This window comes from Arcticibacterium sp. GJ41-1, from assembly GCF_055808875.1.
Genome location: NZ_CM147888.1, coordinates 2543971 through 2601641, shown reverse-complemented (window position 1 = coordinate 2601641; position 57671 = coordinate 2543971). Strand labels below are relative to the sequence as shown.

The window sequence follows — 57671 nt, the reverse complement described above, 5'->3', positions numbered from 1 at the left end:
GTTATTTCAACTCACGGAATAGTTAAAAAAGTGGATAAGGTCCCTCAAAAAGAAATTGAAAAAGCATTAAAAATAAGAACTGAATATTTTGACCTTTAATACAGAAATCATGGAAACAAAAAGAAAAAATATGAAAATGATGACTCTGGATGAACTTAAAGACAGAGACATTGGAAAAATGGGTACACCTGAACGTGATAAGTACGAGTTTGACTTAAAAATGGAAGTACTTGGAGATATGATAAAATCTGTAAGAAAAGAAAGACACTTAACTCAAGAGCAATTAGGTGAACTTATAGGTGTTCAAAAATCCCAAATATCTAAACTTGAAAGAAACACAAAGAACGTAACAATCGAAACAATTTTAAAAGTATTTAATGCTCTAAAAGCGAATGTTAAGTTTACAATTCAAGTTGACCGCTCTGACCTGAATATTGCATAGAAAATAGAAACACTACAGGCAGTCGAGTAGATAAGGGGATTTTCACCCCTTACCTCTCACAGAACCGTACGTGAACCTCTCGATTCATACGGCTCTTGTTGTACGGTCTTGGATTTAAGTTCTTACAAACTTGTATCCCAGATGCCAATGGTAGAACAAATATGGGAAGGAGACAATTATTCTTCTCAGCCAGTTTACGGCCTTGATTTTACTGCCTTTGAATCCCTTATATTTGTTCAATATCCATTTGATGATTCGGTGGTGAAGATGGTAGAATACTGGAGTTAAACTCTTTTTGCTCACTTTTCCATAGTAATTAATCCAACCTCTGATTTTCGGATTTAGCATTAATGCCAAATCTTGAATCGTACTTTGACTTTTCTTATGAAAAGCTAATTCTCTAAGTGTTCCAAGTATTCTTTTCTTAGATTTTCTACTCATTTTGCAATCAAATTGCTGGAAACTCCCCCCTCTTTTGAGAGAGATTTGAAGTGGCTGAAAACTAAAGCCTAAAAAATCAAATTGTACGGGATGGCCTTTCAGATTTCTCCCAGATTTCTGGCAGTAAACTATCTTCGTTTTCTCTGGATGTGCTGTAAGTTTACAGACTTCCAGACGATGTTTTAGGCTGCTTAAAACCTCTTGAGATTCTGTATAGCTTCGACAATGTATCACCACATCGTCCGCATACCGTACCATTGGCACCTTGGGATGGAACTTCATTAACCATTTATCAATACTATAATGTAAATACAGATTTGATAACAAGGGGCTGATTACACCCCCTTGTGGCGTTCCTTTCCCTGATGGATACCTATGACTTCCGTCTTCTAGTAGAATGGCACTTTCTAACCATCTCTTTAGATACATTAACACCCACTTTTCTTTGACATGTTTCTCTAATGCTTTCATAAGCAAATCGTGATTCACATTCTCAAAAAACTCTTGAATGTCTAAGTCTATAACCCAGGGGTATTTCCGCACATTTTGACGTACTTCTCCTACTGCATCATGAGCACTCCTAGCTGGTCTATAACCATAAGAGCATTCTAAAAACTCATCCTCCAGTCTTGGCTCCAAGTAAGCTCTCAGCACTTCTTGTGCTATTCTATCACTTACCGTCGGTATACCTAAGGGTCTTTGCTTGCCTTCTCCCTTTGGAATTAGAACACGCTTAACCATAGGCGGAAAATAGCTTCCAGAGGAAAGTCTATTCCAAATCTTATAAAGTTCTTTATTACGAACTTTATCAAAATCTCCCAAACTAACTTGGTCTACTCCCACCCCTTTTCCGTTCTGCCGAATCTTCTTGTAAGCTGCCCATACCATCTCTTTGGTTATGGGTATCGACTTTGCTTTTTCTTCAAAAATCATCCTTAAATTACTTAAGTTGTTCTTAAAAATTAAACTGTACAACTGAAGTCCTTTGCTCCATGCTCATTACAAGCATTTCTTCGCTACTACGACTTCATCCGCCACCTGTTGCAACTTTAGTAATCACCTTGCAGATATTTTCCGCTTGTGTTTTCCTTTTCGTATTTGCAGCAGGCTTCCTGTGGTTCTTAATTAAAGCCTAGGTAGAAGTCATGCCTCCTTAATGACGGTTGCCATGTAATCAGTAATCAGGTAACTTTTACACTTATCTTCGAGACCTCGATATATCTCTAATTTTGACAACTACTTGGTCTTTTCGCCACTTCATCGAAAGGTTCGCTTTCGCTCATCTCTCCTACCCTTACATGACCGATTTTTCGGCCTTTTCTTCTGTCGCTTCATGCACCAAAGTTACCTCTGGCACATCACAGAAGTCGTTTGATAAGTGAACCTGAATTCCCTTACCGGAGGGCCTACCTCCATCTTTAATTAAACTACACAGCACACATTGAGTAGACGGCTCCATCAGTTAGAACTGATGGAGTACACCTCTGGTACACCAGCCCGGTCAGACCACAATTCCATTGCGGCAATTCCATTGTGGCCTACGTCCGGCAGACTAGGTGTCCCCGTTTTAAATCTCTGGTTGCAAGTGTTGATAATAATCCAGCATACTTACATAAACTCTTAACCTTAAATTTCAAGTGTGATGGTTGTCTTTTATCGGAAGATATCTTTCTAAAAAAACAATAAACTCAATCGCTATTCATGACCGAAAAATAAATGCTTTTGGCAGTACGCATTAATTTCTGGAACTTCACTTATTAGAGGTGGCACTTACCCGATAAAAAGCATTTACAAGTGAATATATAAGCGATATAGATGCACCTTTTGTTAATAAAGTGGTTCTATACTAATGTTCTATGCCATTGAAAAAAAATGACAAATCAGTTAATTGAATATATATCAAAGTTCATTCAACTTGATGAAAAGGAAATTAAAGCCCTTTCATACCGAATCCACATTAAGAATTATAAGGCAGGAGATGTACTTTTAAGAGAGGGGGATGTTTCTAAGGTATCCTATTTTAATATAAAAGGATGTGTGAGGCTGTACTACCTCGTTGATGGGGAAGATAAAACAACATTTTTTTATACTGAAAATCGTTTTATATCCTCAATGCGAAGTTTTACTACAAAGATTCCTTCAAATCATAATTTAGAGTGTATAGAAGATTGTGTTTTAGCAGAAATACCATATGATGTTGAAAGAGAGTTATTGATGAAATTTCCAAAATTAGAAAAATTTGCTCGAATTTCTTTAGAACAAGAATTAGCTAATTATCAAGAGATTTTATCATCTTACATTATTTCTAATCCTGAATTACGGTACCAAAGTTTGCTGAAAAACCATCCTGAATTACTCCAGAGAGTTCCACTTTATCACTTAGCTAGTTACATAGGTATAAAAGCAGAAAGTTTGAGTAGGATAAGAAAACGGATTAGTAGAAAGACTTCTTAACTTAAGTCAATTTCTTTCTAAAAGATGATAGATAATTTTGCTTCGTACTAAAAAAAAGAGTTATGAATTATCAAAATTTCAGTTTAATATTTGGATTTTCCGTTTGGTTGGTAGCAACTTTAATCTTTAGAATGTGGGGGAATTCTTTCTTTATTATAGAAAACACTTTTCTTTTAACGGGCTTCTTTTTAGGAACAATCCCAATATTGTATCTTTTGGTAAAATGGGTGTTTAATAGATATAAATTAACAGGAAAAAACAGACTTCAAAGCACAGTCTTAATGACAATACCAGGAATGATTTGTGATGTTGCCTGTCTGAAATTTCATAATATCGTTTTTCCGAAATTAACAATTGAACAAGCTATTGTACTCGGAGCTTGGATATTATGGGCATACGTAACCGTATTACTTATTGGGTTAATGAAAAATAGAAATGAAAACGCCATAGAATCGAGTAGCCCGACCCATCAATAGAACATAATTGGCTGGGGCTCTGGTACGTCAGCCTGGTCACACCACAATTCCATTGTGGCAATTCCAGTGCGGCCTACATCCGGCAGACTAGGCGTGCCCGTTTTGAATCTCTGGCTGTAAGCGATGGTAATATTCCAACATACTTTCGTATCCACCTAACCTTAAATTTCAAGCCTGATAGTAGTCTTTTATCGGAAGATATCTTTCTAAAAAAAAACAATAAACTCACACACTCCTCATTACCGAAAAATAAATGCTTTTGGCAGTACGCATTAATTTCTAGAACTTCACTTATTAGACGGTGTCACTTACCCGATAAGAAGCGTTATTAGCGATATAGACGCACCTCGTGTTAATAAAGTGGATCTATACTAATGTTGGCAATAATTTAAAAAACATACATAATTGAAAAAAATTGATTTCCATATTCACACCGTTCAATCTGTAAGCGACAGACATTTTGAATTTGACATAGAATCACTCCAAGAATATGTAAATCTTCTTAAAATTGATTGTATCGCTATTACTAATCACAATTTGTTTGACAAAAACCAATTTGAAGAAATATGTAGAAAACTTGAAATTAAAGTTTTCCCTGGAATCGAAATTGATTTAGAAGGAGGTCATTTATTATTAATATCTGAAAATGATATTCTTGATGATTTTGCTTTAAAATGTAAGAAAGTAAAAGACCTTATTCCTACCAAAGACGATTCTATAAATTATGAGCAATTAATTGATATTTTTCCAAATCTGAAAGATTACCTTTTAATTCCTCACTATGATAAAAAGCCAAACATTAAACCCATCACCTTAGAAAAATTAGGAGATAACATCATTGCAGGAGAAGTAACTAGTTTAAGAAAATTTAAAACTTGCATAAAAGAAGTTGACAAACTTACACCTCTAATTTTTAGTGATTGCAGATTTGTTGAAAATATGCCTTCATATCCAACAAGACAAACTTATGTTGATGTTGAGGACACAACACTAAATGCTATAAAAGGTTGTTTATATGATAAAACTAAAGTCTTTCTTTCAGAAGAAGATGGAAATGACTTTTTTCAAGCGACTGATGATGGAATTATGTTGTCAACAAGTTTAAACGTAATCGTTGGAGGTCGTTCTTCTGGTAAAACATATACACTCGACAAAATTTGCGAAAATTTTGATAACGTAAAATACTTAAGACAATTTTCTTTACTACAAAATGATAAAGAGAATTTCAAAAAATTAGTTACAACAAGACACAGTTTGGTTACTGAAAACTATCTTAAAGAATTTAAAGATGTTGTTTTAGACGTAAATGAAATAGATTTAAAATCTAATGAAATTTCGCTCGACAAATATTTGAAGTCTCTAAAAAAATATGCTTCTGAAACGAATAATTTAGATACATTTTCTAAATGCAAATTGTATAATGAAACTAAATTCACACTTGATAGTTTAGAAAATCTTAAAAAGCTAATTTCTGCTACAGAAACTTTACTTGAAACCAACGAGTATAAAGACATAGTCAATAAACACGCAACAGATATTAGTTTAAAGAATTTAGCTGTTGAACTAATTCAAAAGTACAATGAACTTTATGAACAAAATCTAAAAAAAGATTGGACAAATAATTTAATAGAATCTATAAAAGATAGTTTGAAGTTTCGTTCTACAACAACATCAATTGAGGAAGTAGATTTTTCAAAAATTCAATCAGAAAAAGTTAAGGTTCAAAAATTTATTCAGTTGGTTAAAAATGTCCAATCAGAAAAAGTTATTGATAGTAAAGAAATACGAGGTTTTAAAGTTTTAGCAAAAACCAAAAAATATACAGGAGCCGGACAATTAAGAAAGAAAAGTAAAACTACTTTTGGTTTTAGTGATGCGTTCAATAATTACGAGTATCCATATAAATTTTTAATTTCTCTTCAAAACGTAGGAATTGCAGAAACTGAATTCTATAAATATTTTGTAGATATCGATTACAGAACATTAAATAAACACGGCTATGAAGTTTCAGGTGGAGAGCGTTCTGAATTTAATTTACTTCACGAAATAAGTGACGCATTAAAACACGATTTGTTATTGATTGACGAGCCAGAATCTTCTTTTGATAATATTTTTCTTAAAAGTGAAGTAAACGAATTAATTAAAGAAATATCAAAGGAAATTCCAGTAATTGTTGTTACTCACAACAGTACTATCGGAGCATCAATAAATCCTAATCACCTTGTATTTACGCAAAAAACTGTTAATGCAGGAAATGTAGACTACAAAGTGTTTTTTGGTCATCCAACTAGCAAAATATTAAAAAGTGTTGGTGGAGAAACAATTAAAAACTTAGATGTACTTCTAAACTGTTTAGAAGCAGGAGAAGATGCTTATAACCAAAGAAATATAACGAATTATGAAATTCTTAAAGATTAATAATAATCAAGCCTTTTTCCTAAAAGATAAAGCGGAACCGGAAAATTGGACTGAAATTGACAAAATAGAAAAAGAAGATTTAATTAAACTTCTAGATTTCGCAATTGAAGAAGATTTTGAAATGGACGTTTATGATGAAAATAATTTGGCGAATAAAGCACATCAAATAATCTACAAAGGTATTTATGAAAAGCTTAATACGTTCTTAATTAATAAAGACCGCTTTAAGGACGAAACAGAAGCAATTTATAAAGAAGCTTTGGAAAAATATCAATAAAAAAACTACCGCCGATCGAGTAGACGGCTCCACCTTTGTAACTGATGGAGTACGCCCCTGTCTGCCGACAGGCAGGTCTCACACCAATGTACGTACGGCACTTGGCGTGCCCGTCTGTATACGGCGGACTAGGCCACCCCGTTATGAATCTTTGATTGTAAGCTTTGATAATAATCCAACATGATTATATAACCTCAACTAAATGAGCCTAATAATAAAACCAAAACAGTCCCCAAAGTCAAAGACTAAGGAGACTGCACTCTAAACTAAACAGAAATGTAAGGTTCTGTAATGCCTTATTCCCATCCACCACCTAAGGCTTGGTAGATGTTTACAAAGGCATTCATCTGTTGTTTCTTGGTTTCTACTAATTCAAATTTAGATTCTAAGGCATCGCGTTGAGTTAATAAAACTTCCATATAATCTGCTCTGGCAGACCTAAACAGCCTATTTGATATATCAATAGACTGTGTTAAGGCTTCTACCTCTTGAGCTTTCAAATCGTAACTCTTTTTCAGATTATCAATTTTTGATAGCTTATTTGCCACTTCTATATAAGATTTAAGGAGCGTTCTCTCGTAATTATAAATAGCCTGAATTTGCGAAGCATTGGCATTATAATAAGTGGCCTTAATGGCATTTTTATTGACCAGCGGCCCCACCATATCCCCTATCAGCGAAGTCATCAAAGACTGAGGAATTCTGGCTAAATATAAAGGATTAAAGGCCTGCAATCCCAAATTAGCAGAGATACTCAATGAAGGATAGAAATTGGCCTTAGCCACTTGGATATCCAGTTTGGCAGCAGCCAGTTGAAGTTCTGCTTGCTTAATATCAGGACGATTTTGCAGCAATTCAGATGGCATTCCGGCATGAACTCCGTCGGTAGTTAACTCATTAAAACCAGTAGAATTTCTTTCAATAGGCTGAGGATATCTACCTACCAAAAAGTTGATTCTATTCTCGGTTTCTACTATTTCCTGCATGATATTGAACTGCAGACTTTTAGTACTAAAAACCTCTGCCTCAAACTTTCGCACCGCTAGCTCCGTAACACGAGTAGCTTCTTTTTGCATGCTAACTATTTTAAGAGCATTATTCTGAATCTCAATATTCTGCCTAACTATTTCAAGCTCATTATCTAAAGCGAGAAGTTCATAATATGAGTTTGCTATTTCGGCTATAAGGTTAGTCACCATGAAGTTTTTACCTTCTACACTGGCCAAATAACGCGTTAAAGCGGCCTTTTTCGCATTACGGAGCTTATGCCAAATATCCACTTCCCAAGTAGCATATGCACCCACGCCAAAGTCTGGCAATGGGTCTGGCGTTTCTCTGCCCGGTTTTATGTCTGTGGTAGCCTCACTAGAACCTTTGCTGGTATATCTCCCTACTTTGTCAAAACCTGCTCCACTGCTAATGTCTACAAAGGGCATGTACTCCCCTTTCCTAGCCATCACTTCATTTTGGGAAATTTCTATCTCTTGCAAAATAATATTTAGCTCTTGATTATTATTTAAAGCCGTATCAACAAGGGCTGTTAAGTAAGCGTCATGGAAGTATTCTTGCCATTTAAGCTTCCCGGAGTTTGCTGTATCCTGTGAGTCATTAAAACTTGTAGGTACGGATTTATTGACATTCTTTTCTATTAAAAGTGGGGTCTTACAAGCCGTAAATGCCAAAGACAAACTTGCTAAACCAATATATACTAACCTTTTACTCATTGTCTTCCTCTTTTTTATTTGTTAAACCTAACAGCTTTTTAAGCTTCGCATTGGCTTTACGGATATTGCTCAAAATTTTACTTTCCTCTTCCATTGACCTCACAAAATTTTCAGACAATGACTCATTAACCTCATTCTTAATCAGCTGTTTACCATCGGCCAAAGTGCCAAAAATGTAATACAAACCTGGAATGATAATAACTCCGATAAGCGTTCCGAAAAGCATACCACCCATGGCTGAGCCACCAATGGTTTTATTACCAATAGCACCAGCACCATGAGCCATCACCAGCGGAATCAAACCCGCCACAAAAGCAAATGATGTCATCAAAATAGGCCTAAATCTTACTTTAGCTCCTTCAATAGCCGCCTCTAGAACACTCATTCCTTGCTGTCGTTTTTGAACGGCAAACTCTACTATTAGTACGGCGTTTTTTCCTAACAAACCAACCAGCATAATAAGCCCAACTTGGGCGTAAACATCATTTGCCAAACCCATCATTTTTAAAAGAAGGAACGAACCGAATATTCCGATAGGAAGTGAGAGAATAACAGCTAGTGGTAATAAGAAGCTCTCATACTGAGCTGCTAGCACCAAATACACAAAAATCAACACCACCAAGAATACATAAATAGACTCATTACCGCGGTTAGACTCGTCATAAGAAAGCCCTTCCCATGCTATATCATAACCTTTTGGTAGTGTTTCTTTGGCCACTGTTTTAATAGCCGCTATGGCATCACCCGTGGTATATCCTTTGGCAGGCTGCCCCTGAATAGAAGCTGAGTTATACATATTATATCTCGTAATCTCGTTTGGTCCCTGCTTCTTTACTATTTTCATGAAAGAAGAATAAGGCACCATTTCCCCATGGTCATTTTTGACAAAGAGGTTCAAAATATCAGAAGGAAGCCTTCTGAATTCTGGAGAAGATTGCACGTAAACTTTAAAGAAACGTCCAAAACGAATGAAGCCTTGCTCATAGGTACTACCAATCAAGATGTTCAAGTTTTCCATGGCATCGCCAATAGAAACGCCCTTCTGCATCGCAGTTTGATTGTCAATCTCTAACTCATATTGAGGATAATTGGCAGCAAAGAAAGTAAACAAGCCACTTAGTTCTTCACGCTTTTCCAGTTCCGCCATGAAGTTTTTATTTATCACATCAAACTCCTGATAATCAGTTGAATTAGTTTTATCTAAAAGACGCATAGAGAAACCTCCAGAAGATCCAAAACCAGGAACAGCGGGTGGCTCAAAGTATTCAACAATAGCACCCAAGTCTCTTGTTTTCTCTTCTAGTTCTTCAATAATCTCATGCACCGTATGCTCACGTTCATCCCAGGTTTTAAGATTAATCAAACAGGTACCTGCGTTTGACCCTCTACCTTCTGTCATGATTTCATATCCGGCCAATGAAGATACAGATTCCACTCCTTCAATATCTTCACAGATTTTTTGAAGCTCAAGCGATACCTTATTAGTTCGCTCTAATGTAGCACCAGGAGGTGTTTGAATAATGGCATAAATAGTACCTTGGTCTTCCCCAGGAATAAAACCAGCAGGAAGCACTTTATTGACATAAACTATTCCCAAACCAAAGGCAAAAAGAATAACAAATGTGAGTAAACGCTTATTGACAATTACCTTTAACAGACTTACATACCTACCTGTTAGTTTATCAAAAGCATTGTTAAACTTATCTAATAGCCAGTCTATTGGTGACTTTTTCTTTGGTTTACCATGATTGTTCTTCAAAATCATACCGCACAATACCGGCGTTAATGTCAATGCCACTACAGCCGAAAGGATAATAGCACTAGCCATAGTAATAGAAAACTGACGGTAAAATGTACCCACCGGACCAGACATGAAAGCAATAGGTAAAAACACCGAAACCATAACCAATGTGATGGCGATAATGGCACCACTAATCTCGCCCATTACTTTTTTAACGGCGTTATAAGGAGAAAGGTGTTCTTCTTCCATTTTGGCATGGACGGCCTCCACCACCACAATGGCATCATCTACCACAATACCAATGGCAAGTACTAAGGCAAAAAGAGTTATTAAATTTATGGAGAGTCCAAACATTTGCATGACAAAGAATGCCCCGATAAGCGAAACAGGCACCGCAATGATTGGAATCAAAGTAGAACGCCAGTCGCCTAAGAAAACAAACACCACTAAGGCTACCAATATAAATGCATCACGCAGGGTATGAGTTACTTGCTCCACGGAAGCATCTAAGAACTTAGACACATCATAAGAGATTTTATAGTCAACACCAGGAGGGAATATTTCTTTCATTTCCTCTAGTTTACTTTTCACATCTGCTATTACTTCCGTGGCATTGCTTCCAAAGTTTTGTTTCAAAACAATGGCCGCAGATGGATGCCCGTCAAGATTAGAGTAAATATCAAAAAACTCACTGCCCAGCTCTACTTTTGCTATATCCTTCAGTTTTATACTTTCACCCTCTGAGTTGGCCCTGATTATAACATTGTCATATTCTTCAGGCTTATTGAGTCTCCCTTTGTATGTCAAAACATATTCTAAAGATTGAGCTGCTATACCAGAACTTTGCCCAATTCTGCCCGGACGCCCAATGATACTTTGCTCTGCAAGAGCCTCCATAACCTCTTCTGCCGAAATACTATAGGCACGCATACGGTCAGGATTTAACCATACACGCATGGCATACTGTCTGCTACCCAAAATCTGTGTTCTTGCTACACCATGAATCCTGTTTATTTCAGGAATCATATTGACGTTAGCATAGTTGTACAGAAATTTTTCGTCCAGATTTTTATCAGTACTATAAAGGTTAACGTACATCAACATACTAGGTTGAATGGGTGTAATCACGACACCTTCTCGTTGAACCAATTCTGGCAATAATGGCATCACTTGGTCAACCCTCGTTTTCACCCTAATGACCGCCAGATTGGGGTCTGTCCCGGGTTCAAAAATAATCCTGAGGGTAGCTTCACCAGCACTAGTGGCATCTGTGGCCATGTATCGTACATCTTGAACACCGTTAATGGCATTTTCTAGGGTAATCAAAGTTGATTTCACCAAAATATCTGCACTTGCACCCGGATAAGCTATAAATATGTTTACAGTGGTTGGTGCAATTTCCGGAAATTGTGATTTTGGCAATTGTTTTATTGCCAGAGAGCCTGTAAAGAGAATGATAACCGAAATTACGATTGCCAATACAGGTCTGTGTATTATATTACTAAACATAATTCTTTTCTATATTTTTAATTATTCGGCATACAGACCTAAATCAGAAATCACCACTTCAGGCTTTAAGAATGTATATTCTATCTTCTGGTTTTCTTTCACCTTACGTAAGCCCTCCAAGAGTATCTTGTCGCCTATTTCTAAACCTTCCGAAATAGCATATAGATGTGGTAATTCTGCTGCAACTTTAATTTGACGCGAGCGTATAATATTATCTTTATCAACCACATAGACGTAATTTTTATCCAAAACCTCGAAAGTTGCTTTTTGAGGAATAAGTAATGCATTATTTATTGGGCGATTTACCTGAACATTACCAGTTTCACCATGTCTTAATAGCCCTTTTGGATTAGGGAAAGTAGCTCTGAAAGCAATATTCCCTGTTTCATTATTAAAGTCTGCTTCTATGGTCTCTACTATTCCAGGGTAATCAAATAGCTTATTGTTAGCCATCATTAAATTCACTTTAAGCATACTTGATTTGTCTAAACTAGCCTTATAGTCAAGATATTCTGCTTCAGGGACATTGAAATAAACCCACATTTTACTGTTATCAGACATGGTGGTAAGTAAATCGCCTTCGTCCAATAAACTCCCTTGCCTTACCTCAAAGTGGTCCATAATACCACTAAAAGGAGCTTTGATTTGAGTAAAACTCAAATGAACCTCTGCCATAGCTTGTTCTGCCTTAGCTTTATCAAGTTTTGCTTTGGCTAAAGCCAATTCGTTTTTAGAAACAATATTGCTATCGGCCAAAGACTTGGTATTTTGATATTCTATTTCCGCAAAATTGGTTTCTGCTGTAGCTTTTTGAAGTTCGGCCTTATACATGGCAGGCATAATCTGAAACATCAATTGCCCTTCTTTCACATACTGGCCTTCGTCTACATAAATTTTTTGTAAATATCCCTTTTCTAGAGCTCTCAGCTCAATGTGCTGAATGGAGTGAATTTGACTAACGTAATCCTTTATTATCGTAGTATCCTTTTGAATAGGACTAGTAACCAAGAAGTTAGTTTCTACTTCGTGTTCTTTTTCTTTTTCTGACTCGCAGCTAGCAAGGCACAGCATAGTGCCCAAGCTAAACAGCATGAAAATTTTATTCATTTCTATTTAGTTTTGATTTAGGACATAGTTTGTCCTGATAAAATGTTAGATATAGATTGTTTGAATAGCTTCCTGAATCCGAAAAAGCATAATACTTCTAGGACAAAGCTATTTTTGAAGATTTACAGGCTTTTAGATTACCTGTGTGTAGAGTTTCTAAATTCTAAAAACCTCGAATAAAATGTATCTCTTATTGGATGAAAGGCTTTCGCAAACTGGAGTCCCGTTATAAATAGAACCAGCTGGAAAACTAAAGGAAGGAGCAGAAAAAAGAGCCGAAATAGAGTAATCACTCTGGGTATCTTCTTGGAAAGAGGTCACCTCTTCCTCTTTCTCTTCTTCTGAATCTGTTACATAATACTCATGCCCTAAAGCTTTCTTCTGAAAAGGCTCCACTTTAAGGAGCTCATCTTGATGAGAAGAGGCAATAATTTTTGAGACTGAAGGATGGCATAAATTACCCTCTTCGCTAAATGAATTATATCCACTTAGCAAAAGCACTAAAAGAGGGAGAATAAATTTAATGAGTTTTGCCATTTGAGTATCAAAGCTATGTTAGGATATTCTCAATTTCAAAGGCCTTTTTATTAAAAGTGAGCCCCCACAAAAAAGAAACTTCACAAAATCCAGTAATAAATTTAGATAATGATAAAAAGGAATTTTTCATTAAATCCTTTTAGACAATAAACCTACTCTCTATGGTCTCATTATGTCTATAAAAGGATATTCAAATTGTTAATTAATTATATCTTGCAGCTATATTAAACCCAATTGAAAAATAGCTTCATGAAGAAACTACTCATACTGTTTTATACACTTTTTAGTTTTGTCTCTTTCGCTCAAGACAAAGACAACATTTCTTGGTGGAATCCTGTAAACAATAGCTTCCATGTCATAGAAGGCCAAGCTTGGCCGAATGAAAAAGCAACGCCTTACGCAAGGCTTCCTGCCCGAGCAGAAGCTGAGGTGAGTGATGCCATTTGGAACTTATCAAAGCAGTCGGCTGGCTTAATGATACGGTTTAGGTCAAACGCCAGCGAGATAAAAGTACGCTACGGAACCACCAAAAGCCATAAAGGAGAAAAGGTTTTTGAACTAAACCACATGCCAGCTACGGGCGTAAGCGGTGTTGATTTATATGCCATTGATGCCGACGGCAATGAACTATGGTGTGCCGGCAACAGAAGTTTCGGTGATACTTGTCAATTTGACTTCAACAGACTGAACCCAATCGATGCTTATCATAAAATGGGCAGAGAATACCGACTTTACCTACCTCTTTATAATGAAGTTTCTTGGTTAGAAATTGGGGTTGACAGCGATGCCATTTTCACTCCCTTAGAAACCAGAAAAGAAAAGCCAATTGTGATTTATGGTACTTCCATAGCTCAAGGTGCATGTGCATCACGACCAGGAATGGCTTGGACCAGTATTTTAGGCAGAAAAATGGATAGGCCACTTATCAATTTAGGTTTTAGCGGAAATGGTAGACTAGATGCTCCCATCATAGATTTAATGACAGAAATAGATGCTAAAGTTTGGGTGCTAGATTGCCTTCCTAATCTTATTCCTGATGCTTGGGAAAGAAGCGGCATTTATAAAGCTGAAGACTTAAAGCAAAGAATCATTTCGGCTGTAAAAGGTCTTCGAAGTAAAAATGCAAACACCCCTATTCTGGTGGTTGAACATGCTGGCTACACTCATTCGCTCATGAGCGAAAACAGAAAAGACCAATACGAAACTGCCAATAAGGTTCAGAAAGAGGCTTTTATTCAGTTGAAATCTGAAGGAATAACTAACCTATATTACCTAACAAAAGAAGAAATAAACCTGAGCATAGATGACATGGTAGACGGTACCCACCCGAGTGACTTAGGAATGCAGCACTATGCAGAAGCCTATGAAAATAAACTTAGGACTATCTTAAAAGAGGCTAAAGGAATTGTAAGCACAACCATTCCTGTGACACAATATAGAGAGCCTGGCAATTATGATTGGGAAAAACGTCATAACCAACTCTTAGAAATAGGTCAATCAGATACTCCAAAATCAGTCATATTAGCCAACTCTATTGTTCATTATTGGGGTGGCATACCTCGTGCTAATATGGCCAGGGAAGAAAATTCTTGGGAAAAATCCTTCACTCCTGCTGGCTTAAGAAATTACGCTTATGGTTGGGATAGAATTGAAAACGTAATATGGCGAGTATATCATGGCGAACTAGATGGTTTTGATGCCGAAAACATCTTGGTGATGATTGGCACAAATAACATCCATCTTAACAGTAATGAAGAAATAATAGCTGGTTTGAAAATGCTTATTGACGCCATAAAAGAAAGACAGCCTAAAGCTAATATTAGATTGATGGGTTTACTGCCAAGAAGAGATTATGAGGAGAGAATAGTGACGCTTAATGTTTCTATTGCCGCTTTAGCCGGAGATAGTAATGTCGCCTATGCTGATTTAGGGCAAGGTTTTGTCCAGGAAAATGGAAAAATAAAGGAAGACTTATTTTCTGATGGGCTTCACCCAAATGAGCAAGGTTACCTTATTTTAAGCAAAGGAGTCAAACCGCTTTTAGGTTTAAAATAAACCTCTTAAACATGAAAAAGGCTCGCTTTTATTAAGCGAGCCTTTTATCTATTTTTTAAGATGCTAATTACATAGCAGCTTCTAACTTCTGAGTCAATACATGCTTAGGAACTGCTCCTACAATTTTATCAACCATTTCTCCTTTTTTGAAAATCATCAAAGTAGGGATTGAACGGATACCGAATTCCATAGGTGTAGCACTATTAGCATCTACATCCATTTTACCCACTACCGCTTGGCCTTCATATTCACCAGCAATTTCTTCTACTACTGGTCCAATCATTTTACAAGGTCCGCACCATTCTGCCCAAAAATCAACCAATACTGGTTTTTCTGAAGCTATTAATTCTTTGAAGTTTGCGTCGTTTATTTCTATCGCTTTACCTGCCATTTCTTGTTATTAATTTGAGTTCGGGTATGTAACATCTATGCAGTTTAATTTAGTTCCAATCAAAATTGCTCGCCTAAATTTAATTTTAATTAATTTACCCTTTCATATAAACTTTTTATACTGTGCACACTTTAAAAGTCACATTTCTTTTAATACTACTTAGCTTTCAATTTCCTGTTTTTTCTCAAGATTCCACGACTGTATTCTCCTGTGGATTTGACGAAAGCGAGCTCGACCTGTCAATTTTAAAAAACATTGACACAAGAAATTTTAAAGTAAGCGAAGATGGATTTTATGTGGCTAAAATTGCCATAGATATTGATTACGATACCTATCAACACTTTTATTTCAATGAAGAGCTAATCCGCTTTGAATTAAATAAAATGATTCAAAAGGTTTCGAAGCTCTATGAAAAAGAGATTAACACTAAACTTACCGTAAGTGAAGTGCATATTTGGAAGTCAGAAAATGATGACCCCTATAAAAACGAGTTTGATATTTATAGAATGCTTTCACTTTTACGAGAAAACGTTCTTCAAAACAACATTTTCTCTCAAGATTTTGACTTCTATATGTACCTGCCTACCAAGAATTTTCTCGGAGCAGGTGGTTTAGCATCAGCCAATGGAAACGTATCTCCATGGGGACAATTTAAAACCATGGCTCATGAAATAGGCCATAATTTTGGTTCTCCACATACGCAGAGCTGCAGCTGGGAAAACGGTCCTTTAGACTTTTGTTATCCTGCCGAAGGCACCTGTTATGAAAATGCCATAGATGATAAGTTGGGAACGGTAATGAGTTACTGCTCATCTACCATGTCAAGCTTTCACCCTGAGGCTAGAAACTTAATCCGAGCCTATGCCAGTCAAAACCTCAGATTTATAGACGTAGTGCCCCCTAGTCCAGTTTTAGAAACAGCGATTACAAATAGCCAAAATGTTCCATATTACTCTTTCAAGCCAGTTTCAGAAGCAAATAAATACTATTACGAAATAGCCCTAAATTCAACATTTGACAATATCCTTTTCTCAGATACTACGAGTTTCTATTCCATTTACTTTGATGAATATGCCAACTATGCCCAATACTATTTTAGAGTAAAAGCCATTAATGACAATGGAACTTCACCTTGGTCAAATATTTCTAAAATTACTAGAGAATCAAATAAGCTCGCCATCCCTGTCCCTGAAGACACATTTAATAAAAAATACATTGATTTTTCTGCAAACTCTGATGACCGCTTAAACTTCTCTGCTGTACAAAACGCGGAAGGGTATGAAATAGAAATTTTGCAATACAGTGGAAGCTTTATCCCAGTTAGAAATTACTTTAGTTATAATTACAAAAGCACTTTTAATTTCACTTTAGTTAGCAAGGCTGCTTCATTCTTTGGGTCTGATTTCATGTGGCGTGTACGTGCTTATAAAGGAAATGAGACTGGAGCATGGTCTGAATTTCAATATATTTTCAATAAAACGGAGTCCATCTACTCCAACTTCAATTTAAGAAGCCCCCTACCTACTAGTTTTACCATAATTCGAAACGATTTTTCTCAAACCAGCACCAATTACACCTTACAGAAAACCGATAACAATCAAACTATTGATATACCTGAAGCCAACATTCAGAAGGAAAAAAATAGGTTTATATTTCAAAACCTAGCCCCTAATTCTACTTACAAATTGACTAAAGAGGTTTCAAGTGGTAATTATCTCATCTGGGGAGAAAAAGCAGAAGGCTTTCAATATACTACCGAAAGAGTTTTGACTACTTCTAATGAAAGTTTACCTAATAATTGGGAATTATTCTCCACCAAAGATAGCACGACTGAACTAAGAACATATGATAGAAAACTCAGCAACAAATACATGTTTGTTCAAACAAACAATGGATTGTTAAGGCATAATTTGAATAACGATGACACCCAAGTTTTCAATACAGAAAACACAAACGGCCTCATTGGAAATCAAATTCGAATGCTCGAAATAGATAATGAAAACAACTTATGGCTGTTTCAACAAGTATCAAAACGCTTAGATTTCTCTGGTGTATTCCCTGACCCCGTCTACAGCCTAATGAAGTTCAACCCTGATAATATGAACTTGTTAGAAAGAATTGATTTTGAGTATGCTGACTCGGGAGAGTTACTAAGTTTTGACCCTAACAGAATGCTATTTTCTACGGATTCTCGCCTATTGAAACTTAATAATGACAGATTAGAATTCATTTTTGACATCGCGAAATTAAAGAATGCTTATAATCAATCATATACTTGGGGTTTTAAGGGGAATAAATATTGGTTAAGAACTGCAACCGATAATGTCGATTATGCGGAGCTTGTATCCATAAATCTTGACGACCTAAGTACAAAAGTTTATAACCATGAAACGCACTCAAACTGTCCCAAAAATTTTTCTCAGGTATTTTTTGATGAACTAGGGAATCCGCTCATTCTCAATCGTGAGAATAATAATGTACTTAAATTAGAGGGAAACCAATTTAACATAGAAGCCAATTTAGCCTATCAAAACGGCTATTTCTCAAACCTTACTTACCAAAACGGCATATTTACCGCTAGAATTTATTCCAATGAACCAGGAATCTATAAATTCTATAATTCCGAATGGAATAAAGTAAGCCAGTACCCTGACTACATCTTTGGCTTTTATGACAACTTCACTGACCAAACAGGGAATGTCTGGTTAAATACTTATAACACACTTATAAAATTAGATGTCTGCTCTGAAATTTCACAACCCGTAGTAAGTGCCGAAACGGAGGTAGCTTATGGAAACCCTACCACAATTAATGTTTCTGGCTGTTCAGCTCTTAATTGGTCCTTTAATAATTTGGATGGAGAACTAACAAATGATAACCTTACCTCCAAAACCATTAAACCGAAGGCTAGTTTTTCGTACCAAATTAGCTGTAACGATAATGGCTGTACATCAAATCCTGTTCAAGGAAATGTGGCTGTAGTTCCAAAACTTTTAGTCAATTCTGCTGTTTCTAATACTATTTGTTCCAACGATATTATTCGCTACAAACCAACTATCCAAGGCCAATACTCCGCTGAAAACCAGTTTAGGGTAATTCTTTCTAATAATGAAGGGCAAAACTTTCAAATAAACGGTAATGAAGTTGCGGAAGGACCCTACCTTTTAGACAATGCTATTCCAGCAGGCACTTATTGGACCAAATTGAAATCATCGCACCCTGAGAGTTTTTCTTCCGATTCGGTTTTAGTAAACATTGTAAAATCTGCCAATGTAAATATTACTGGCGTATCCGACATATGCAATGGCGAATCAGGCAGTTTAACTGCAGAAGTAACAGGAAACGGCCCTTTTAATTATTTTTGGGCAGATGGTCAAGCTCAGATATTGTCAAGAGGTGTCAACTTTCCTATAACAACTAGTGGTACTTATCAACTTGCAGTACTGGATGCTAATGGATGTACTTTCATTAGTGATTTAATAACTTCCGATGTAATAGATTTAGCCGGAAGCATCACGGCACAGGGCTCTACAGAATTAGCTTCAGGCCAAACGGTGAACTTGTTAGTAGATTATAACGCTGGCTGGGCCTATGAATGGAAGCTAAATAATGAATCTACAAATTTTGGTTCTACCAACCTTGTCACGGTAAGTCAACCCGGAATTTATACCGTGAAAATTAAAAAGGGCAGCTGTGTTTTTGAAACGGGAGGAGTACAGATAAAACAAATACTCGCTAGCATGGAAGAAAAACCGGAATGGGAAGTCAAAATAGCTCCTAATCCTGCTGAAAAGTATTTGCACATTACACTTCCTCTTAATAATTCTGCTTTGGTTTCATTTAAACTACTCTCTACTGAAGGGAAAATATTAAAATCTTGGCAAAGCTCTTCTAGGGTTCAAAGAATTGACATCTCTAGTTTAAAAGCAGGCTTATATTACCTCAAATCTCAAACTGATAATAAAATGTCAACCAAGAAGTTTATCCGAAACTAAATTGACAAAAAGCCCCATTCTAATCTAATAAAAGCGTCAAAAAGGTAATTAACAGCATAATAATACCACCAATATTAACATACGGTTGATTTAATATTAATTAATTGTTAAGTTTATAAGTCTACTCTAGCTTTGAAAAGAAACAAAATAAAAACATCTATAAATAATGTCTAAGAAACAACTGGCAAAAGACGCCTTAAAATCATTCCTAAAAACTGTAAAAAAAATAAAATCTTTCGACTTGAAGAAAACCTTTACAGAGGATGGGAAAACGTACTCTATGCTATCTATCATAGTAAAGCATAAAAAAGGTGATGTACCTGAGCCTAAATTAGCCACTAAGTCGAAAAAGGACGATAAAAAATCTAAGAAGACTGATAAATCAAAAGCTAAAAAGACGAAGTCTAAAAGTAAAAAAAAAGTAAAAACTAAAGAGGTCAAATCTGTTAAACCAGCTCCTAAGCCTGTAACGGTGAATGTTACTATTGCGAAAACACCTAAGCCTAAAACTAGCCCCGTAGCTAGCACAAAAACTGAAGTGGCTAAACCTGCGGTAGTAAGTACAACAGCAAAAGCACCTATCAAGCAAGTGGCACCTAAACCTGCTCCTGCTGTAGCTAAAGCTCCTGTAAAAAAAGTAACAGCTACCAGAACGAGAAAACCAACTGTTGGTGACAACTTGAAGCTTATTGAAGGCATTGGGCCTAAAATAGAGTCGTTTTTGAAGGAAGATGGAATTGATACGTTTGAAAAATTATCAAAAGCTATTCCAGATGATATTCAAAAAATGTTAGTTGCCAAAGGCGGAACAAGGTATAATGCTAACAATCCGACCACATGGCCTGAGCAAGCTGCTTTGGCTGCCAAAGGCGACATGGAGGCTTTTAATGCTTTAAAATTAGAATTAAAGGGAGGAAAAAGAGCTTAATTTCAGCTGTTTAACAAAGAAAAGGTCTCATCATTAAAATGATGAGACCTTTATTTTTTATAGTACTCCAAAGAAATTAAGCTTACCTAGCTACCACACCAGCTTTCCCAAACTCTTCTACCATCTCCAAAGCTTCATCTTTGATGGTATCTTTAGGGAACAAGAAGGTTTTATCCATTAATTTATTCCCCTCAAAGAAAGTAACCTTGTACTCATTATTCAGCCTAAAAAGTTCTGGCTGAATCATTTCTATTTTTGCGTAAGAGTTAGCAGGTATTTTGTCTATTTGCTTTCTAATTAATGTAGTCTGGTCTTTTTCATCAAAACCATGAGAAACTACCAAGACCATTTCTAGTTCTATGGGCTTATTATTAAAGATATAAGTATTCCAGTCGTCACATGAGAAAATCTCATTAAACTCTTTTATCACAGCAACAAAAACGTCTTTAACTTCTGGTATGTGTATGTCTTTTTTCATAGTGATTTTGCCTATTAGCCATGATAGGCTTTTTGTGCTACGGCCTTAGCTGTCAATTATTTGTTCTTCGTTTGATTTCGTTCCCTATGTGCTTATTGAAAATATTAGAAGCCTAAGCAAAGGTTACATTCCCTTCACCTAACAGTTCGTTTAATTCTTGGTAAACATCTTTATTAATGTCAATCTTAGAGTTTCGGCTAAATAGGTTCAGATTTAACTCTTCCGCATTATCGAATATGCTGAACTTAAGCTCAAAACTACCTGGATGAGACGTACTCACTTCTCTAAGGTTTTTAATAAAGTTTTCATTGATTTTGCTCAACTCTATTTTCAGATTGACCTCTTTAAAATGTTGTTGTTTCACCTCAGAAAGAAGCTTCATTTCTTTGGGCTTAAACTCAAATTCATCGTCTCTATTCCATCTCGATTGTATTCTCCCTCGAATGAATAAAAACTGCCCTTCCATCAGGTAGTTATTAAAGGTGACATGGTCTTTACCAAAAAGCATCATTTCTAAAGAGCCTGAATAATCTTCTAGTTTAAAAATGGCAAATGGATTTCCATTCTTAGACTGCCTATGCTGCACCATGGTTATCACACCACCCACACTAAAATCTCTATCTTTATTCTCTGGAAGCATCAGTGTATCTAAAGGCTTACAAAGACTCATTTCTATAGAAAATTGGTCTAATGGATGCCCTGAAATATAAAAACCGACTACATCCTTTTCATACTTTAACCTTTCAATATTCCCCCAAGGTTCTACTTTTTCAGGAACAGGATTTGCCACCGCTCCTCCACCAGCTGCCTCACCAAATAAGGAAGCCTGAGCCGAGTTCTTATCTTCTTGAATCTTATTAGCATAGCGAATAAGCATCTCAATGAAGTTTCCGCCTTGCGGATATTGAGCAAAATATTGACTTCTATAAACTTCTTCAAAACAGTCAAACCCGCCTGCGTAAACTAATGCCTCTATAGTCTTTTTATTAACCGTTCTAAGGTTAATTCTGGTCATGAAGTCGTAAATATCTTTATAAGGACCATCGTTCCTTTTCTCAATAATATCATCTACTGCTGCATCACCACTGCCTTTAATACCGGCAAGCCCAAATCTAATCTCTCCGTTTTCATTCACACCAAAACGCTTGGCAGACTCATTTACATCAGGGCCTAAAACAGGTAAACCTAATGCTCTACATTCCTCCATAAAGAAGGTAATCTTGTCAATGTTTCCAAGCTGAGAAGTAAGTACACCCGCCATATATTCTGACGGATAATGTGTCTTTAAATAAGCTGTTTGATAAGCTACAAAGGCATAACAAGTGGAGTGAGACTTATTAAAGGCATACTGAGCAAAGGCCTCCCAGTCTTTCCATACTTTCTCTAAAACATCAACAGGATGACCATTTTCAGCACCTCCATCTAAGAATTTACTCTTTAGCTTATTCAAGACTTCAATCTGCTTTTTACCCATGGCTTTTCTAAGCACATCGGCGTCTCCTTTGGTAAAGTTTGCAAGTTTTTGAGACAAAAGCATCACTTGCTCTTGATAAACCGTAATTCCGTATGTTTCCGCCAAATACTCCTCCATGGCAGGCAAATCGTAGGTAATCTCTTCCCTACCGTGTTTTCTATCAATAAACTTAGGGATATAAGCTATAGGACCTGGTCTGTACAGGGCGTTCATGGCTATCAAGTCACCAAACTGATCAGGTTTGAGCTCCTTCATGTACTTTTTCATCCCATCAGACTCAAACTGGAAAATAGCGTTGGTCTCTCCTCTTTGAAAAAGTGCATACGTCTCTGGGTCATCTAAAGGAATATAATCTATCCCTCCTTCTAAAAGAGCTAAGGTTCTTTTTTGCTTTTCAGTTGCATTATCTCTATCAATATTCTGCCCATGATTTTCCTTTATCATTCTCAAGGCTTCTTTGATAATCGTAAGATTTCGCAGACCCAAAAAGTCCATCTTAATTACCCCAGCATCCTCAATAATTTTCCCTTCGTACTGCGTTACCAAAAGATCAGAATCTTTGGAAGTACTCACAGGTACAATATCTGATAAATCATGCGGTGCAATGATAATACCTGCTGCGTGAATACCAGTGTTCCTAACTGTTCCTTCAAGCTTTTCAGCTTGCTTTAAAACCTTGGACTCTAGACCTGTACCATGATAGAAGTCTCTAATTTTCTGAACATTAGCCACCTCTTCTGGACTTAAGCCTAGAGAGGACAAACTCTTATGAGGTCCCGTTTCAGGATAATGAATAAGCTTCTCAAAGTTTATTCCGTAAGATGGCTTATCAGGAACCATCTTGGCTATATAATTGGCATCTGCCAGTGGCAGTTCCATTACCCTTGATACATCTTTTATGGCAGATTTGGTGGCCATAGTACCGTAAGTAATAATCTGGGCAACCTGATTTTTGCCATACTTATCTACCACATAATCAATAACCTTTTGACGACCTTCATCATCAAAATCGGTATCAATATCGGGCATTGACTTTCTATCTGGATTAAGAAAACGCTCAAATAGAAGGTTATACTTGATAGGGTCAATATTGGTAATTTCAATACAATACGCCACCACGGAACCAGCGGCTGAACCTCTACCAGGACCAATCATCACGTCAAGCTTTCTTCCTGCGTCAATAAAGTCCATCACAATGAGGAAATAACCAGCAAAACCCATGGTTCTAATGGTAAAAAGCTCAAAGTCAATCCGTTCCTTTACTTCTTCTGTTATTTCACCATAGCGTTTCTTTGCACCTTCGTAGGTCAAATGCTGTAAGTATTCCCACTGATTTAGCTTATCATCAGCATGCTTTTTAAATTCCTCTGGTATAGGGAAGTTAGGCAGCATAATATCTTGCTTGAGCTCCAGTGTTTCCACCTTCCCTACTATCTCATTGGTATTATCGATAGCCGCCGGAATGTCGCTAAAAAGCTGCGTCATTTCGGCCGTAGTTTTGAAATAAAACTGGTCATTATAAAAAGCAAACCTTCCGTTTTTACTTCCGCCCTCATCATCATAGTCCTTCATTTTGGGCGTAGCCATTTTTTCGTTGGTGTTTACACACAACAAAATATCATGAGCCACCCAGTCTTCTTGGTCTACATAATGAGAGTCATTTGACGCTATCACATTTACGTTATATTCCTTAGCCCATTTAAGCAAAACTTGATTGACCTTGTTCTGGTCAGGAATATCATGACGCTGAATTTCTATATAATAATCTTCTCCAAATCTGTCAAGCCACCACTTAAACTCTTCTAAGCCTGCCTTTTCGCCATGCCTTAAAATCTCTTGCGGAACCCTAGCTCCCAAGCAGCAAGTAGTTGCTATTAGCCCTTCCTTATATTTCTCTATTAATGCCTTGGTTACCCTAGGATACTTACTATAAAGACCATCCATGTAGCCTAATGAGCACAGTTTAATAAGGTTTTGATACCCTTGTGGTGATTTTGCTAATAAAAGCTGATGATACCTTTTATCCTTTTTCTCTTTGGTAAACTGTTTAATAGTATGGTCTTCTACCACATATAATTCACACCCCACAATAGGCTTAATTCCAAATTTGCTGGCATTAGCCACAAAGTCAAAAACACCAAACATATTACCGTGGTCTGTAATAGCCACTGCTGGCATATTATCGTCCTTAGCTTTCTGAAAGATCTTTTTAATACTTGAAGCACCATCTAAAAGAGAAAATTGAGTATGATTATGAAGGTGGGAAAACTGCATTATTGAGGGTAAAGATTCACTAAAATTGTATCACAAAATTAGCCGATTTCTAGGTGCATTATTAATGGAATAGAAAAAAAACTTTCGGTTTGATAATGTCTTAGCTTTTCGTATCTTTGCAGCCCAATTTACTTTTTTGTACTAAAACTGTTTAAATCGATGCCAAAGCAAAAAACAAATTCTGGTTCGAAGAAGCGTTTCAAAATCACTGGAACAGGTAAGATCAAGCGTAAGCATGCATTTCATAGTCATATTTTGACTAAGAAGTCTAAAAAACGTAAGTCTATCCTGGCTGGTACTACGCTTGTTCATCCATCAGATGAAAATCGTATTAAAAGCTTATTAGCTCTTTAATCAACATTAATTAATTATTGGTTCAATTGTTTCACCCGACAAAAGGCTAAAAAGAATGCGTCTTGAACGTGTCGCCTCCAGTCAAAAAACTTAAAGATTATGCCACGTAGTGTCAATCATGTAGCGTCGAGAGCAAGACGAAAAAAAGTGCTTAAACTTGCCAAAGGATATTTTGGTAGAAGAAAGAATGTTTGGACAGTAGCGAAAAACGCTGTTGAAAAAGCATTATGTTACGCCTATATTGGTCGTAAGCAAAAGAAAAGAAACTTCCGCAAGTTGTGGATTGTTCGTATTAACGCAGGTGCTAGACAGCACGGACTTTCTTATTCAGTTTTTATGAATAAATTGTCAACTGCAGGAATCGATTTAAATCGTAAAGTATTAGCTGATTTAGCAATGAATCACCCTGATGCTTTCAAAGCGATAGTAGAAAAAGTTAAATAAGACGGTAATTCCTTATCGTTTGGAATCAAAGACCTCCGTAAGGGGGTCTTTTTTTTGTTAGAGGTCTACCGATAAATAAAGTATGACGTTTTTTCTCTATCCTAGGCTCTAGAATTCATACTTTTGTATACCATGACTATGAAAGCTCAGTACAAACTTTAACATTGACAGTATTTTGACGACCAAAATTATAAAGGTAATAGTCTTTCTACTTGCTGCAAACATCCCCACTTTTAGCCAAGTAAACATTGACCTCCCACTAAACAAATCTGTTTTCCAAAGAAACGGAAGCAGTCAGGCTACAATATATATTGCTGGAACATACGCTAATACAGTTGTAAGCTCTATACAGGCCAGACTATTAAATCCCACTAACAATGCAGTCATTTCAGGATTTGACTGGACAATAATAAAATCAAACCCCAGTAAGGGTCAGTTTTATGGCCAGTTAAACAATGTGCCTGCTGGCTGGTATAAACTAGAGCTTAGAATTGTAAACACAGGTTCCGTTTTAAGCAGCACTAATGTTGATAGAGTTGGTGTAGGTGATGTGTATTTAATTTCAGGACAGTCTAACGCAGCGGGAGTTGACACCATAACCGTACCGATAGATTTTAATGAAAAAGTCTTAAGTCAGAATAACTATCAAGGTTGCTTTGCCACCTACCCAAATTTCGCTCAACTCACACCAATAAGCATAGGTCATAAAATTTCAGTTACTGGAGAGAGTCCATGGGCTTACAGTAGACTTGGAAACCTAATTGAAACTAATCTAGGTATTCCTGTAGCATTTTTTAATGGAGCAGCTAGTGGAACTAGTATTGAAAACTGGGTAACCAGTTCTAACGGTGGAGCCACCAATCATCCCTTCAGTGGGGGACAATACTGTAGTTCGCAAGGAGCTCCTTATAATATTTTCAACAAAGCTTTAAAGTATTATCCCAACATTTATGGAGTACGAGCCCTCATTTGGCATCAAGGAGAATCAGACACGCACCTTAACACTACTCAAGCCAATTATTATAACAACCTAAATACATTTATCACAAAAACCAGAACAGATTTCGGTTCCAATATCCCTTGGATGGTAAGCAGAGCTAGTTATTACCAAGGCAATACTTCGGTAAATGTTATCAATGGGCAAAACGCTCTAATTAATACTTCCAACCAAATATTTGCAGGTCCAGAAACAGACGGTTTCACATCCTCGGACAGAGTTGATAATGTTCACTTTAAAGAATCTGGCCTTGTAAAATTTGCTAATTCCCTTTACAATTCGATTACTATTGGAAATTTCCTAACCTCTTCTATACCAATAGCCGCCAAGACTCTTCCTGAAATAAGCATGAGCATTACAAATGGCTCTGTCACTTTAACAGCCCCTGGTGGCTATGCTGGTTACAAATGGGTTCCGGGAAATGACTTTAACGCTAGTTCATTAGGAAATAGTGCCAGCTTTTCTAGCTCTGGTGGTACCTACAGGTGCTATTTAACCGATGCAAATGGCAATATAACCATGACTCAAGCGGTCAATGTAAGTAATATACTAAGTCAACAGAGCCTTTCTAGCACTTTTGTAGACAGTCTTTATTTATCAAACTACACACCTTATAGTATTCAAAACGGACTGGGACCTGTGGCTTTTGACCAAAGTGCTGGGGCAACATCGAACGAAGGAGATGGCAGTACCATGGAAATTAATGGTACTTCTTTCAGTAAGGGAATTGGTACACACTCTGGTTCTCAGATTGTTTATAAAATGAAAACTGGTTTTCATTCCAAATTTAGAGCTTCCATTGGTATTGATGATGACTCTAATAGTGGTGCTGGTGTTATATTTAAAGTCTATGGCGAAACTACTCTGCTATACACCAGCCCTATTCTCACTCATCTTTCCGATGCTCTAAATATCGACGTGAACATAGCAGGATATAAAAGTATAGAACTGGCAGTGGAAAACAGTAATGGAAGCCTAGCTGCTAATCAGGCCGACTGGGGGAATGCTCGTATAATATTTGATAAACCTAAGAATTTCACTTTCTCAAAGTTATACCCTTTATGTCTTGAACTTAATTGGTCTGCAGATACAGATACGAAGGGTATAGCTTCCTATCAAATTTTCCAGGACGACAATTTACTTACCACAGTACCTGCAGGCACCTTGAATTACCTTTTTACAGGATTGAGTGAATCTACTTCTTATAAATTCAGCGTAAAGGCCATTGACATTTATGGCTACCAAGGTCCTAAAGTTGATACCTTAATAACCACCGCAGCAATTTTCATAAACTACCCCTCTAGTCAAGTATGTATTGGAAGTCTAGTTACTCCTGATTATTCACCAAAAGGTGGCACCTTCTCTATTAACAACAAACCAGATTCCGTCACTTTCAGTCTTGACCAAAATACAGGTGGAATCTTATTTGGTTCTGATGGCTTTGTTAAATTAAAATACATTTGGGGTGAAGGAACATCATGCGAAGGTTTTCGTACTTTCTTTGTTGGTGGACTTTTAAAGCCTAACGCACCAACTATTACAAATACCGCTGACAGCCTCATTAACAAAGGGAGCTCGCTCACCTTTAATGCCTCTACCTGCTCTAATGACTATACCTTAGAATGGAACAACCAAAGTACAAATAGCTCTATTATAGTTTCTCCTAATGACACCACTAGCTATTATGCTTTTTGTAAAAACTTCACCTGTTATAGCGACACATCAAACATTATAAAAGTTAAGGTTATTCCTGACTGCCCTAATAGCTTTAGTCTAGTTTCCACAAAAGACAATCTGAGCTACGGTTCTAAATCGTTCTATTTCAATGCCGCACAAACTATAAATGCCACTAATAAACTCACAAATCCTACTGGGGCTTCATTCAAAGCTGGCAAAAACATCAAGCTAAACCCTGGGTTTGAAATAAAGGCCGGGTCTGTCTTTTCGGCTACTATTGGCGGCTGTCCTTAATTTTTTTCTGACAAAAAACATTCGAAACTGACAAACTGTCACAATTATGTGGGCTTTTTGGCCTTGGCATATTGATTGTTCATTACATTATCAAATACAATTAAGAACTAATAAACGATAAATATAACATGGGAAAAATTATTGGAATTGACTTAGGAACAACTAACTCCTGTGTGGCAGTAATGGAGGGAAGTGAACCTGTAGTAATTGCCAACAGTGAAGGAGCTAGAACAACCCCTTCAATAGTGGCTTTTCTAGAAAACGGTGAAAAGAAAGTAGGTGCTCCTGCCAAACGCCAAGCCATCACAAATCCAAAAAACACAATTGCTTCGGTAAAGCGTTTTATGGGTAAAAAGTATACTGACGTAAGTTCAGAACTTAAGACTATAGCTTACGATGTAGAAAAAGGTAATAACGACACACCAAGAGTAAGAATTGGTGATAGACAATATACTCCTCAAGAAATCTCTGCTTTCATTCTTCAAAAAATGAAGCAAACAGCAGAAGATTATTTAGGAACAGAAGTAACAGAAGCTGTAATTACAGTACCTGCATACTTTAACGACTCTGAAAGACAAGCCACAAAAGAAGCTGGAACAATAGCTGGCCTTGACGTTAAAAGAATTATAAATGAGCCTACTGCTGCTGCATTAGCTTATGGTCTTGATAAGCAAGACAAAGATGCTACTATAGCGGTATTTGACCTTGGTGGTGGAACTTTTGACGTATCTATCTTAGAATTAGGTGATGGCGTTTTTGAAGTAAAATCTACTGACGGCGATACGCACTTAGGTGGTGATGACTTTGACCAAGTAATTATAGAGTGGTTAGCTGACGAATTCAAAAAAGACGAAGGTGTAGACTTACGTCATGATGCAATGGCATTACAACGTTTGAAAGAAGCTGCTGAAAAAGCTAAAATGGAGCTTTCTAGCTCATCTCAAGCTGAAATCAACTTACCATACATCTTCCCTGTGGATGGTGTACCTAAGCACTTAGTACGTTCATTATCTAGAGCGAAATTTGAGCAATTGGCTGACTCTTTATTCACTAGAATGATGGAGCCATGCAAGAGAGCGATGAAAAACGCTGGTATCTCTAACGGTCAAATTGACGAAATCATCTTAGTAGGTGGTTCTACTAGAATGCCTAAGGTTCAGGAAGAAGTTGAGAAATTCTGGGGCAAAAAACCTTCTAAAGGTGTTAACCCTGATGAAGCTGTAGCTGTAGGTGCGGCTATTCAAGGTGGTGTTTTAACAGGTGAAGTAAAAGACATTCTTTTATTAGATGTTATTCCTCTTTCTTTAGGTATTGAAACTATGGGAAGTGTGTTTACTAAAATGATTGAGTCTAACACCACTATTCCTACTAAGAAAGTAGAAGTATTCTCTACTGCTGCCGACAATCAACCATCTGTAGAGCTTCACGTTCTTCAAGGTGAGCGACCATTAGCTAATCAAAATAAATCTCTTGGTAGATTCCACTTAGATGGTATTCCACCAGCAGGTAGAGGTATTCCTCAAATTGAAGTGACGTTTGATGTAGATGCTAACGGTATCTTAAATGTTACAGCTAAAGATAAAGGAACAGGAAAAGAGCAAAATATTCGTATTGAAGCTTCTTCTGGACTATCTGACGAAGAAATTCAAAAGATGCGTGACGAGGCTAAAGCAAACGAAGAGTCTGACAAAGCTGAGAAAGAGAAGATTGAAAAAGTAAACGCAGCTGACGCAATGGTTTTCTCTACTGAGAAACAATTGAAAGAGTATGGTGATAAACTTTCTGAGCCAAACAAAACAGCTATTGAAGGTGCTTTGACTGAGCTTAAAGCAGCTCACGCTTCTGCTGACTTAACTGCCATTGATGGAGCTATGGAGAAAATCAATACAGCATGGCAAGCAGCTTCTCAAGAGATTTACGCAGCTCAACAAGCTGAAGGTGGTGCTGCTGACCCAATGGGCGGTGCTCCAGGTGCTGACGCAGGTGCAGCTCCTTCTGAAGACGAAGGCGTAACTGATGTTAACTTTGAAGAAGTAACTGACGAAACAAAGGCTTAATAACAAAAGCCGATACATTATATCAAAAGCGAGTTCCCAGATTTTCTGGAACTCGCTTTTTTTTTGCCAAAACTAACACTGAGAATACATTCATAGAAGAATGACCTGAAAAGGTCTTAATTTGCTTCTCATATTTAACAAACTGCCCTAGATGAAAACTTTCAAAAAATTATCCTTAAGCATTGCTCTACCTTTCTTACTTCTTTCATGCTCCCAAAAATCAGAAAATAAGGAGACCATAGCAGAAGTAATTAAACCAAAATACTCCTTGGCTCAATGGTCTTTTAACAGAGAATTAAAGGCTGGTGAAATGAATACGGTTGATTTTATCAATGCTGCTGCCGAAATGGATTTTGAAGGTGTAGAATACGTCTCTCAATTTTTTCAAGATAAGGTTACGGATTTTGATTATTTAGATAGTTTAAAAAATGCTGCAAAGCAGGCAGATATATTAAGCTTAATGATTCAGATAGATGAAATTGGTTTTTTATGTGCCTCTGACGATGTAGAAAGAAACACGGCTGTGGAATTAGGGAAAAAATGGGTAGATGCCAGTAAGTACCTTGGCTGCACTAGCATGAGAGTTAATGCTCATGGCGACGGTAGTCCAGAGGAAATGAAAGCACAGGCTATAGACGGTATTGGTAGACTGGCAGACTATGCCAATGAAAAAGGCATAAAACTGATAGTAGAAAATCATGGTAGCATGTCAAGCAACGGAGCATGGCTAGCCGACTTAATAGCTCAACTTTCAGATAAAAATGTAGGTACTTTAGACGATTTTCATAACTGGTGTTATGAAACAATTAGTGGCTCTATTTGGGGACCATGTGCTAAAGAATATGACTACTACAAAGGTTTTGAAGAGTTAATAGGCACCGCCGAAGGGGTTAGTGTAAAGGCGTTTAGGTTTGACTCATTAGGAAACGAGCCAGACCTAAACTTTCCGAGGTTCTTCAAAATCATGAAAGATGCCGGTTATGATGGCTACTTAGGTATAGAATACGAAGGCAACGAACTTTCTTCCAAAGAAGGTATTCTTAAAACTAAAGCCTTAGCTCAGAAAACTTTGAACGAACTAAACTAAGTTTAAGAAGGTCAGAACAGTTGGTTTTTCCATTAAATGTACATTTGAGGCCATCGCCTTTATATAAGGTTGCTCTCCGTGATATTCAAAAGCTGCTTGGTCTTTGAATTGCTCGTAAAATCTAAAAATATTTGGGTTTTCTACTTCTTGATGAAGTACATATTGAATATTACCTGGCTCTTGTGTAGTATGTTTTACTAAATTCAATAGTGCTGCCTTTACTTCTTCCACAGCATCTTTTTTTGCCGTAATTGTTGCAATTAATGTGATCATTTTCTTTTGTTCAAAAAGCTCAAAACTCCCTGGTTTATATTATCTGTATTTTAAAATCTCTAAAGGAAAAAGTACGTCTTAGCTCACAAAATTTTAGCTCACTTATTAGCTAATCATAATTATGACTTTACGCTCTATCTCACTTTTGGAGCGGAAAGATACAATTTAGTTTGCTACCGATAAAACAGCCTTTTTAATTAATCAGACTATCTCGAGCCCGAATTTAGGAAATAAAGCATGGCTCAAAACTTCCCCTTCGGGAACAAAATGCCAATTCATACTGACTAACAAACCATTCATCCCAAGCCCCGCTCAATGGCTTGATTATTGACCTCATAAAAAGCATCAGCAGACCATTTGAATCAATAACCATTACAAGAAAGATGAAAATTCAAGACGTTCATTTAAAAGAGAAAGAAAGGCAAGCCGAACTGGCCTCCTATTCTATTTTAGATACACTCCCGGAAGAAGATTTTGATAACCTAACGGCTATAGCATCTGAAATTTGCGACACCCCCATTTCTCTTATTAGTCTCATAGATAAAAACAGACAGTGGTTTAAATCAAAGCAAGGAGTCTTAGCTGAAGAAACACCTCGTGAATTTGCATTTTGCTCTCACGCTATTGAGGATGAGGAAAACATTTTTGTAATTGAAGATGCAAGGGAAGACAAACGCTTTAAGTTCAATCCTTTAGTAACAGGAGACCCAAATGTGGTTTTTTATGCCGGAGTACCTCTGGTAACAGAAAATGGGTATGCTCTAGGTACACTCTGCGTAGTTGATAGTAAACCCAAAGTACTAACAGAGAAACAATTAAACTCGCTAAGAGCTTTATCTAATCAGGTAATGAAACTCATGGAGCTTAGAAAGAAAAAAATTCAATTAGAAGATACTTTACAAAACCTAAAAGAACGAAACGAAGAACTAGAACGATACGAGTTTATATCTGTACACGATTTAAAAACACCATTAGTCAGTATTTCTTCTATGACGCAGCTTATAGCCCACCAGTATGGCTCGTTAATGGGTGTGAATGGCTTGGAAATGTTAGACAGTATCCAAAACTCGAGTCAAAAACTTAAAAACCTAATTAGTGGTCTGCTAGAATTTAATCAGAAAGAAAATCAACTTAATGAGTCAAAAATTTGGATTAATCTAAGCACTTTGATATCAGAGATAGACCAAATTTTCAGTTTAGAGGACCAATTAAATATTAAGTTAAACTCTAGTATTCAAGAGATATACGCCAATAAAGCAGCTACACATCAACTTATTATAAACTTAATAGCAAACACACTTAAGGCTAGAGAACAAATGGTTTATGATATAGAAATTACCATAGAAGAAGATGAAACGCATTATAGGTTTAGTTCAAAAGACGTAAGTATAAAAGAAGACCTCAAAAGTCATCAGCGACAATTTCAACTTATTGAAAAACTATCTGGGAAAGATAAGTTTGGGAAAATTGGTAATGGTATTGGTTTAGCTACTGTACATAAAATTGTAGAAAAGAACGGTGGTAAGGTAGAGATGCAACCTACTGCTAATGGTAAAAACCTGTTTGTCTTCACATTAGAAAAATTAGAAATGACAGAAATGGCCAAATAGAATGTTCGGCAAAAAGCTATTCTATAAACTCATTCAATTTAAAATTGAGTGAGTTTGTACTTATTAAAAGAATAAAGAAAATAGTATTTCGCCAATTCAAACAAATAAGAAACTTTACATCTAAAATATAGAAAAAGACGATATTTCTACCACTAAAACTAGCAATACTTGCACAAAATCAACTTTCTAATTAAGCTACCTTGAAAATTAGTAAATCATGATAGTAATTGGGTTTGGATAATACTTAAACCCAAACCTTTATCATGATTAAAAAACACTCATTACCCTTTCTTTTAGCAACTCTCTGTTTAACTTTAAAATTAAGTGCTCAGAAAACAGAAGCAGATTTCCCTGTTTTGGAAACCATAAATCCTTTAAACATTAAAGGACACATGACCTTTCTTTCTGACGATGCTCTCTTAGGAAGACCACCTGGAAGCCCTGGCTTTGAAATAGCTTCAAATTATGTAAAATCTCAATTTATATCTTTAGGCCTAAAACCGGCCAATGAAGGCTCTTATTACCAAAAGGTGCCATTAGTGCATGGAACTATTGACAATCAAAACAGTTCTGTCAGCCTTAATATTGATGGTAAAAATACCCCAATTACACTCTCTGAAGACATTATTCTTTCACCCAATTATGACAAATCAATTTCTGAAGTTTCAGCTCCTTTAGTCTTTGTTGGCTACGGAATTACAGCTCCTGAATTTGATTATGACGACTATAAAGACATAGATGTCAAAGGAAAAATAGTGGTCTATATAGGTTCTGCACCCAGTACTTTTCCTACCAGTGAAAGAGCATATTACTCTTTTGCTACAAAGTACCAAACCGCCATTGAAAATGGAGCAGTAGGTATTATTAGCTTCATGCATCCATCAAATACTCGAAGAACATGGGCATCCTCAGTAAGTAGGTCAAATAATGGAAGCTACAAATGGCAAAGCCCCGAGGGGCAAACTGCTGGTTCTTATCCTGAAATAAAGGCAACTGCACTTTTTAACAATACTCAGCTTGATAAGATTTTTGTTAAATCAAAAAGCAAATTTGACGAAGCCATGAAGCTTTTTGAAGAAGGGAAGTCTATTTCATTTCCTATGAATATATCTGCCACTATCAAAGTAGCCACAAAATCTAAAGTAGTACCAAGTCACAACCTTCTAGGTGAAATAACAGGAACAGACCCTGAGCTAAAAGACGAATACATGGTTTATGCCGCACATGTAGACCATTTAGGGATAGGAAGAGTCATTAATGGCGACTCTATCTATAATGGAGCTCATGACAATGCATCAGGTGTGGCAATTTTATTAGAAATAGCGAAAACATTTCAGGCTTTAGAAGAAAAACCAAAACGTTCAATACTATTTGCCGTGGTAACAGCCGAAGAATCTGGATTGCTTGGTTCTGATTATTTGGCCAATAATCCGCCAAAGGGAAAAGAAAACATGGTAGCTACCATAGCCATGGATATGCCTTTCTTTTTTCATCCTATTTTAGATATTGTACCTTACGGTGCGGTTCACTCAAGCTTAGGAAACCAAACCAAAGAAGTGGCAGATATCTTAGGTTTAAAAATTAGCCCTGACCCTTTTCCAGAACAGGTAATTTTTATCAGAAGTGACCATTTTAGTTTTATTAAGAAAGGCATACCAGCATTATTTATAAAAAGCGGCTTCATGACCGTACCTGAAGACACTGTAGACCGCTCGGTATCAGATGTAATGTGGCGAAGAACGCATTATCACACTCCGCAAGATGACATGAATCAGGATTTTGATTTTAATGCCGCGGCTACCCATGTTAAAGTAGATTTCTTAATTGGCTACCTAGTAGCAAATGAAATTAGTATTCCCAAATGGAATGTTGGCGACTTTTTTGGAAACAAACTCGGCAAAAAATAGATAAATTTAAAACGTAATGGTGGCTCCCATTATTTTTAAAAACTCTCTTATGAAACTTGGATGTGCTGGCCATGCTGGAGAAAAAAGAGGTTCCAGAAATGGTCAAATAGAAACTATATAAAGTCCATTCTTAAAACTCGCTCAATAAATTTTGAGTGAGTTTTTTTTTATACCACAGACTTAATTAAAAAGTATACAGGATGCTATAATCAAGGAAATTAGAAAAATAAGTTTGCATGAAAATTATTTTAAAAATGCATCCCTTATTTTCTTAAATATATTTTTAGACAAGCCTAAATATTTGTATTTTTGTATTGTAGTCGATTGAAAAAAAGCGGTTTCAAGAAATAGCTTTTAAAAATCAATCACGATAACATTCTAATTTGAACGAAAGAAAAAAATCATGGCATATAATCCAGTTATTTCCCTTCTGATATTTTTCGCACTAGCATTGCTTCTTTTCCTATTTTTTAGGCCTAGTAAGGGTTGGTTTTGGCTAATCAAAAACAGCTCAAAGTCTAATGAGAAAGTGGTTATTGAAGATATTTTGAAGTTTTTATATCACAGCGAAGATGCCGACAAATCTGTAAGTATAATAGACATTACTCGTACGCTTAAAGAACGAGAAGACTATATCATCTCTGCTATAGATAGAATGCTAGAATATGAGCTCATTAGCTTGGAAGGCGATAATGTTCGCTTACCCAAATCTGGAAGCGATTATGCTTTAAGAATAGTAAGAGCACACCGTCTTTGGGAGAAATTTTTAGCCGAAAAAACAGGATTTAATGAAGCTGAATGGCACTGGAGAGCAGAAGCAAAAGAGCATGAACTGAGTCACGACGATACCGACAATTTAGCTGCTAGACTTGGAAACCCCCAGTTCGACCCACATGGTGACCCTATTCCCACCAGAACAGGAAAAATTGCGGATATAAAAGGAACGGCTTTATCTGAAATTCCAGTAATGACTATTGGCCGAATAGTTCATATAAAAGACAAACCCGACATTATCTACAAACAGATTTTAGCAGAAAACATCCATATAGGGTCGCACATACGCGTGGTAGATAAATCAAGAGAAAGAATCGTTTTCCATTCGGATGGAGAATCATTTACGCTTGCACCCATTGTAGCTGGAAACATTACGGTTTCTGTGCTAAAGAAAGATGTAGTTTACGAAGAAAACATTGCTCGCTTAAGCATGTTAGAAGAAGATGAGTCTGCCAAAATTATTGGCATAGCCAAAGACATGCGGGGCGATAGCAGAAGAAGATTATTAGACTTAGGATTTGTAAAAGGTGCCGATGTCCAAATTGATTTATTAAATCCTTTAAAAGACCCAAAAGCCTTTTTAATCAAAGGGACTAGCATAGCCCTAAGAGAAAATCAGGCTTCTAAAATTCTAATTAAAAGAGAAAATCATGGAAGTTAAACCAAAAAGTGCTTGTGAAGCTTGCCCTCAGTTTAATGCTGACGGTTTGAAGAAGCTAGGTGTTAATACTACCGACTTTGATTTTGTGGTAGCCTTGGCGGGAAATCCAAACACAGGAAAGAGTACTGTTTTTAATGCTTTAACTGGTTTAAGACAGCATACAGGAAATTGGCCGGGGAAAACCGTAACTAGGGCTGAGGGTGGTTTTGAGTATAATTCTCAAAAATTTAAGCTTGTAGATTTACCTGGTACCTATTCCCTACTCTCTACCTCCGAAGATGAAGAAGTGGCCAGAAACTTTATTCTTTTTGGCAAACCCTCTGTAACAGTAATTGTGGTGGATGCCAGTAGATTAGAGCGAAACCTTAATTTAGTTTTACAGATTCTAGAAATTACTGACACCGCAGTTCTTTGTCTTAATTTGATGGATGAAGCTAGACGGAATAATATTGTAATTGACACCAGAACACTTGCGAGAGATTTAGGAATTCCGGTGGTAGAAACTAGTGCCAGATTTAATCAAGGGATTCCAGATTTAATAGCGACCATAAGTGAATTAGCTAATGGGAATATCAAATGTAAACCTCACAGGATTAAGAATATTCCAAAGAATATAGAATCCGCGGTAGAGAAATTGAGTAAAGAAATTAAGAAAGAATACCCAGACATTCCGAATAGCAGATGGATTGCTTTTAGACTATTAGAAGGAGATACGCATATCATTGAATTATTAAAAAAAGGCGAGTTCGTTTAATAAAAAATAAATGAAAAACCAGAATATAGAAAACATCATTTCACTCTCCAATGACCTTAGATGGCAAATTGGAGACGAGTTTCATGATAATTTAGCAGAAGGAATTTATGCGGATGCGGCAGAAATAGTAAAGGGTTCTGTTCATAAAAAAGACACCAAAAACAGGCTTCGTTTTGATGCTAAAATAGACCGTATTGTCACAAGTAAAATGTGGGGCTTTCCGCTCATGTTTCTTATTTTGTCTTTGGTTCTATGGCTTACCATTATAGGAGCAAACTACCCTTCGGCCATGCTGGCCTCCTTATTATTAGACAATGTTCATCCCTTTCTTAAAGGTTTAGCGGCTAGTGCCGGTTTGCCATGGTGGTTAGATGGCTTTTTAATAGACGGCGTTTATTTGGCTGTAGCTTGGGTAGTAGCAGTTATGCTTCCTCCAATGGCCATTTTCTTCCCATTATTTACACTCTTGGAAGATTTCGGTTATTTGCCAAGAGTTGCTTTCAATTTAGATTACTTATTTAAAGTATCAGGAGCACATGGCAAACAAGCACTTACTATGAGTATGGGCTTTGGCTGTAATGCTGCCGGAGTAGTTGCCACCAGAATCATTGATAGCCCCAGAGAGCGACTGATAGCAATTATTACTAATAACTTTTCTCTCTGTAACGGTCGCTGGCCAACACAAATATTGATAGCCACCATCTTCATTGGAGCGGTAGTTCCTTCTGCTTTTTCAGGAATTGCTTCTTTAGGAGCGGTTATCGGAATTGCTGTTTTAGGTATGGGTTTCATGTTTTTAACCTCATGGGCTTTATCAAAAACCGTTTTAAAAGGAGAGGTTTCTACATTTAATCTGGAGCTTCCGCCCTACCGACCTCCACGCTTTTGGAAAACTATTTATACCTCGCTAATCGACAGAACGATGATAGTTTTATGGCGAGCCATTGTTTTTGCGGCACCAGCAGGAGCTGTCATTTGGCTTATTTCTAATATTCACTTTGGAGATGTCAGTATTGCTGCTTGGACTATCGACTTTTTCAATCCATTCGGATTCCTTTTAGGACTTAATGGCGTTATATTATTAGCCTACGTAGTGGCTATTCCTGCCAATGAGATTGTAATACCTACCATACTCATGCTCACGGTTTTAGTTACAGGAATCTCTGGAGGAGAAGGTGCAGGTGTGATGTTTGAACTTGATTCTGTTTCGGCTACAGGAGATATTTTAAGAGCAGGAGGCTGGACATTACTTACAGCGATAAATCTTATGTTATTTAGCCTGTTACACAACCCATGTAGCACAACTATCTACACCATATATAAAGAGACTAAATCTCTAAAATGGACAGCTGTAGCTTCAATACTTCCAGTAATTATGGGTTTTGTAGTTACTTTTTTAGTCGCTCAGATTTGGCGATTATTCGCTTAAAGGAAAGCACTATCTCATTATATTCAAAAGCCTGTCTTCAAAGGAAATCACCTTTTGAGACAGGCTTTTCTTATGAAAATTATAGCATAATAATCCATCATCCCTGCATCCTAATACCATAAAATAAAACCTTCTGCATTTAAAAGAATACACGCTTTGTACACCGTTTTTTGAGTTCTAATTTCACATATATTCATTTTTTCTAGGTCACCAGTTTTGACCTTAAAATTAAAATTTGATGCCATATATGAAATACTTAGCTAAAGCATTTGTCATTTTTTCATTCATATTTATTGCCAGCTGTGGAGACAAAAAAGACGTAGAACCAAGCCTGTCAGATGACTTAGGCTATGATGTAGAATATACCGACGAAACCATCCTCATTGAAGATGCTAGTGCTATTTTAGCTTTAGACACCGTTTCACAAACCTATACTTTTGACGCCACTAAGTTTCAAGAAGAACCTGCAAATGGTGAGGTTATTTTAGTAGCAGGAGAAGCTATGCGTAAAGTAAGTAGTGTTCAAAAAAGTGGCGATAAATACATTATTCAAACACAAGATGCAGCCCTAACCGATGTCATAAAGAATGGCACCATTGCTTGGGAAATAACACCAGAATGGGAGAACGTAGCCTCCGTGAGAATGGGTAGCAGAAAGGTAGCGAGCCCGGAAGGATTCACTGCCAACGGTATTGAATTTTCTATTAGCAGTGGCGGTATAGACCATAAAGTAAGAATAGAACCGACTTTAACTGACGGAAAAATAAGCTCATGCAACTTTAAAATGCAGATGGTGAAAAAGGTAGGAGGAAGTGCCACCGTAGCTTTCACTGCCGAAGGCACAGCTAAACTGCCCAAACAAAAGACAAAAATCACCATTAAAGATGGGAAACTAGAAACCTTCAATGCCAACAATGAAGGAATATCTTCTGATATAACACTAAGCCTTGGGGCAGCAGGAGGAAAATCAGGCGAACATAGCCTCAAGATGCCTGGCGTAGCCCTCAGTATTCCAATCCGTTTTATTCCAACACCTAGCGGCCCTATTCCAATGCCTATTCCTATGTCCATTGATATTGGGATTCAATTCGTGTCGCAACTAACTATTCCAGACATCCAGTCTTCTGCCACTGCTGAGAGTAAACTATCCTTAACTGCCGATGCTGGTTTTGAATATAAAGGCACCACGGTAGAAACTTCTGCTAAAATTGGGAAAGATGAAATCACCGACGGAACATTTGATTCTGCAGCTAATTTGGGGCAACCTATTGATGTGCAGTTTGGCATTGCTTTTCCTAGAGTAGGGCTCAATATTGCCGGTCAAGAAGTAGCTTATGTACACACAGGATTTACCACGGGCTCTAGTTTATACTGGGGACCGCTCTGTAAAAGTGGTTATGTAAAACTTTTAGTAGAAGGCGGCTATGCCTTAAAAGTACTGGGTCAAACCATTGCGGAAGAAAAAAAGGTATTTGCTGAAAGCCAAAAGGTAGCAAAAAGTGAAAACTGTCAATAACAAATACTTAAGCATAAAAAAAACTGCCAGCTTACACTGGCAGTTTTTTAGTAAATTCTAGAAACCTTATTTATAGGTCTTTAACCTCGTATCCATCTTTATTCACAGTTACCTCTTTCAAAGTACCTTGAAATCCGACTCTAAAAGAGTAAGAATCCCAGCTGCTTGGCAATACTGGATTAAAAGAAAGCTCACCATTTTTCACTCTCATTCCACCAAAACCTTTTACCACAGCCATCCAAGTACCCGCCATAGAAGTAATATGAAGACCATCTTCTGTGTCGTTATTATAATCGTCAAGGTCTAACCTCGCCGTACGCACATACATTTCGTCAGCCTTATCAACTCTTCCTAGCTTACAAGCCAAAATGGTATGCACACATGGTGAAAGCGAACTCTCATGAACGGTCATTGGCTCATAAAAGTCAAAATTCCTTTCTAATTCTTCTTTAGAAAAATCATCTTCATGGAAATACATTCCCTGAAGCACATCAGCTTGTTTAATAAAGCAAGACCTCAAAATTCTATCCCAACTCCATTTTTGGTTAATTGGTCTGTGCTCTTCAATATCCGACGCTGCTATTAGTTCTTTATCTAAGAAGCCATCTTGTTGTAAAAATACTTGCCTTCCTTCATCATAAGGAAAGTACATTTTCTCAATAATGTCCTTCCATTTTTCCGTTTCAGCAGCTTCATCAAAGTTAAGTTCAGCTTTTACGCCACCATTTTCTTTAACATAAGCAAGAGCCTCTAAGGTGTATTTCAGTGTCCACTTTGCCATATAATTGGTATACCAATTATTATTGACATTGTTTTCATATTCATTAGGCCCTGTAACTCCCAGCATTACATATTTCTTCTTGTCTTCAGACCAATTGACTCTTTGAGCCCAAAAACGAGAAATGCCTATCAATACGTCTAAACCATAATCTTTCAAATATGATTTATCGCCCGTATAATTAATATAATCATGAATGGCATAAGCAATAGCCCCATTTCTATGAATTTCTTCAAAGGTTATTTCCCACTCATTATGACATTCTTCACCATTCATTGTGACCATTGGGTACAGTGCAGCTCCTTTAGAAAAGCCAAGAAGCTCTGCATTTTCAATAGCTTTTTGAAGATGATTATGCCTGTAAACCAATAGATTTTTTGACACTTCTTCAGGAGCAGTAGCTAAGTAAAAAGGAATACAATAAGCCTCTGTATCCCAGTAAGTTACTCCGCCGTATTTTTCGCCAGTAAAACCTTTTGGCCCTATATTTAATCGAGCATCTTTCCCAGTATATGTTTGCTCTAAATGGAAAATATTAAATCTAATACCCTGCTGAGCAGCTATATCACCGTTAATCTGAATATCGTTATGATTCCATTTTTCTTCCCACGCTTTTTTGTGGTCGCCCAAAAGCACCTCAAAACCCAAATGAGCTATATCATTCAAGTATTTTTTAGCTACTTCTATTTGGGTCTCTGGAGCGTGATTTTCAGAAGAAAGGTTACAAACGTACTTTTGAACCGTAGTTTTGATATTAGTAGTTAAGGGTACTTCAAAAGTTCTTCCTACATATTTCTCCCCACGAACGGGCAATGATTTCACTTCCTGCACCTTTTCAGCTTGAAAAAGCTTCACTCGCATACCAGAAGTTATGGTAAACCTAGGTACGTTTTCCCATGGAGATTCTTTAGTTTTTAGAGTCAAATAGGCTTCTGTCCCTACCAACTCCTTATTTACCTCTTCCCAAAACTTTTCGCCATGGTTAGAGTCTCTATTACTCACATCACCATCCAAAAAAGCCGTTATTTTGGCCGTTCCGGCAAAGTTTAGCGGAGTGATAGAATAACTCAAAACAGCCGCCTCGTCATGAGACATGCTACAAAATCTTACAGATTCTATGCTTAGCTCATGGCCATTTTCCATTTTGACAGTACATACTCTTTTCAGGGTACCATCTTTCATATTTAGCGTTCGCCAAAAACTAAGAATCTCACACGTAGCCAAATCAAGCTCTACACCATCTATTTGAATAGAAAGTCCATTCCAGTTTATGGCATTAATCACCTTAGCAAAGTAATTAGGGTAACCATTTTTCCACCAACCTACTTTGGTTTTATCTGGATACCATACACCAGCTATGTAATTCCCTTGCAATGATTTGCCAGAGTAAGTCTCTTCAAAACTCCCTCTTTGACCCATACGGCCATTGCCAAGGCTCATTAACGATTCCGTGACCTCATTATATTCTGGGTGAAAACCCTCCTCTATAATGCACCATGGGTCGTGTTTTATATAATTTTTCATTTTTATCTCACTTTAAATAAATCCCAAATGAGGTTTGACTTTACTCTCACCACTTTGGAAAGGCCTAAGCCCCTTTTCGCTTAATAAATCAACCTTAAATAATTAATAATAAAGTTGTTATTTCCTAAGCTTTATTGTTTTTATAAAAAACTATGACTGTAATTTCTTCAAAAGGTCACTCAAATTTTCTCCATCAAAAGAGCTCAAATTCATGTCTGCATTTGGCAAGTTTTCCTTAGAACCAATGCCTATAGCTTTCATGCCTGCTGCATGAGCCGCTTCTATGCCGGCAAAGGCATCTTCTATAACCAAACATTCCTCATTTTTCAAACCTAAAGCTTCCGCTCCTTTTATGAAAACTTCTGGGTGAGGCTTTGATTTAGTAACCGAGTTACCATCTACAATGGCATCAAATTTATCCATTAAACCTATTTTCACTAAAATCTTAGGTGCGTTTTTACTCGCCGACCCTAAAGACATTTTTAGTCCCAAATCCTTTATTTGTTGAATAATTGACTCAATGCCTGGCAGAATTTCATCTGTGGTCATTTGCTCGACCATCTCTACGTACCAATCATTCTTCTTCGTTGCTAATTTCAGAATTTCCTCTTTGCCTAATGTTACACCACCTTTCTCTAAGATTCTATCTATAGAATCCATTCTACTTATTCCTTTCAGCGTCTCATTAAACTCCTCATCTATATCAAAACCTAATTCGTTTGCCATCCTTCTCCACGCAGAATAGTGATATACCGCAGTGTCAACAATTACACCATCCAAATCAAATAATATTCCTTTTATCATAGTCTAAATTCACTTTTAATATTTCTTAGGCTTCGCAAAACTAATTCCTAATTTACAATGCTTAAAACAGATTTGATGTCAAAAGGTGCCACATGCCGTATTATGTTTTGACTTGACAGTTCATTTTCCTATTATTTATTGCAATTTTCATACTTTAAATGCTTTTACAAATCATTCTTTACTCCGTTTTGGCTAAACTGCTTTATTCTCTATACAAAAAGCAAATTCTTGGATAATTAAACATCCTTAGCCAACTTGAAATCTTAACTTTGACAAAATTAAAATCCGAAACACCACTTAGAATACTTAAATTTCAAATAAAAAGAACTTAGCAAGACTATATGACTCAAAACGTGTCGGGCAAAAAATCAGATAAACTTACCTTCTACCAAATATTCACTAGGCTATTTGGAAATAGCAATACCACTAATAAATACTACGGTAGTATTCAGGAAAATGGCGTTGGAAAATTAGCCGATATCAACAAAAACGCTCTTAAAAGTCTTAAAAAATTAGGCATTAGCCATGTGTGGTATACCGGTGTTATAGAGCACGCCACCATGACAGATTATAGTTCCTACGGAATCAAAAAAGATAATCCACTTGTGGTCAAAGGAAAAGCAGGCTCTCCTTATGCCATAAAAGACTATTACGATATTGACCCTGACCTAGCCACTGATGTAAAAAACAGAATGGCCGAGTTTGAAAGTTTGGTCAAAAGAACGCACGAAGAAGATTTAAAAGTCATCATTGACTTTATTCCAAACCATGTAGCTAGAGAATACAAATCTGACGTAACAAGAGATGGTATACTCAATTTTGGCGAAGACGACGACCCGTCAAAGGCATTTTTGCCACAAAACAACTTCTATTACCTTCCTGGTACAGAATTTAAAGTACCCGCTGAACTTAAAAGTCCCATAGAAGTTGATAAACCTTATATAGAGAAACCTGCTTTAGCCACAGGAAACGACGTATTCTCCGAAGCACCCAGCATTAATGATTGGTTTGAAACTATAAAATTGAATTATGGTGTAGACTATCAAAATGATCATACCAGCCATTTTGACCCAATTCCCGATACTTGGCTTAAAATGCGAGACATACTCCTTTATTGGTCAAAAAAAGGAGTAGACGGTTTTAGATGCGACATGGCACACATGGTGCCTGTTCCGTTTTGGACTTGGGTCATCAAAGAGGTAAAAAAAGAATTCCCAGACATGCTTTTCATTGCCGAAATTTATGATGTAGGCTTATATCATGATTTCATCTTTAAAGGCGGTTTTGATTATTTATATGACAAAGTAGGTCTTTATGATGCATTAAGACGATTGATGGAAGGGCATGGAAATGCCAATGACATTACTAAAGTGTGGCAAAATGAATCAGGAGAATATGCAAACCATATGCTCCGCTTTCTTGAAAACCATGACGAACAGCGAATCACCTCGCAGCAATTTGCCAAAGATGCTAAAGTTGGTTTACCTGCCATGGCACTTTCAGCCTATCTGCATGATGGACCATTAATGCTTTATTTTGGACAAGAAATTGGCCTAAAACCAAATGGTGCCGAAGGCTTTCAAAGTGATGATGGAAGAACTTCCATTTTTGACTATTGGGGCTTAGACGAAATGGCCAGATGGAATAATGATGGCAAATGGAACCTAGCCAAACTAAGCAAAGAAGAAAAAGAACTCAGGAAAGCTTACACCTTAATAAATGAAACGGCCACTTCTAATGAGGCCATCAATGCTGGGAAATTCTTTGACCTGCAATATGCCAACATTGGCAATCCTGCTTATAACGACACCAAGGTTTTTTCCTTTTTACGTTATACCGCTTCGCAAAAGTTACTTTTCGTTTTCAACTTTGATTTGAACAATTCTTACAACTTTAAGCTTAAATTGCCAGAACTAGCCTTAGGCATGATGGGAATTCAGAAAAAAGAAATTTCACTAAAAGGTCTCAAGCAAATCAATAAACCCATTAAAAGCCAAAAGATAAGCCTAGTAGCTGACGCTGAAATTAACATTGACATTTCAGACAATAGCTGGCAAATCTTTGAAATAAACTAAGCTATGAAATCAAAAAAGCCAAACCTTAGTACAAGCCAAATCTGGAACATGAGTATTGGCTTTCTGGGTATCCAGATGGGCTTTGCCCTTCAAAATGGTAATGCCAGCCGAATTCTCATGAATTTTGGTGCTGATGTGGAAGAGCTTTCTTGGTTTTGGATAGTAGCTCCACTCACAGGAATGTTAGTGCAACCTGTAGTTGGTTATTTCTCCGATAAGACTTGGACCAAACTTGGCAGAAGAAGACCTTACTTTTTAGTAGGAGCCATCATAGCTTCGATAGGGCTTTTGCTTATGCCTAATGCCCATTTGTTTATAAAATATTTGCCAGCACTGTGGGTTGGAGCAGGTTTCCTTATGATAATGGATGCCTCTTTTAATATCTCCATGGAGCCTTTTAGAGCTCTGGTGGCAGACAAACTTAATTCTGAACAAAGAACTCAAGGTTACGCCATACAGACTGTGGTGATAGGCATAGGTGCTGTGATTGGCTCTTGGTTTCCCTATGTGCTGACTAACTGGCTTGATATTACCGGAAGTACAGTTGGCGGCGTATCCCTTAATGTGGTTTGGTCTTTTGTGATAGGAGCCATCATCTTACTTGGTACCATTATCTGGACAGTTTCTAAAACACCAGAATACTCTCCTGAAGAAATAGCTCAATTCGAAGCCCCCGAAGAAAAGTCTGAAGTACTTATCGATAGCTCAATCAAAAGTATTTTTGTTGATTTTAAAAACATGCCTCAAACCATGAAACAGCTTGGTTTGGTACAGTTCTTTTCTTGGTTTGGTCTCTTCTCAATGTGGGTTTTTGCTACGCCAGCCATTGCTCAGCATACCTACGGCTTAGCAGCTACAGACAGTAGCTCTCCCCTATTTAATGAAGCTGCCGACTGGGTTAGTGTCCTTTTTGGTTTTTATAATTTAGTGTCTGCCGTTTATGCATTTGCTTTGCCAAAAATTGCCAAGACCTTTGGAAGAAAGAAAACACATTCCTATTCTCTTATATGCGGAGCCGTAGGTTTAATTTCTATTTACTTCATTTCAAACCCGAACCTGCTTATTTTATCTATGATAGGCATAGGTATAGCTTGGGCTAGCATTTTGGCCATGCCTTACGCTATTTTAGGCGGAGCTATTCCTGCCAAGAAAATGGGCATCTACATGGGAATTTTCAACTTCTTTATCACCATTCCACAAATCATAAATGCCATGGTGGGTGGGCCTATCATGAAAAACTTCTTTGGTAATCAGGCTATTTTCAGTTTGGTATTAGCAGGCGTGTGTTTCGTTTTAGCTGCTGCCGCTACTAGTTTGGTTACAGATTCGGACGAAATAGTTTCTTAAATTTATATCCTCACACAATGTTAAAAACTTACATTACTTCAATATTACTATGCCTTAGCATTTTCGCAAATGCTCAGCAAAACTTTAAACCTGGTTACATTTTATCGGACAGTAAGTCTGATACTACCTTCGGTCAAATAGATTATCAAAACTGGGAGAATAACCCTAAAGAGATAAGGTTTCAAAACAATAATAACCAGATTCTCAATATTGTTACCTCTGAAATATCAGCTTTTGGAATTTCAAACGAAGAGCACTATCAAACCAAACGTACTTCTTTAGACATTACCCCAAATCAAGAAGGTAGGTTACTAAAAACACCAAATAGAACAATTACAGAAGATACCTTAATCTCGCTTTTAGTTTTAGTTAGTGGAGAAAACAGCTTGTATTTTTTCAAAGATAAAAGGGACAAAGAGCACTTTTTCCTAGAAAAGCAAAATGAAATAACAGAACTGGTCAATCATCGATATTTAATAGAACAAAACTCAAAGCTATATATCCGAGAGTTGCCATTATATAGAGCTCAACTTAAGTCTCTTTTTTCGGATTGCTCAAAGGAGGTTAAAGTAGACGGTATTCCATTTGTCAAAAAAAGTCTGACTAAGAAATTAATAGAATACAATGAATGTGTGGGATGCACCTATTTATGCTATTATGAAAAAAAGAAAGACGCCAGCTCTATCTCTCTTGGGCTCGTATTAGCTTATAACTCTGAAAACAAAAACTTTGTACATATAGATTACCTTCCTGATATCCGTCAGAGATATACCCTAAAGTCACAAGGGCTAACCTACGGTATTAATGCGGAGTTTGTAATGCCTCGAAGTTTAAACAGGAATAGAATTTATTTTGAGGCCTATTATATACAGGAAAAAATAGATACAGAATTAAAAGATTATCTACAAAAACTAAACTCTATTAACCTTACTACCTTGTACAGGCGAAGTCTAGCCAACACCAATGAAATAAAGCCATACCTCGGAATTGGACTTGGATTGAAGTATTTACTAACTCCAAGAGATGAACATATATTTAATCCTTTAGAGGTGATAACACCTCAATTACTGCTAGAACTAGGAATTAAAAGGAAAAATTTAGGTGCTTATGCTCGGCTAAAAAGCTACCCTTTCCCAACCTCAGATTATGAATATTTATACAAGCGAGTGGCAGAAGTCTATGACAAATTCACATACAAAAAACTGCAGTTTCAATTTGGACTTAGCTACTTCTTAATAAACAAGACAAATTAAGGTACTTACATCAGCCAATACCTCTAGAATCAACATTGCGGTGTCCTAATCAAATCAGAAAGGGTTCCTGTCTTATTTTAGGGTCTATCTGGCAGCTTAGCTATGCGGACGAGGTAGTTTCTTAAATAGCCATTCCGAAAACAAGACTTCTGTCTCCAAAAGTCTTACATCTGCTTTATTTTAAATTCTATAATTGACCTAGAATTTTAAACCCTTTTTATTCTTCAATCGTATCTAACGCGTCGATATCTTCTTTTTGATATAAGAATTGGGAAAAATTGAGCATCAAAATCCCCGTTTTTAGTCGAAAACAAGGTATCATTTCGGAAGAATATTTCTCATAAAGCCGAAAAAACCAAATAGTCAAAGAAATTTATAGGCAACAACCATACGTTTCTTAACATTTTCTTAATATAAAAATAATATAATCGGAATGTCAAAATATCACTCAAATTTAGCTATCCTTTTACTAGGAGTAGTTGCACTTTTCCAAGAAACCTACATTTTCCGCAAACGTTTTAAATACCTAATACCAAGAAGATTAACTACTAAATAACAAAGTGAATACTATTAATATATTGCAGCCGGAACAATAAGACCGTATCTTTGTAACGTTTTAAAGGCATTAGAATAATCCAAACACAACTAAAAACATTTGCAGTCAAAGGCTGCCGAACCGCGAGTAAAGTTTTGCGGTGGTAAGGTTATACCAACCAATAAATTGTATGAATCAAAGACGTATAAACGTTTTTCTTTTAACAGTTAGTTCTTTAATTTTTTGTTTTAACGTTAACGCGGCCTCTTTTGAAAAATATGCACCAAAATTGATGCATTTCGAAGGAGTTGGATATGGAATCCATAAGCCAATTTGGGGTGAAAGAGATTTTTCGAAATCTGAAGCCCTTAAAATTCATCGTCAACATTACTGGAATCGCTTCCATGGAGATTTGTTCGCAAGTCAGGAAGTAGCCGAAGTTTTTATAGATCATATCATAAACGCGGGTTCTGGTAAGAATAAGGCCAACATCAAAGCTTTTGAAGCTATTATAGGTGCTGAGCAAGACGGAATTTTGACAGTTGATGATGTTAAAAGAGCAAATAGCTTCTATTTTGCTGAGCAAATTGTAAATCCATATGCGAAATACAGAGTGCTCTATTATAAAACCAGAAGCCATGTAAGCGAAAATCCAGGATGGATAATCCGAGCGAAATCATTTATGATGCGAAACGCTTTTGGAATCGTTGCTTTGACAGACATCAGCCTGCCAGATTCAATTGAAAGAAGATTTAGACATGTTAGGCTATAAATAGCCCAAGACTTTAGCGAGTCACCCGAAAAGCCCGTCTCTCATAGGAGTGATGGGCTTTTTTTATGTCCACACTTTACTGCTCTATTAACGTTAAAACCAATAGACTACCAAACCTCTTATCAAGCATACGCTCCCCTTAAAAGAAATTAGTTTTGATACAGCTTTTTTAGTTCTAATATGCAAAACAAATTAGATGAAAAAGAATAAAAAACAGTATGTCAATTTTAGTAGTAGGGGCTAGCGGAGCCACAGGTAAACTATTAGTAGAGCAACTTTTAAGCGAAGGTCATCAGCTTAAAATAGTGGTAAGAACACCAGAAAAATTACCCGACTCTTGGAAAAGCAACACCCAATTAAGCATCACAAAAGCCAATATTTTAGACCTTAGCAATAAGGAAATGGTAGCACTCACGGCAAACTGCCATGCTGTAGCATCCTGTCTGGGACATAATATGAGTTTGAGTGGCATTTTCGGGCATCCAAGAAAACTAGTCACAGAAGCCACCAAAAGGCTATGTACCGCCATTAAGGTAAATAAGCCTGAGCAGCCCATTAAATTTGTGTTGATGAATACCACTGGAAATAGAAACCGCGACCTTGATGAGCCTATTTCCTTTGCCCAAAACTGCATTGTGGGGCTTATTCGTTTCCTAGTGCCACCTCATGCCGATAATGAAGCTGCTGCTGAATATTTAAGAGCGGTAATTGACCAAAACAGCCCTTTTGTAGAATGGGCAGCGGTTAGGCCAGACAGCCTGATAGATAAACATGAGGTAAGCCCTTATGAAATATACCCCTCACCTACCCGAAGTGCTATTTTTGATTCTGGAAAAACCAGCCGAATAAATGTGGGTCACTTTATGGCGAGTTTAATTACTGATAACACTCTATGGAATAAATGGAAGGGACAAATGCCCGTAATCTATAATAAGGAGTCTTAAGACACACCCTTTACCGTTTAATAAAAATTTCTCGAAGTGTGATTTTTATAAACTAGCTTTAACCAGAGTAAAGCTGTCCATAGTAAATGGTATGCCTAATAGTCATAAAAGTCTTTTCCGTCATGAATCACACAAAATCTGTTCACACGTTTATAAGTGTTTTGTGTTTCATTTTCTTAATAAGCTAGCAAAGCTTACTTAAGCTCGAGTTTTTAAGAGGTGAAATACAAGACTGTGGTAATGGCCTTTACAAAGTAGCTATGGCTGCAAAAAAATCTACAGCAAATCAATCCTTCAAAACAGACATTTATGCATAATAGCTACAATAAGCATAGATTTGGATACAAATGTTTTTCCGATGCTGCGGACATTTGTAAAAACAAAATGTAAACGAAATGTCAAATAACAAAATAGCCCTACTTACAGGTGGCAGCCGTGGTTTAGGTAGAGATATGGCTGTGAATCTTTCTAAAAAAGGAATTGATGTCATATTTACGTATCATACCAATGAAGCTGCCGCAAACGAGGTCATAAACGAAATAGAGCAAAACGGACAAAAAGCGAAAGCTTTTCAATTAGACACCAGTGATGTTGGCCAATTTGATGAGTTCTTTACAAAACTCTCTTCATACCTGACAAGCACTTATGGCAGTCCAAAATTCGATTTTTTGATTAATAATGCAGGAACTGGCGTTTACAAACCCTTCATGGAAACTACCGAAGAGCAGTTTGACAGCATGGTCAATATTCACTTTAAAGGCGTCTATTTTTTGACCCAAAAAGCAGTTCCTTTATTAAATGACGGCGGCCGTATTGTCAATATTTCTTCAGGACTAACTAGGTTTTCTTTTCCTAACTCGTCTGCTTATGCTTCAGCTAAAGGAGCCGTTGAGGTTTTTTCACGATATTTAGCCAAAGAACTTAGCCATAAAAAAATAGCCGTTAATGTGGTGGCTCCCGGTGCGGTTGGTACCGATTTTGGTGGTGGAGAAAACAAAAACAACGAACAAAAAATAAAAGCCGTAGCCAGTTTTACTGCCTTAGGCAGAATGGGCGAACCGGAAGATATAGGCGGCATAGTGGCGTTTTTATGCACAGAAGATGCCAAATGGCTTAACGGACAGCGTATAGAAGCTTCAGGTGGAATAATGTTATAAAGATGCAGAACAAGCTTAGAAAAATTGAAACCATTTCAGACTTCCATAAAATACGGGGGCTTGGCAGTCCTTTGCATTCATTGGTGAGTTTGATAGATTATAGTCAGGCTAAACTGCTTCCAGAATATGTGGGCGAAACATGGCATTTTAATTTTTACTCCATCGGACTAAAAAGGGATGTGGGTGTACTTCGTTACGGGCAGCAGAAATATGATTTTAGTGAAGGTATTCTCTCTTTTATAGCCCCTGGGCAGCTCCTGAGCATTGAACCTAATGCTAATGCCGACCTGAAACCCTCAGGTTGGCTACTGCTTATTCATCCTGATTTTATCTGGAATTCTAGTTTGGCAAAGAGCATTAAAAGCTATGACTTCTTTCATTATGCCATAAATGAAGCTCTTTTTATGTCAAAAAAGGAGGAGAAACTCATTGAAAGTATTTTACAAAACATAGGTCAAGAAATAGAAGGAAACATAGACCACTTTAGTCAAAACATCATCATAGCCCAAATAGAGCTATTACTCAGCTACTCGGAGCGGTATTATCAAAGGCAGTTTATCACCCGAAAAAAGAGTAATCATGAAATATTGGAACGTTTAGAAACCCTCTTAAATGATTTTTTCAATGATGAAAACCTTATTAACACAGGACTGCCAACCGTACAATATGTGGCTGAAGAGTTAAATTTATCACCAAATTATTTGAGCAATTTGCTAAAGTCTTTGACAGGACAAAACACCCAACAGCACATTCACGAAAAGCTGATTGAAAAAGCAAAAGAACAATTAGCTACCACTACTTTATCTGTTAGCGAAATAGCCTATCAACTTGGTTTTGAGCATTCTCAATCATTTAGCAAACTCTTTAAGTCAAAAACTAACTACGCTCCGCTCAAATTTCGTCAAACCTTTAATTGACCGAAGGCTACCCTTTCATGCAGCTTTTGAAAAGGGTCACATTTTCACTTATCAGAAATAAATATCGGCTAAGCCGCAAGTTTTTTGGATGCTTCGTATCTAAACCTACATACGAATCAAAATAAGTGAAACAATATGAATTTTAATAAAGTCCTTTTTTCTATCCTAGCTCCTTTATCACTTTTGGTGGTGAGCTCCACTGTGTTTTTAGCTTGCTCAGAGAGTGATGCTTTGGTAGACCCTGATGTGGTGGTGGTAGACCCAAACCAAGAAGTGGAAGAAGAAGTATATGATGATACCGATTTTGTAGCTACCGACTGGACAGATGAAACCCACAGCAAATCTGGCGACCCAGCGTACGATATGGTTTTTAATGATAATGAGGTACAGCGAATAGACATCGTAGTCACCGAAAACAGATGGAACCTCATGCTGGCCGATATGACCAGTAAATACGGAACTTTTGGTGCTTCACAGGGTGGTGGTCCTGCCCTATCAGATGCAGAAAACCCGATTTTTGTGCCTGGTGAAGTGTTTTATAACGGAAAAGAATGGTACCGCGTAGGTGTTAGATTTAAAGGAAACTCTAGCTTACAGTCTACCTGGAAAAGTGGTAACCTGAAATTATCTTTCAAATTAGATTTTGACGAGTTTGAAGACGAGTATCCGCAAATTGACAATCAGCGTTTTAATGGTTTCAAGAAATTGAGCCTTAAAAACAACTACAACGACAAATCTTTTATGCGTGAAAAAGTAGCTGGCGATGTCTTTAGAAACGCTGGTTTGGCAGGAGCTCATACCGCTTTTTATGCCGTATATGTAGACCACGGCGATGGCCCAACCTACTTTGGACTTTACACCATGGTGGAAGAAATTAGCGACACCGTGATAGACGACCAGTTTTCTAGCGATAAAGGAAACTTATACGAACCAGACGGAGACGCAGCCAGTTTTGCCAACGGCTCATACGACACCGACGAATTAGGAAAAGAAAACAATGAAGATGAGGCCGACTTTACCGATGTGAAAGCTCTTTATGATATCATAAACGATGCCTCTAGAACTACAGACGCTGCGGCATGGAAAACACAGGTAGAAAGTGTTTTTGATACCGATGTATTCTTAAAATATTTGGCGGTGAACACCACCATCCAAAACTGGGATACGTATGGCAGAATGACGCATAACTATTACCTATATAATAACCCTGACAATGGTTTATTGACATGGATACCGTGGGATAATAATGAAGCTCTTCAAAACGGAAACCAGCAAGGTTCTTTAAATCTGAACTTCTCCGATTTATCTACCAACCAATGGCCAATCATAGGATATTTATATCAGCAAGACGATTATAAAGCCAAGTATGATGCTTACCTACAAGAGGTGATAACGGGCGTTTTTGAGCCTACTGCCATGCAGGCTTTATACAGCCAATATCAAACGCTGCTAGAGCCATATGCTACCACAGAGGTGCAGGGTTATACATTCTTAAGAAATTCGTCGGAGTTTAGCTCAGCGGTGAATACCCTAAAATCTCATGTGACTAGCAGAAAATCTGCTGTGGAGTCATATTTGAAATAAGCCTTAATATCTCTACCTAAATATAAACTAAATCCTGCCCATTTTGGGTGGGATTTTTTGTGTGGGGTGACCGAATAATCAATAAATGAGAATTTGCTTTTACCTCTTGATAGAGTAAAATAAAATGCATTCCGACATACCCAATATTCTGGGTGCAACCCGTCTTTTTCATCGTATCTCAGTAAAGCTTTTTACTCGCTGCCTTTTCAGACGGAACTTCCTTTTTGTTTAGGCAAAAACGAAGGAAAAACCACTTACCAAAATAAACTCACACATTCAAAATTTCATTAACACGCCCACTTGTTAGAATAATATCAAGATAAAATTTTGACCGTGTTTCAAACAGTATTTTGGCAATAAGGATTGCACTCATTTATGATACCCCAGCGGGCTATAAGATGAATAGAGAAGGGGGAAATTCCTCCCCTTGCGGAGTCTTTGATAGGAAAAATGCATTCCGACATACCCCAGCGGGGTATAATATTAATAGAGACGGGTGCAACCCGTCTTGTTGAAGCTATACCAATAAAGCATTTGGCGGAACTTTTGGCCTTTAAAAGCCAAAATTGTGACAAATTGTTTAATGAATGAAAACAATCTATGAACCTGTGATGACTATTAATTCTCTTCTGCATTCATGCTTTTGACTCCGCTGTCTTTCCACCTGCCTGTCCTCCTATCGGCGGATTAATCGGCAGACAGGGACAGGTTTGGGCAGCCCCGACTCCTTTTTGTTAGGGCAAAAACGAATCGCAGCGGCGAACCGTCCAAAACCATCTACCAAAATAAACTCACACATTCAAGATTTTATTAACACTCCCAATTGTTAGAATGATATTATCATAAAATTTTGACCGTGTTTTAGACAGTATTTTGGCAATAAGGATTTCATTCATTTATAATACACCAGCGGGGTATAAGGTGCATAGAGACGGGCAAAACCCCTCCCCTTGCGGAGTCTCCGATAGGAAAAATTTATTCCGACATACCCCAGCGGGGTATAATGTTAATAGAGACGGGTGCAACCCGTCTTGTTCAAGGTATGGCGATAAAGCATTTGGCGGAACTTTTGGCCTTTAAAAGCCAAAATTGTGACAAATAATTTAAGGGTTAAATAGCTGTCTATGAATCAGTGATGTTCCTTGATAAATCCCTTTAATATGAAAATAAGTTACATCGACTAATCCTGCCCACTTTGGGTGGGATTTCTTGTATAAAATGACCGAATAATCAATAAATGAGGTTTTGGGTGGTTTTTGGTTTTGAAGGGGGTAATTTTAGTGCAGAGAAATGGAACATATTGAGTTATTCACAATCCTTCCTAAAAAAGTAGTAACAACTATATCTTAGTTTTTCGTTTTTTTTTAACGCACAATTAGTATTATAATTTATGAATATAAAATTTCTAAAAGCAGGAAGTGGTGATGCAATTCTTGTTCAACATAAAAAATACAATATTATTATTGACGGTGGAAATGACAGCAAATACCTAATTGCAGAAATCGATAAAATTCATCAAAAAAATGAAGTCATAGATTTATTAGTGATAACTCATCATGATGATGACCATATCAAAGGAATCATAGATTTATTAAATCATATTGATGAAAATAATTTTAATGATGAATTGGAATTTATAAAAAAAGTCATATTTAATTCACCAAGGAAAATATCAGGAAAGATACCTGTTGATAACTCAAATCTTTTATCATATAAACAAGCGAAAAAAGTTGAAGAACTCTTATCTAAAACTAATGCTGAATGGAATACTTATACAGATAAAAGTGAGTCAATAATATTCGAAGATTTAATAATTGATTTTCTCTCCCCTACGACGGAAGATTTAGAAAAATATAGCCTTCAAAAGGGAGCCTATTTGACTGGTGATTTCAAATGTGATTGGAATTCACCTTTAATAAAACTAGATAAGTACATAGATGACAAGAGTCAAGATAAAACAATTTCCAATAAAAGTAGCATTGTTTTACAGCTTCAATTAGACAACAAAAAAACTCTCTTAACTGGTGATGTAACCCCGGATAGATTAGAAATAATACTTGATAAATTATCAGAAAAAAATAAAGGTATTCCCGTTCAATTTGACATCATTAAACTACCACATCATGGAAGTTATCGTAGTATCACCAAACAAATTGTTCAAAAAATAAAATGCAATACATTTATCATTAGTACAAATAGCAAAAAAAACTTTTTGCCTAATAAACGAGCACTTCTTAAAGTGCTTAAATATATCGACAGAGGTGATAAACAGCCAATTAATTTCATTTTCAACTATGAAGAAGCCCTAAATAATCTTAAAATCACCTCTGAAGAAAAGAAAGATTATAATTTCAAATTAACACCTAATAATGAGCAATATGGCATTAGTATCTGAAAAGCTTAAAAAATGTGGAGTTAAAGTATCTGCTTTTGTAAGTGGTGTTCCTAGTTTTGGCTCTGGTATTGTTTATGAAACACCAAATTACTGTGAATACAATTATGTTTTAACAGCAAAACATATTTTACAAGAGGATTCACAAACAGATTTTTGCCTAGATAAAATCACAAACCTTACCGTTCATTATAATGATAATGGAAACTTTAAGAGATTACAATCTTTCAAAAAAAGTGATTTAGAAAAATGTTTGATAATTTTTGAAGATGATTTAGCAATTATTATAATTGAAAAAAATCCAAATGTCAATTTCTGTCAAATTCTGGTTTCCGATAAATTGAAGGATGAGGATAAATCCTTTTTTTCATGGGCTACATTTTTATCTAATGAAACTGAAATTCACCTTTTTAAATTTGAAAGAAATGATACTGAATTAAAACGAATAAAATTGATTGGTACTGCCTCCCCAGAATCATTACCGGGAATGTCGGGTGCGGGGATTTTTATTGATAATAAGAATATACTTTATGGAATAATTAGTCGATATCCTAATGACAATTTTGAATTGAATACAATTGATAGTGTTCGGATATCATTTGATTCGATTAATGCTAGGTTAAAATTAAATAATAAAGTTCAGTTAGACACGGAGGCTTCTAAGCAAAAAAGAGAAGTCAATAATTCTGTCATTGATATTCACCAAGCAAATATTAATGATGTTTGTCTTGATTTGGAATTGGCTAGATTAAGGCTTAAAACAGACATGATTGATGACTGGTTTCATGACCCACTAAAATACATTGATTTATTAAATCAAGATTATCTATTTAAGCAATTTGAAGAATATTTTGACCTCAATAAGTACAAATCAAACTTAGCAGAACAATTCTATGTACCAAAAAAGAAATTTACTCTAAGGCAAGCACTGGTTTTACCTTTCATTGACCGTGTTGTATATATGGCCGTTGTGGGTGTATTAGCGGAGAAAATGGATCAAGCAATGATACCAAATATTTATTCAGCTAGATATA

The 57671-nt window shown here is 36.8% G+C and carries 42 protein-coding genes (2 of these 42 only partly in view); 30 read left to right on the top strand and 12 right to left on the bottom strand.

Going from position 1 to position 57671, the window contains the following annotated elements:
* Positions 1 to 99: the end of a type II toxin-antitoxin system RelE/ParE family toxin gene (locus tag AC0L6O_RS10680; RefSeq protein ID WP_473308518.1), read on the top strand. The gene continues 141 nt to the left of window position 1, outside the view; 99 of the gene's 240 nt are visible here — the last part of the coding sequence; its start codon lies beyond the left edge, outside the window; it ends in the stop codon at positions 97 to 99.
* A 10-nt stretch (positions 100 to 109) separates the two neighbouring features.
* Positions 110 to 442 (top strand): helix-turn-helix domain-containing protein, encoded by a 333-nt coding sequence (locus AC0L6O_RS10675; RefSeq protein ID WP_473308427.1) that lies wholly within the window; start codon positions 110 to 112, stop codon positions 440 to 442.
* A gap of 114 nt (positions 443 to 556) precedes the next feature.
* Here the strand turns inward: AC0L6O_RS10675 and ltrA are convergent, their stop codons facing one another.
* Both ltrA and AC0L6O_RS10665 read right to left on the bottom strand, forming a co-directional pair.
* A complete protein-coding gene (gene ltrA, locus AC0L6O_RS10670; protein ID WP_473302496.1) occupies positions 557 to 1816 on the bottom strand; it encodes a group II intron reverse transcriptase/maturase in 1260 nt (419 codons plus the stop codon).
* A gap of 361 nt (positions 1817 to 2177) precedes the next feature.
* Entirely contained in the window at positions 2178 to 2342 is a 165-nt protein-coding gene (locus AC0L6O_RS10665; RefSeq protein WP_473308426.1) for a hypothetical protein, read from the bottom strand.
* A gap of 413 nt (positions 2343 to 2755) precedes the next feature.
* Here AC0L6O_RS10665 and AC0L6O_RS10660 point away from each other — a divergent pair, with 413 nt between their 5' ends.
* The 4 genes from AC0L6O_RS10660 to AC0L6O_RS10645 all read left to right on the top strand — a co-directional run bounded on the left by AC0L6O_RS10660 (position 2756) and on the right by AC0L6O_RS10645 (position 6508).
* Positions 2756 to 3337 carry a Crp/Fnr family transcriptional regulator gene (locus tag AC0L6O_RS10660; RefSeq protein WP_473308425.1) on the top strand — a complete coding sequence of 194 codons (582 nt, stop codon included), beginning with the start codon at positions 2756 to 2758 and terminating at the stop codon, positions 3335 to 3337.
* Positions 3338 to 3399: 62 nt separating this feature from the next.
* The gene (locus AC0L6O_RS10655; RefSeq protein ID WP_473308424.1) at positions 3400 to 3813 is read left to right on the top strand and encodes a DUF5367 domain-containing protein; all 414 of its coding nucleotides are present in this window, start codon (positions 3400 to 3402) and stop codon (positions 3811 to 3813) included.
* 405 nt (positions 3814 to 4218) lie between these two features.
* On the top strand, positions 4219 to 6231 hold the full coding sequence (locus AC0L6O_RS10650; RefSeq protein ID WP_473308423.1) for a PHP domain-containing protein: 2013 nt from the start codon (positions 4219 to 4221) through the stop codon (positions 6229 to 6231).
* Positions 6212 to 6508, top strand: a complete 297-nt coding sequence (locus AC0L6O_RS10645; protein WP_473308422.1) for a hypothetical protein — start codon at positions 6212 to 6214, stop codon at positions 6506 to 6508. Before AC0L6O_RS10650 ends, AC0L6O_RS10645 begins: the two co-directional genes overlap by 20 nt.
* A gap of 296 nt (positions 6509 to 6804) precedes the next feature.
* On the opposite strand, the gene AC0L6O_RS10640 is transcribed toward AC0L6O_RS10645, so the two are convergent.
* The 4 genes from AC0L6O_RS10640 to AC0L6O_RS10625 all read right to left on the bottom strand — a co-directional run bounded on the left by AC0L6O_RS10640 (position 6805) and on the right by AC0L6O_RS10625 (position 13126).
* Positions 6805 to 8232, bottom strand: a complete 1428-nt coding sequence (locus AC0L6O_RS10640; RefSeq protein ID WP_473308421.1) for a TolC family protein — start codon at positions 8230 to 8232, stop codon at positions 6805 to 6807.
* Positions 8225 to 11482, bottom strand: a complete 3258-nt coding sequence (locus AC0L6O_RS10635) for an efflux RND transporter permease subunit (RefSeq protein ID WP_473308420.1) — start codon at positions 11480 to 11482, stop codon at positions 8225 to 8227. The genes AC0L6O_RS10640 and AC0L6O_RS10635 overlap by 8 nt, the downstream gene beginning before the upstream one ends.
* Before the next feature lie 21 nt (positions 11483 to 11503).
* Positions 11504 to 12589 carry an efflux RND transporter periplasmic adaptor subunit gene (locus AC0L6O_RS10630; protein ID WP_473308419.1) on the bottom strand — a complete coding sequence of 362 codons (1086 nt, stop codon included), beginning with the start codon at positions 12587 to 12589 and terminating at the stop codon, positions 11504 to 11506.
* Between the two features lie 156 nt (positions 12590 to 12745).
* Positions 12746 to 13126 carry a hypothetical protein gene (locus AC0L6O_RS10625; protein WP_473308418.1) on the bottom strand — a complete coding sequence of 127 codons (381 nt, stop codon included), beginning with the start codon at positions 13124 to 13126 and terminating at the stop codon, positions 12746 to 12748.
* Positions 13127 to 13375: 249 nt separating this feature from the next.
* On the opposite strand from AC0L6O_RS10625, the gene AC0L6O_RS10620 reads away from it, so the two are divergent.
* Positions 13376 to 15181 (top strand): SGNH/GDSL hydrolase family protein, encoded by a 1806-nt coding sequence (locus tag AC0L6O_RS10620; RefSeq protein WP_473308417.1) that lies wholly within the window; start codon positions 13376 to 13378, stop codon positions 15179 to 15181.
* 67 nt (positions 15182 to 15248) lie between these two features.
* Here AC0L6O_RS10620 and trxA read toward each other — a convergent pair whose 3' ends face one another.
* Positions 15249 to 15572, bottom strand: a complete 324-nt coding sequence (trxA, locus tag AC0L6O_RS10615; protein ID WP_111370274.1) for a thioredoxin — start codon at positions 15570 to 15572, stop codon at positions 15249 to 15251.
* 122 nt (positions 15573 to 15694) lie between these two features.
* Between trxA and AC0L6O_RS10610 the strand changes: the two genes are divergently transcribed.
* Entirely contained in the window at positions 15695 to 19567 is a 3873-nt protein-coding gene (locus tag AC0L6O_RS10610) for a M12 family metallo-peptidase (RefSeq protein ID WP_473308416.1), read from the top strand.
* Between the two features lie 166 nt (positions 19568 to 19733).
* Positions 19734 to 20495 (top strand): hypothetical protein, encoded by a 762-nt coding sequence (locus AC0L6O_RS10605; RefSeq protein ID WP_473308415.1) that lies wholly within the window; start codon positions 19734 to 19736, stop codon positions 20493 to 20495.
* 82 nt (positions 20496 to 20577) lie between these two features.
* Here AC0L6O_RS10605 and AC0L6O_RS10600 read toward each other — a convergent pair whose 3' ends face one another.
* Both AC0L6O_RS10600 and dnaE read right to left on the bottom strand, forming a co-directional pair.
* The gene (locus tag AC0L6O_RS10600) at positions 20578 to 20973 is read right to left on the bottom strand and encodes a hypothetical protein (protein ID WP_473308414.1); all 396 of its coding nucleotides are present in this window, start codon (positions 20971 to 20973) and stop codon (positions 20578 to 20580) included.
* Between the two features lie 112 nt (positions 20974 to 21085).
* Positions 21086 to 24721, bottom strand: a complete 3636-nt coding sequence (gene dnaE / locus AC0L6O_RS10595; RefSeq protein ID WP_473308413.1) for a DNA polymerase III subunit alpha — start codon at positions 24719 to 24721, stop codon at positions 21086 to 21088.
* Between the two features lie 159 nt (positions 24722 to 24880).
* On the opposite strand from dnaE, the gene rpmI reads away from it, so the two are divergent.
* The 5 genes from rpmI (at position 24881) to AC0L6O_RS10570 (ending at position 31631) form a co-directional block, all read left to right on the top strand.
* Entirely contained in the window at positions 24881 to 25075 is a 195-nt protein-coding gene (gene rpmI / locus AC0L6O_RS10590) for a 50S ribosomal protein L35 (protein WP_341225442.1), read from the top strand.
* Positions 25076 to 25174: 99 nt separating this feature from the next.
* A complete protein-coding gene (gene rplT / locus AC0L6O_RS10585) occupies positions 25175 to 25519 on the top strand; it encodes a 50S ribosomal protein L20 (protein WP_341225443.1) in 345 nt (114 codons plus the stop codon).
* Between the two features lie 175 nt (positions 25520 to 25694).
* Positions 25695 to 28487 carry an NPCBM/NEW2 domain-containing protein gene (locus AC0L6O_RS10580; RefSeq protein WP_473308412.1) on the top strand — a complete coding sequence of 931 codons (2793 nt, stop codon included), beginning with the start codon at positions 25695 to 25697 and terminating at the stop codon, positions 28485 to 28487.
* A gap of 128 nt (positions 28488 to 28615) precedes the next feature.
* The gene (gene dnaK / locus AC0L6O_RS10575; RefSeq protein WP_473308411.1) at positions 28616 to 30544 is read left to right on the top strand and encodes a molecular chaperone DnaK; all 1929 of its coding nucleotides are present in this window, start codon (positions 28616 to 28618) and stop codon (positions 30542 to 30544) included.
* 151 nt (positions 30545 to 30695) lie between these two features.
* Positions 30696 to 31631, top strand: coding sequence for a sugar phosphate isomerase/epimerase family protein (locus tag AC0L6O_RS10570; RefSeq protein WP_473308410.1), 936 nt, complete (start codon positions 30696 to 30698; stop codon positions 31629 to 31631).
* Here AC0L6O_RS10570 and AC0L6O_RS10565 read toward each other — a convergent pair.
* Complete coding sequence (locus AC0L6O_RS10565; RefSeq protein ID WP_473308409.1) at positions 31623 to 31904, bottom strand: putative quinol monooxygenase; 282 nt, start codon at positions 31902 to 31904, stop codon at positions 31623 to 31625. The genes AC0L6O_RS10570 and AC0L6O_RS10565 overlap by 9 nt on opposite strands.
* A 383-nt stretch (positions 31905 to 32287) precedes the next feature.
* Between AC0L6O_RS10565 and AC0L6O_RS10560 the strand changes: the two genes are divergently transcribed.
* From AC0L6O_RS10560 to AC0L6O_RS10535, 6 genes are all read left to right on the top strand, one after another.
* Positions 32288 to 33514 (top strand): sensor histidine kinase, encoded by a 1227-nt coding sequence (locus AC0L6O_RS10560; protein WP_473308408.1) that lies wholly within the window; start codon positions 32288 to 32290, stop codon positions 33512 to 33514.
* 263 nt (positions 33515 to 33777) lie between these two features.
* The gene (locus AC0L6O_RS10555; RefSeq protein WP_473308407.1) at positions 33778 to 35421 is read left to right on the top strand and encodes a M28 family metallopeptidase; all 1644 of its coding nucleotides are present in this window, start codon (positions 33778 to 33780) and stop codon (positions 35419 to 35421) included.
* 403 nt (positions 35422 to 35824) lie between these two features.
* Entirely contained in the window at positions 35825 to 36856 is a 1032-nt protein-coding gene (locus AC0L6O_RS10550) for a metal-dependent transcriptional regulator (RefSeq protein WP_473308406.1), read from the top strand.
* Positions 36846 to 37610, top strand: coding sequence for a FeoB small GTPase domain-containing protein (locus AC0L6O_RS10545; RefSeq protein ID WP_473308405.1), 765 nt, complete (start codon positions 36846 to 36848; stop codon positions 37608 to 37610). Before AC0L6O_RS10550 ends, AC0L6O_RS10545 begins: the two co-directional genes overlap by 11 nt.
* 10 nt (positions 37611 to 37620) lie before the next feature.
* Positions 37621 to 39039, top strand: coding sequence for a nucleoside recognition domain-containing protein (locus AC0L6O_RS10540; protein ID WP_473308403.1), 1419 nt, complete (start codon positions 37621 to 37623; stop codon positions 39037 to 39039).
* Between the two features lie 247 nt (positions 39040 to 39286).
* Positions 39287 to 40555 (top strand): hypothetical protein, encoded by a 1269-nt coding sequence (locus tag AC0L6O_RS10535; RefSeq protein ID WP_473308402.1) that lies wholly within the window; start codon positions 39287 to 39289, stop codon positions 40553 to 40555.
* A 70-nt stretch (positions 40556 to 40625) separates the two neighbouring features.
* On the opposite strand, the gene AC0L6O_RS10530 is transcribed toward AC0L6O_RS10535, so the two are convergent.
* Positions 40626 to 42857 (bottom strand): family 65 glycosyl hydrolase domain-containing protein, encoded by a 2232-nt coding sequence (locus AC0L6O_RS10530; RefSeq protein ID WP_473308400.1) that lies wholly within the window; start codon positions 42855 to 42857, stop codon positions 40626 to 40628.
* 150 nt (positions 42858 to 43007) lie between these two features.
* Positions 43008 to 43661 (bottom strand): beta-phosphoglucomutase, encoded by a 654-nt coding sequence (gene pgmB, locus AC0L6O_RS10525; RefSeq protein ID WP_473308399.1) that lies wholly within the window; start codon positions 43659 to 43661, stop codon positions 43008 to 43010.
* 341 nt (positions 43662 to 44002) lie between these two features.
* Between pgmB and AC0L6O_RS10520 the strand changes: the two genes are divergently transcribed.
* From AC0L6O_RS10520 to AC0L6O_RS10475, 10 genes are all read left to right on the top strand, one after another.
* Positions 44003 to 45736 (top strand): alpha-amylase family glycosyl hydrolase, encoded by a 1734-nt coding sequence (locus AC0L6O_RS10520; protein ID WP_473308397.1) that lies wholly within the window; start codon positions 44003 to 44005, stop codon positions 45734 to 45736.
* Positions 45737 to 45739: 3 nt separating this feature from the next.
* Complete coding sequence (locus tag AC0L6O_RS10515) at positions 45740 to 47083, top strand: MFS transporter (RefSeq protein WP_473308396.1); 1344 nt, start codon at positions 45740 to 45742, stop codon at positions 47081 to 47083.
* Positions 47084 to 47100: 17 nt separating this feature from the next.
* Positions 47101 to 48336 (top strand): hypothetical protein, encoded by a 1236-nt coding sequence (locus AC0L6O_RS10510; RefSeq protein WP_473308395.1) that lies wholly within the window; start codon positions 47101 to 47103, stop codon positions 48334 to 48336.
* An 827-nt stretch (positions 48337 to 49163) separates the two neighbouring features.
* Entirely contained in the window at positions 49164 to 49643 is a 480-nt protein-coding gene (locus tag AC0L6O_RS10505; RefSeq protein WP_473308393.1) for a glycosyl hydrolase 108 family protein, read from the top strand.
* A gap of 218 nt (positions 49644 to 49861) precedes the next feature.
* Complete coding sequence (locus AC0L6O_RS10500; RefSeq protein WP_473308392.1) at positions 49862 to 50587, top strand: NAD(P)-dependent oxidoreductase; 726 nt, start codon at positions 49862 to 49864, stop codon at positions 50585 to 50587.
* Positions 50588 to 50982: 395 nt separating this feature from the next.
* Positions 50983 to 51744 carry an SDR family oxidoreductase gene (locus AC0L6O_RS10495; RefSeq protein WP_473308391.1) on the top strand — a complete coding sequence of 254 codons (762 nt, stop codon included), beginning with the start codon at positions 50983 to 50985 and terminating at the stop codon, positions 51742 to 51744.
* Between the two features lie 2 nt (positions 51745 to 51746).
* Entirely contained in the window at positions 51747 to 52661 is a 915-nt protein-coding gene (locus tag AC0L6O_RS10490) for a helix-turn-helix domain-containing protein (RefSeq protein WP_473308389.1), read from the top strand.
* A 135-nt stretch (positions 52662 to 52796) separates the two neighbouring features.
* Complete coding sequence (locus AC0L6O_RS10485) at positions 52797 to 54245, top strand: CotH kinase family protein (RefSeq protein ID WP_473308388.1); 1449 nt, start codon at positions 52797 to 52799, stop codon at positions 54243 to 54245.
* A 1390-nt stretch (positions 54246 to 55635) separates the two neighbouring features.
* Entirely contained in the window at positions 55636 to 56640 is a 1005-nt protein-coding gene (locus AC0L6O_RS10480) for a ComEC/Rec2 family competence protein (protein WP_473308386.1), read from the top strand.
* Positions 56624 to 57671, top strand: partial view of an RNA-directed DNA polymerase gene (locus AC0L6O_RS10475; RefSeq protein ID WP_473308384.1) — the 5' end (the start) only. Its footprint extends 1334 nt past the window's final position; 1048 of the gene's 2382 nt are visible here — the first part of the coding sequence; it begins with the start codon at positions 56624 to 56626; its stop codon lies beyond the right edge, outside the window. Before AC0L6O_RS10480 ends, AC0L6O_RS10475 begins: the two co-directional genes overlap by 17 nt.

Bases quoted from the DNA above. Each gene is read 5' to 3' on its own strand.
- AC0L6O_RS10675 (WP_473308427.1), top strand. From the start codon at position 110: ATGGAAACAAAAAGAAAAAATATGAAAATGATGACTCTGGATGAACTT.
- ltrA (WP_473302496.1), bottom strand. From the start codon at position 1,816: ATGATTTTTGAAGAAAAAGCAAAGTCGATACCCATAACCAAAGAGATG.
- AC0L6O_RS10665 (WP_473308426.1), bottom strand. From the start codon at position 2,342: ATGGAGCCGTCTACTCAATGTGTGCTGTGTAGTTTAATTAAAGATGGA.
- AC0L6O_RS10660 (WP_473308425.1), top strand. From the start codon at position 2,756: ATGACAAATCAGTTAATTGAATATATATCAAAGTTCATTCAACTTGAT.
- AC0L6O_RS10655 (WP_473308424.1), top strand. From the start codon at position 3,400: ATGAATTATCAAAATTTCAGTTTAATATTTGGATTTTCCGTTTGGTTG.
- AC0L6O_RS10645 (WP_473308422.1), top strand. From the start codon at position 6,212: ATGAAATTCTTAAAGATTAATAATAATCAAGCCTTTTTCCTAAAAGAT.
- AC0L6O_RS10640 (WP_473308421.1), bottom strand. From the start codon at position 8,232: ATGAGTAAAAGGTTAGTATATATTGGTTTAGCAAGTTTGTCTTTGGCA.
- AC0L6O_RS10635 (WP_473308420.1), bottom strand. From the start codon at position 11,482: ATGTTTAGTAATATAATACACAGACCTGTATTGGCAATCGTAATTTCG.
- AC0L6O_RS10630 (WP_473308419.1), bottom strand. From the start codon at position 12,589: ATGAATAAAATTTTCATGCTGTTTAGCTTGGGCACTATGCTGTGCCTT.
- AC0L6O_RS10625 (WP_473308418.1), bottom strand. From the start codon at position 13,126: ATGGCAAAACTCATTAAATTTATTCTCCCTCTTTTAGTGCTTTTGCTA.
- AC0L6O_RS10620 (WP_473308417.1), top strand. From the start codon at position 13,376: ATGAAGAAACTACTCATACTGTTTTATACACTTTTTAGTTTTGTCTCT.
- trxA (WP_111370274.1), bottom strand. From the start codon at position 15,572: ATGGCAGGTAAAGCGATAGAAATAAACGACGCAAACTTCAAAGAATTA.
- AC0L6O_RS10605 (WP_473308415.1), top strand. From the start codon at position 19,734: ATGTCTAAGAAACAACTGGCAAAAGACGCCTTAAAATCATTCCTAAAA.
- AC0L6O_RS10600 (WP_473308414.1), bottom strand. From the start codon at position 20,973: ATGAAAAAAGACATACACATACCAGAAGTTAAAGACGTTTTTGTTGCT.
- dnaE (WP_473308413.1), bottom strand. From the start codon at position 24,721: ATGCAGTTTTCCCACCTTCATAATCATACTCAATTTTCTCTTTTAGAT.
- rpmI (WP_341225442.1), top strand. From the start codon at position 24,881: ATGCCAAAGCAAAAAACAAATTCTGGTTCGAAGAAGCGTTTCAAAATC.
- rplT (WP_341225443.1), top strand. From the start codon at position 25,175: ATGCCACGTAGTGTCAATCATGTAGCGTCGAGAGCAAGACGAAAAAAA.
- dnaK (WP_473308411.1), top strand. From the start codon at position 28,616: ATGGGAAAAATTATTGGAATTGACTTAGGAACAACTAACTCCTGTGTG.
- AC0L6O_RS10570 (WP_473308410.1), top strand. From the start codon at position 30,696: ATGAAAACTTTCAAAAAATTATCCTTAAGCATTGCTCTACCTTTCTTA.
- AC0L6O_RS10565 (WP_473308409.1), bottom strand. From the start codon at position 31,904: ATGATCACATTAATTGCAACAATTACGGCAAAAAAAGATGCTGTGGAA.
- AC0L6O_RS10560 (WP_473308408.1), top strand. From the start codon at position 32,288: ATGAAAATTCAAGACGTTCATTTAAAAGAGAAAGAAAGGCAAGCCGAA.
- AC0L6O_RS10555 (WP_473308407.1), top strand. From the start codon at position 33,778: ATGATTAAAAAACACTCATTACCCTTTCTTTTAGCAACTCTCTGTTTA.
- AC0L6O_RS10550 (WP_473308406.1), top strand. From the start codon at position 35,825: ATGGCATATAATCCAGTTATTTCCCTTCTGATATTTTTCGCACTAGCA.
- AC0L6O_RS10545 (WP_473308405.1), top strand. From the start codon at position 36,846: ATGGAAGTTAAACCAAAAAGTGCTTGTGAAGCTTGCCCTCAGTTTAAT.
- AC0L6O_RS10540 (WP_473308403.1), top strand. From the start codon at position 37,621: ATGAAAAACCAGAATATAGAAAACATCATTTCACTCTCCAATGACCTT.
- AC0L6O_RS10535 (WP_473308402.1), top strand. From the start codon at position 39,287: ATGAAATACTTAGCTAAAGCATTTGTCATTTTTTCATTCATATTTATT.
- AC0L6O_RS10530 (WP_473308400.1), bottom strand. From the start codon at position 42,857: ATGAAAAATTATATAAAACACGACCCATGGTGCATTATAGAGGAGGGT.
- pgmB (WP_473308399.1), bottom strand. From the start codon at position 43,661: ATGATAAAAGGAATATTATTTGATTTGGATGGTGTAATTGTTGACACT.
- AC0L6O_RS10520 (WP_473308397.1), top strand. From the start codon at position 44,003: ATGACTCAAAACGTGTCGGGCAAAAAATCAGATAAACTTACCTTCTAC.
- AC0L6O_RS10515 (WP_473308396.1), top strand. From the start codon at position 45,740: ATGAAATCAAAAAAGCCAAACCTTAGTACAAGCCAAATCTGGAACATG.
- AC0L6O_RS10510 (WP_473308395.1), top strand. From the start codon at position 47,101: ATGTTAAAAACTTACATTACTTCAATATTACTATGCCTTAGCATTTTC.
- AC0L6O_RS10505 (WP_473308393.1), top strand. From the start codon at position 49,164: ATGCATTTCGAAGGAGTTGGATATGGAATCCATAAGCCAATTTGGGGT.
- AC0L6O_RS10500 (WP_473308392.1), top strand. From the start codon at position 49,862: ATGTCAATTTTAGTAGTAGGGGCTAGCGGAGCCACAGGTAAACTATTA.
- AC0L6O_RS10495 (WP_473308391.1), top strand. From the start codon at position 50,983: ATGTCAAATAACAAAATAGCCCTACTTACAGGTGGCAGCCGTGGTTTA.
- AC0L6O_RS10490 (WP_473308389.1), top strand. From the start codon at position 51,747: ATGCAGAACAAGCTTAGAAAAATTGAAACCATTTCAGACTTCCATAAA.
- AC0L6O_RS10485 (WP_473308388.1), top strand. From the start codon at position 52,797: ATGAATTTTAATAAAGTCCTTTTTTCTATCCTAGCTCCTTTATCACTT.
- AC0L6O_RS10480 (WP_473308386.1), top strand. From the start codon at position 55,636: ATGAATATAAAATTTCTAAAAGCAGGAAGTGGTGATGCAATTCTTGTT.